This window comes from Alteromonas gracilis (assembly GCF_043642145.1).
Taxonomy (GTDB): domain Bacteria; phylum Pseudomonadota; class Gammaproteobacteria; order Enterobacterales; family Alteromonadaceae; genus Alteromonas; species Alteromonas gracilis_B.
On sequence record NZ_JBHZRZ010000001.1, the window covers coordinates 841,988 to 899,658 of the forward strand.

The 57,671-nt window shown below is 44.3% G+C and carries 52 protein-coding genes and 1 tRNA gene (1 of these 53 cut by a window edge); 11 read left to right on the plus strand and 42 right to left on the minus strand.

From position 1 onward, the window contains the following. Positions 1-26: 26 nt before the first annotated feature. From ACHUFN_RS03635 to aspS, 13 genes are all read right to left on the minus strand, one after another. Positions 27-102 (minus strand) — tRNA-Lys (locus ACHUFN_RS03635). Positions 103-394: 292 nt separating this feature from the next. Next, entirely contained in the window at positions 395-1,189 is a 795-nt protein-coding gene (gene ybgF, locus ACHUFN_RS03640; RefSeq protein ID WP_394220935.1) for a tol-pal system protein YbgF, read from the minus strand. Next, the gene (gene pal, locus ACHUFN_RS03645) at positions 1,189-1,755 is read right to left on the minus strand and encodes a peptidoglycan-associated lipoprotein Pal (RefSeq protein ID WP_394220936.1); all 567 of its coding nucleotides are present in this window, start codon (positions 1,753-1,755) and stop codon (positions 1,189-1,191) included. Before pal ends, ybgF begins: the two co-directional genes overlap by 1 nt. A gap of 40 nt (positions 1,756-1,795) precedes the next feature. Beyond that, on the minus strand, positions 1,796-3,151 hold the full coding sequence (gene tolB / locus ACHUFN_RS03650) for a Tol-Pal system beta propeller repeat protein TolB (RefSeq protein WP_394220937.1): 1,356 nt from the start codon (positions 3,149-3,151) through the stop codon (positions 1,796-1,798). A gap of 4 nt (positions 3,152-3,155) precedes the next feature. Next, positions 3,156-4,037: a cell envelope integrity protein TolA gene (tolA, locus tag ACHUFN_RS03655; protein WP_394220938.1), complete on the minus strand. Its 882-nt coding sequence runs from the start codon at positions 4,035-4,037 to the stop codon at positions 3,156-3,158. A gap of 7 nt (positions 4,038-4,044) precedes the next feature. Continuing rightward, the gene (gene tolR, locus ACHUFN_RS03660) at positions 4,045-4,464 is read right to left on the minus strand and encodes a protein TolR (RefSeq protein WP_394220939.1); all 420 of its coding nucleotides are present in this window, start codon (positions 4,462-4,464) and stop codon (positions 4,045-4,047) included. Between the two features lie 29 nt (positions 4,465-4,493). Then, positions 4,494-5,186 (minus strand): protein TolQ, encoded by a 693-nt coding sequence (gene tolQ, locus ACHUFN_RS03665; RefSeq protein WP_394220940.1) that lies wholly within the window; start codon positions 5,184-5,186, stop codon positions 4,494-4,496. Further along, on the minus strand, positions 5,176-5,574 hold the full coding sequence (gene ybgC / locus ACHUFN_RS03670) for a tol-pal system-associated acyl-CoA thioesterase (RefSeq protein ID WP_394220941.1): 399 nt from the start codon (positions 5,572-5,574) through the stop codon (positions 5,176-5,178). The genes tolQ and ybgC overlap by 11 nt, the downstream gene beginning before the upstream one ends. 585 nt (positions 5,575-6,159) lie before the next feature. Next, the gene (gene ruvB, locus ACHUFN_RS03675) at positions 6,160-7,164 is read right to left on the minus strand and encodes a Holliday junction branch migration DNA helicase RuvB (RefSeq protein WP_394220942.1); all 1,005 of its coding nucleotides are present in this window, start codon (positions 7,162-7,164) and stop codon (positions 6,160-6,162) included. 68 nt (positions 7,165-7,232) lie between these two features. Then, positions 7,233-7,853 carry a Holliday junction branch migration protein RuvA gene (gene ruvA, locus ACHUFN_RS03680; protein ID WP_394220943.1) on the minus strand — a complete coding sequence of 207 codons (621 nt, stop codon included), beginning with the start codon at positions 7,851-7,853 and terminating at the stop codon, positions 7,233-7,235. A gap of 36 nt (positions 7,854-7,889) precedes the next feature. Then, entirely contained in the window at positions 7,890-8,408 is a 519-nt protein-coding gene (ruvC, locus tag ACHUFN_RS03685; protein WP_394220944.1) for a crossover junction endodeoxyribonuclease RuvC, read from the minus strand. Next, a complete protein-coding gene (gene nudB / locus ACHUFN_RS03690) occupies positions 8,408-8,848 on the minus strand; it encodes a dihydroneopterin triphosphate diphosphatase (RefSeq protein ID WP_394220945.1) in 441 nt (146 codons plus the stop codon). Before nudB ends, ruvC begins: the two co-directional genes overlap by 1 nt. A gap of 3 nt (positions 8,849-8,851) precedes the next feature. Beyond that, entirely contained in the window at positions 8,852-10,612 is a 1,761-nt protein-coding gene (gene aspS, locus ACHUFN_RS03695; RefSeq protein ID WP_394220946.1) for an aspartate--tRNA ligase, read from the minus strand. A 198-nt stretch (positions 10,613-10,810) separates the two neighbouring features. Between aspS and ACHUFN_RS03700 the strand changes: the two genes are divergently transcribed. After that, positions 10,811-11,719: a DUF72 domain-containing protein gene (locus tag ACHUFN_RS03700; protein ID WP_394220947.1), complete on the plus strand. Its 909-nt coding sequence runs from the start codon at positions 10,811-10,813 to the stop codon at positions 11,717-11,719. Positions 11,720-11,820: 101 nt separating this feature from the next. Here ACHUFN_RS03700 and ACHUFN_RS03705 read toward each other — a convergent pair whose 3' ends face one another. The 8 genes from ACHUFN_RS03705 to ACHUFN_RS03740 all read right to left on the minus strand — a co-directional run bounded on the left by ACHUFN_RS03705 (position 11,821) and on the right by ACHUFN_RS03740 (position 20,689). Then, on the minus strand, positions 11,821-13,161 hold the full coding sequence (locus ACHUFN_RS03705; RefSeq protein ID WP_394220948.1) for a sigma 54-interacting transcriptional regulator: 1,341 nt from the start codon (positions 13,159-13,161) through the stop codon (positions 11,821-11,823). After that, on the minus strand, positions 13,158-13,742 hold the full coding sequence (locus ACHUFN_RS03710; protein WP_394220949.1) for a hypothetical protein: 585 nt from the start codon (positions 13,740-13,742) through the stop codon (positions 13,158-13,160). Before ACHUFN_RS03710 ends, ACHUFN_RS03705 begins: the two co-directional genes overlap by 4 nt. Positions 13,743-13,744: 2 nt before the next feature. Next, on the minus strand, positions 13,745-15,142 hold the full coding sequence (locus ACHUFN_RS03715) for a sensor histidine kinase (RefSeq protein WP_394220950.1): 1,398 nt from the start codon (positions 15,140-15,142) through the stop codon (positions 13,745-13,747). 64 nt (positions 15,143-15,206) lie between these two features. Further along, positions 15,207-15,488, minus strand: coding sequence for an EF-hand domain-containing protein (locus ACHUFN_RS03720; RefSeq protein WP_394220951.1), 282 nt, complete (start codon positions 15,486-15,488; stop codon positions 15,207-15,209). 301 nt (positions 15,489-15,789) lie between these two features. After that, entirely contained in the window at positions 15,790-17,862 is a 2,073-nt protein-coding gene (locus ACHUFN_RS03725) for an EAL domain-containing protein (RefSeq protein ID WP_394220952.1), read from the minus strand. A 172-nt stretch (positions 17,863-18,034) separates the two neighbouring features. Beyond that, positions 18,035-18,484 (minus strand): tellurite resistance TerB family protein, encoded by a 450-nt coding sequence (locus tag ACHUFN_RS03730; protein WP_394220953.1) that lies wholly within the window; start codon positions 18,482-18,484, stop codon positions 18,035-18,037. A 189-nt stretch (positions 18,485-18,673) separates the two neighbouring features. Beyond that, on the minus strand, positions 18,674-20,353 hold the full coding sequence (locus tag ACHUFN_RS03735) for an ATP-binding SpoIIE family protein phosphatase (protein ID WP_394220954.1): 1,680 nt from the start codon (positions 20,351-20,353) through the stop codon (positions 18,674-18,676). 30 nt (positions 20,354-20,383) lie between these two features. Beyond that, positions 20,384-20,689 carry an STAS domain-containing protein gene (locus tag ACHUFN_RS03740; RefSeq protein ID WP_394220955.1) on the minus strand — a complete coding sequence of 102 codons (306 nt, stop codon included), beginning with the start codon at positions 20,687-20,689 and terminating at the stop codon, positions 20,384-20,386. Positions 20,690-20,860: 171 nt separating this feature from the next. Between ACHUFN_RS03740 and yciH the strand changes: the two genes are divergently transcribed. From yciH to pheA, 3 genes are all read left to right on the plus strand, one after another. Continuing rightward, entirely contained in the window at positions 20,861-21,193 is a 333-nt protein-coding gene (gene yciH, locus ACHUFN_RS03745) for a stress response translation initiation inhibitor YciH (RefSeq protein WP_394220956.1), read from the plus strand. Between the two features lie 60 nt (positions 21,194-21,253). Then, on the plus strand, positions 21,254-22,054 hold the full coding sequence (locus ACHUFN_RS03750) for a response regulator (RefSeq protein WP_394220957.1): 801 nt from the start codon (positions 21,254-21,256) through the stop codon (positions 22,052-22,054). 428 nt (positions 22,055-22,482) lie between these two features. Continuing rightward, positions 22,483-23,664 (plus strand): prephenate dehydratase, encoded by a 1,182-nt coding sequence (gene pheA / locus ACHUFN_RS03755; protein WP_394220958.1) that lies wholly within the window; start codon positions 22,483-22,485, stop codon positions 23,662-23,664. Positions 23,665-23,718: 54 nt separating this feature from the next. Here the strand turns inward: pheA and ACHUFN_RS03760 are convergent, their stop codons facing one another. The 7 genes from ACHUFN_RS03760 to ACHUFN_RS03790 all read right to left on the minus strand — a co-directional run bounded on the left by ACHUFN_RS03760 (position 23,719) and on the right by ACHUFN_RS03790 (position 30,823). Beyond that, positions 23,719-25,479, minus strand: a complete 1,761-nt coding sequence (locus ACHUFN_RS03760) for a tetratricopeptide repeat-containing diguanylate cyclase (protein ID WP_394220959.1) — start codon at positions 25,477-25,479, stop codon at positions 23,719-23,721. Positions 25,480-25,499: 20 nt separating this feature from the next. Then, positions 25,500-25,712 (minus strand): hypothetical protein, encoded by a 213-nt coding sequence (locus ACHUFN_RS03765; protein ID WP_394220960.1) that lies wholly within the window; start codon positions 25,710-25,712, stop codon positions 25,500-25,502. Between the two features lie 166 nt (positions 25,713-25,878). Continuing rightward, the gene (locus ACHUFN_RS03770) at positions 25,879-26,382 is read right to left on the minus strand and encodes a GNAT family N-acetyltransferase (protein WP_394220961.1); all 504 of its coding nucleotides are present in this window, start codon (positions 26,380-26,382) and stop codon (positions 25,879-25,881) included. Further along, positions 26,382-27,152, minus strand: a complete 771-nt coding sequence (locus ACHUFN_RS03775; RefSeq protein WP_394220962.1) for an SAM-dependent methyltransferase — start codon at positions 27,150-27,152, stop codon at positions 26,382-26,384. Before ACHUFN_RS03775 ends, ACHUFN_RS03770 begins: the two co-directional genes overlap by 1 nt. Before the next feature lie 30 nt (positions 27,153-27,182). Next, on the minus strand, positions 27,183-28,475 hold the full coding sequence (locus ACHUFN_RS03780; protein ID WP_394220963.1) for a pepsin-like aspartic protease: 1,293 nt from the start codon (positions 28,473-28,475) through the stop codon (positions 27,183-27,185). Positions 28,476-28,520: 45 nt separating this feature from the next. Continuing rightward, a complete protein-coding gene (gene tyrA, locus ACHUFN_RS03785; protein ID WP_394220964.1) occupies positions 28,521-29,675 on the minus strand; it encodes a bifunctional chorismate mutase/prephenate dehydrogenase in 1,155 nt (384 codons plus the stop codon). Between the two features lie 59 nt (positions 29,676-29,734). After that, the gene (locus tag ACHUFN_RS03790) at positions 29,735-30,823 is read right to left on the minus strand and encodes a 3-deoxy-7-phosphoheptulonate synthase (RefSeq protein WP_394220965.1); all 1,089 of its coding nucleotides are present in this window, start codon (positions 30,821-30,823) and stop codon (positions 29,735-29,737) included. A gap of 426 nt (positions 30,824-31,249) precedes the next feature. On the opposite strand from ACHUFN_RS03790, the gene ACHUFN_RS03795 reads away from it, so the two are divergent. Beyond that, the gene (locus ACHUFN_RS03795) at positions 31,250-31,966 is read left to right on the plus strand and encodes an enoyl-CoA hydratase/isomerase family protein (RefSeq protein WP_394220966.1); all 717 of its coding nucleotides are present in this window, start codon (positions 31,250-31,252) and stop codon (positions 31,964-31,966) included. Between the two features lie 105 nt (positions 31,967-32,071). Here ACHUFN_RS03795 and ACHUFN_RS03800 read toward each other — a convergent pair whose 3' ends face one another. The 7 genes from ACHUFN_RS03800 to ACHUFN_RS03830 form a co-directional block, all read right to left on the minus strand. Beyond that, positions 32,072-32,722: a trimeric intracellular cation channel family protein gene (locus ACHUFN_RS03800; RefSeq protein WP_394220967.1), complete on the minus strand. Its 651-nt coding sequence runs from the start codon at positions 32,720-32,722 to the stop codon at positions 32,072-32,074. Positions 32,723-32,851: 129 nt separating this feature from the next. Beyond that, a complete protein-coding gene (rplS, locus tag ACHUFN_RS03805; protein WP_024015986.1) occupies positions 32,852-33,211 on the minus strand; it encodes a 50S ribosomal protein L19 in 360 nt (119 codons plus the stop codon). Between the two features lie 18 nt (positions 33,212-33,229). After that, entirely contained in the window at positions 33,230-33,991 is a 762-nt protein-coding gene (trmD, locus tag ACHUFN_RS03810; protein ID WP_394220968.1) for a tRNA (guanosine(37)-N1)-methyltransferase TrmD, read from the minus strand. Then, positions 33,992-34,513, minus strand: coding sequence for a ribosome maturation factor RimM (gene rimM, locus ACHUFN_RS03815; protein WP_394220969.1), 522 nt, complete (start codon positions 34,511-34,513; stop codon positions 33,992-33,994). A 23-nt stretch (positions 34,514-34,536) separates the two neighbouring features. After that, a complete protein-coding gene (gene rpsP, locus ACHUFN_RS03820; protein ID WP_131095552.1) occupies positions 34,537-34,788 on the minus strand; it encodes a 30S ribosomal protein S16 in 252 nt (83 codons plus the stop codon). 203 nt (positions 34,789-34,991) lie between these two features. Next, entirely contained in the window at positions 34,992-37,574 is a 2,583-nt protein-coding gene (locus ACHUFN_RS03825; RefSeq protein WP_394220970.1) for an ATP-binding protein, read from the minus strand. A gap of 15 nt (positions 37,575-37,589) precedes the next feature. Beyond that, positions 37,590-37,955 carry a response regulator gene (locus tag ACHUFN_RS03830; protein ID WP_394220971.1) on the minus strand — a complete coding sequence of 122 codons (366 nt, stop codon included), beginning with the start codon at positions 37,953-37,955 and terminating at the stop codon, positions 37,590-37,592. A 378-nt stretch (positions 37,956-38,333) separates the two neighbouring features. On the opposite strand from ACHUFN_RS03830, the gene ACHUFN_RS03835 reads away from it, so the two are divergent. The 4 genes from ACHUFN_RS03835 to ACHUFN_RS03850 all read left to right on the plus strand — a co-directional run bounded on the left by ACHUFN_RS03835 (position 38,334) and on the right by ACHUFN_RS03850 (position 45,305). Next, positions 38,334-38,828, plus strand: coding sequence for a hypothetical protein (locus ACHUFN_RS03835; protein WP_394220972.1), 495 nt, complete (start codon positions 38,334-38,336; stop codon positions 38,826-38,828). 423 nt (positions 38,829-39,251) lie between these two features. Further along, positions 39,252-41,036: an ABC transporter transmembrane domain-containing protein gene (locus tag ACHUFN_RS03840; RefSeq protein ID WP_394220973.1), complete on the plus strand. Its 1,785-nt coding sequence runs from the start codon at positions 39,252-39,254 to the stop codon at positions 41,034-41,036. A gap of 101 nt (positions 41,037-41,137) precedes the next feature. Next, a complete protein-coding gene (locus tag ACHUFN_RS03845) occupies positions 41,138-42,196 on the plus strand; it encodes an efflux RND transporter periplasmic adaptor subunit (protein ID WP_394220974.1) in 1,059 nt (352 codons plus the stop codon). After that, positions 42,189-45,305 (plus strand): efflux RND transporter permease subunit, encoded by a 3,117-nt coding sequence (locus tag ACHUFN_RS03850; RefSeq protein WP_394220975.1) that lies wholly within the window; start codon positions 42,189-42,191, stop codon positions 45,303-45,305. Before ACHUFN_RS03845 ends, ACHUFN_RS03850 begins: the two co-directional genes overlap by 8 nt. A gap of 139 nt (positions 45,306-45,444) precedes the next feature. Here ACHUFN_RS03850 and ACHUFN_RS03855 read toward each other — a convergent pair whose 3' ends face one another. From ACHUFN_RS03855 to ffh, 6 genes are all read right to left on the minus strand, one after another. Beyond that, complete coding sequence (locus ACHUFN_RS03855) at positions 45,445-46,680, minus strand: alpha/beta hydrolase (protein WP_394220976.1); 1,236 nt, start codon at positions 46,678-46,680, stop codon at positions 45,445-45,447. A gap of 33 nt (positions 46,681-46,713) precedes the next feature. Continuing rightward, positions 46,714-47,106: a TerB family tellurite resistance protein gene (locus tag ACHUFN_RS03860; protein ID WP_394220977.1), complete on the minus strand. Its 393-nt coding sequence runs from the start codon at positions 47,104-47,106 to the stop codon at positions 46,714-46,716. A gap of 461 nt (positions 47,107-47,567) precedes the next feature. After that, positions 47,568-48,785, minus strand: a complete 1,218-nt coding sequence (locus tag ACHUFN_RS03865) for a phosphoenolpyruvate carboxylase (RefSeq protein ID WP_394220978.1) — start codon at positions 48,783-48,785, stop codon at positions 47,568-47,570. After that, positions 48,782-49,417 (minus strand): condensin complex protein MksE, encoded by a 636-nt coding sequence (locus tag ACHUFN_RS03870; protein WP_014978725.1) that lies wholly within the window; start codon positions 49,415-49,417, stop codon positions 48,782-48,784. Before ACHUFN_RS03870 ends, ACHUFN_RS03865 begins: the two co-directional genes overlap by 4 nt. Continuing rightward, entirely contained in the window at positions 49,414-53,136 is a 3,723-nt protein-coding gene (locus ACHUFN_RS03875) for an ATP-binding protein (protein WP_394220979.1), read from the minus strand. Before ACHUFN_RS03875 ends, ACHUFN_RS03870 begins: the two co-directional genes overlap by 4 nt. A 425-nt stretch (positions 53,137-53,561) precedes the next feature. Further along, complete coding sequence (ffh, locus tag ACHUFN_RS03880; protein WP_394220980.1) at positions 53,562-54,992, minus strand: signal recognition particle protein; 1,431 nt, start codon at positions 54,990-54,992, stop codon at positions 53,562-53,564. Between the two features lie 309 nt (positions 54,993-55,301). Here ffh and ACHUFN_RS03885 point away from each other — a divergent pair, with 309 nt between their 5' ends. Further along, complete coding sequence (locus ACHUFN_RS03885) at positions 55,302-56,093, plus strand: cytochrome C assembly family protein (RefSeq protein WP_394220981.1); 792 nt, start codon at positions 55,302-55,304, stop codon at positions 56,091-56,093. Between the two features lie 163 nt (positions 56,094-56,256). Beyond that, positions 56,257-57,552: an HlyC/CorC family transporter gene (locus ACHUFN_RS03890; protein ID WP_394220982.1), complete on the plus strand. Its 1,296-nt coding sequence runs from the start codon at positions 56,257-56,259 to the stop codon at positions 57,550-57,552. A gap of 19 nt (positions 57,553-57,571) precedes the next feature. On the opposite strand, the gene ACHUFN_RS03895 is transcribed toward ACHUFN_RS03890, so the two are convergent. After that, positions 57,572-57,671, minus strand: the 3' portion of a protein-coding gene (locus ACHUFN_RS03895; RefSeq protein ID WP_394220983.1) for a hypothetical protein. Its footprint extends 95 nt past the window's final position; 100 of the gene's 195 nt are visible here — the last part of the coding sequence; the start codon falls outside the window, past its right edge — the gene reads right to left on this strand; the stop codon is at positions 57,572-57,574.

A 57,671-nucleotide genomic window follows, 5' to 3' on the forward strand; every position in this document is an offset into this window, starting at 1 on the left:
CCATCATTTGACACTAGGAGAGAAAGTGGTGGGTCGTGCTGGATTCGAACCAGCGACCAATTGATTAAAAGTCAACTGCTCTACCAACTGAGCTAACGACCCTTTCTTTCCCGTTGTTGCCTGTGTCTTGGCAACGGCGGCATATAATACTCAGATTTTTATTCGACGCAACCCATAACGTCCTTTTATTTTCATTTTTCTGTCAAATTACGACTAAACGGTCAAAATGAAAACAAATCGCTGGGTATTTATACCAATGCTAATTGAGTTTAGTCGAATTTCTACGAAACAGAGGAAGATTTGGTGCAGAAGAATTACGCAGCCTAAATAGAATTTTTAAGAAAAATATTTTGCGTAACTCATAAAAAAGCCTCTTTAAAAGAGGCTTTGTTAATTACAAGTTATTTAATCGAGATTCAGCAAGGCGTCTTGCCGAAGAATCTGGATATTCATTTACAACTTGTTGCAGCAATTGTCTTGCTGATGCACTGTCTCCCGTTCGCTCAGCAATAACACCAAGTTTTAACAAGGCGTCAGGACGCTTGGCTGAATCGGTAAAGCGATTAGCTACAATGTTGAATTGTTCACTTGCCTCGCTCCACTGCTGCTTATTAAACAACAGTTGCCCTAACCAGTAATGCGCATTCGGCGCATAACTGCTATTAGGAAAGCGTGAAATGAACGATTGGAATGCAGGAATGGCTTTATCGTACTCGCGAGACTTCAAAATAAGATTAACCGCACTTTCATACGCTTCATCTTCACCTGCTTGAGGTGCTTGTGTAGGTGTTGAAACCGACGGTGAGCTTACAGAGCCCGCATCAACACCTGCACTTGGCATTGCACTACCTTGTAGCGCACCACTTTGCTTAAGGGCTTCTACACGCTTATCTATTTCAAGATAAAGCTCGCGCTGACGCTCAAGTACTTTTTGAAGCTCGTTGGTATTCACTTCAACCGCACCGCGAAGCTGGTCGACTTCCATTTGCATGTTATCCAACTGAGCTTGCAGCCTATGCTGCATTTCCGTTCGGCTTTTAACAATGCGTTCTAGCACAACAATGCGTTGCTCTAATTCGCTGCCGCCATTAGCGTCTATTACAGGCGCTTGCGCGAATGCGGTAGAAACAGCAAGGGCGGCACATAACGTGACGCCCATTTTTAATGTCTTATTCGCTAGAATAGTCATTAGCGGTAAACAACCACTCCGCGACGGTTTTGAGCAAATGCATACTCAGTAGAACCCATCACTGCTGGTTTTTCTTCACCGTATGAAACTACCGTTACTTGGCTGCTGCTTACACCAGCATTAAGTAGGTAGGTTTCAACAGACTGTGCACGACGCTCACCTAGTGCAATGTTGTACTCTGGCGTACCACGACTGTCAGTATGACCTTCAATCGTTACTTTCATGCTTGGGTTTTTAACCAAGAATGACGCGTGTTTGTCTAGAATGCGTTGGAACTCTGGTTTAATGCTTGAACGGTCAAAGTCGAAATAAACGGTTTGTTCGTTTTTCAACGCTTCCATTTCTTGCTGAACCATTTCTTCTTGGCGCTTCATACGCTGAGCAGCTTCTGCTTTAACGCGTTGCGCTTCAGCTTCGCGAGCTTCTGCTTCAGCCGCCGCTTGCTCTTGCGCTAAACGGTTACGTTCTGCTGCCAATTCTTCTTCGCTAGGGCCTGAAGAACATGCCATCATTGTCACTACTGGCAATGCGATAATGAAGCTCTTCATCACTTTATTCATTTGCATCCTACTAATCCTTAAATTTTATTGTTTAGTCGTTAAATTGTTAGAACAAAAATGGTGACCAACTTGGCGATTTAACTTGCCCATTGGCTGCTGGTAACCTAGCTTTAAAACGCCCGTCAAGCGAAACCAAAGACAACACTTGGGTTCCCTCATGAAGGGTGCTGTATATAATCATGCTTCCGTTCGGCGCTACACTTGGTGATTCATCTAAGTACGTCCGTGTTAGTACTTGCGGTGAGCCACCGTCCATAGACTGCTTCGCAATATGATAATTCCCATTGGTTTGATTAACCATGATCATTTGCTGGCCGTCAGGAGAAATTGTTGCGCCAAGGTTCTGTTCACCTACGTAGGTAACTCGCCTTACTTTCCCAGAATTTAAATTTACGCTATATATCTGGGGTTTACCACCCCGTTCAGAGCTAAATATTAAACCACTGCCGTCTGGTAACCACGCTGGCTCCGTATCAATCGCTCTATTTCGAGTTACTCGGCGAAGATTTTTAGTCGCTAAGTCCATCACATAGAGTTCAGGGTTTCCATCTTTCGACAGAACCATTGCAAGTTGCTTGCCATCTGGTGAAAACACCGGGCTACTATTTATTCCAGGGAAATCTGTGATACGTGTACGTTCACTGGTATAAATGTTTTGGATAAATATCTGCGGTCTGCGATTCTCAAAGCTTACATATGCGAGCCTTTCGCCATCTGGCGACCACACGGGTGACATCAATGGTTCAGGCGATGATAAAAGACGCGTTTCGTTCTCGCCGTCGTAATCAGCAATCACTAATTGATACGGTTTTTCTATTGTATCGCGGTCGCGCACAATAACATACGCAATTTTTGTGAGAAATGCCCCGCGAACACCGGTTAATTTTTCATACACTATGTCGCTAATTCGATGCGCATACTGACGAAAATCTCGGCCATTAATAGCGGCTTGACGAGCTACTAGAATATGATCGTTGCTAGTAACTAAGCTGCCATTTTTAAGGACTTTAGATTGACCGTTGTCTATCTGACCTTTAAGAACATCAATTAATTCATAGGAAACAAGATAGCGATCACCACCTTGAGGCTCTATGCTACCTACAAGAACAGTGTCTACGCCTAACGTCGACCACGCAGTGTAAGACACCTTTTCAGCCGTTTCAGGGTACTGTGGCATTTTATCGACAGATACCGGGTTGAACTTTCCGCTGCGCATCAAGTCTGCCATTACCACTTTGGAAATATCACCTGGCATACTGCCCTGCCCTTTCCATTTAAATGGCACAACACCGATTGGACGAGCACTATCTACGCCTTCGGTTATCACAATTTCTAAGGATGCAAACACTTTGGCACTAAACGCCATCGTTATAAGCGCTATCCATAAACCTAGTTTTTTCATACCACTATAGTTCCACTTTTAAAGTAATGTCTTTTAACTTCTCGTAAACGTCAGGTGCCTCTGACACTGGTAGCTTGTCCGCTCTACGAACCGCACTTTCGGCAGCTCTACACAACGCGTCATTCCCACCTAGCACACGAATACTAGTCACAAACCCAGTCGTCGCTAATCGAATATTCAATCGACATGTCTTACCTTTGAAACTGTCGTCTGCATACAAATTGCGTTTAATGGTTTGCTGAATAAGCGCGGTATAGCGCTCTACCTCAGTAAGCACCTGTTTTCGTCTACGTTCTTGCTGAGCGGCTTGCTCTTGAGCAAGTTGCTCTTGCATGATCCTTTCCATCTCGGCGCGCTCAGCCGCTTCTTTTTTCTTACGCTCTGCTTCAGCCTTAGCCTTTGCTTCGCGTTCTTTACGCTCTTTTTCTTTTTGTGCCGCTAAACGCTCCAATTCTTTTTGACGCCTCGCTTCAGCAGCCTGGGCTTCGCGCTTCTCCTTTGCGCGCTTGGCAGCTAACTGTTGCTGGCGTTTTTTCTCAGCTGCTGCTTCCGCTTTTCTCTGCTTTTCCTGCTCTTCGGCTCGCGCTTGCGCTTCAGCCTGAGCTTGTGCTCGCTTTTGGTCCGCAATGGCTTGCGCATCAATAAAAGTGGCTTGTATAACGGGCGCATTTGAGGGAAGACTTGGCAAAGGGTCTGGAGAAAAACTGACGCTAATAAGCAACAGCAAAGCAAGAAACGCATGAAGCCCTAACGACTTATATAAGCCAAGTTGCTCAGGCGTTAGCTTACTTTCTTTTTTACCCTTAGCTATCACAGAGGGTTTGCCGCTTACATTTGAAGCAGCATCACGAGAGTCAGAGCTTTTCGACACTTCAGGTTTCGACATATCTTTTTTACTCAACCGGATCGGTCATTAACCCTACTGAAGGCACACCAGCTTGCTGTAATAGCACCATTAATTGAATGACTTCGTTATACGCAACTTCACCATCGCCTTTCACCACAACAGGCGTATTCGGCTCTTTGGTTAGTTGAGCTTTCACAATTGCACCAAGCTCATCTTCGCTTATTGGTGACTCTTGGTCGTTTCCAACGTTAAGGAAGTAGCGCCCCTTTACGTCAACTGAAGCAATAATAGGCGGTGTATCTTCTTGTTCAATAGGGTTCGCACTTGCTTTAGGCAAGTCTACTTTCACCCCTTGAGAAATAAGCGGCGCCGTTACCATAAAGATAATAAGCAGCACCAACATAACATCAATATAAGGTACTACGTTTATTTCTGATACCGGCCTGCGGCGTTTTCTTACATACATAACAAGTCCTCCGTTTGGAATGTAAACGCTTAGGCTTGTTGTTGTTGTGCTTGCGCAGCAACCGCTTGGCGTTGAAGAATTGCAGAGAACTCTTCCATAAAGTTACCATAGCTATTTTCTAGCTTTTCAACTTGGTGGCTAAAACGGTTGTAGGCAATAACGGCTGGTATGGCTGCAAATAAGCCGATAGCAGTTGCAATCAGCGCTTCTGCAATACCGGGCGCAACCATCGCTAAGGTTGCTTGCTGCACCTTACCCAACGCGATGAAGGCATTCATGATGCCCCATACCGTTCCAAATAAGCCGATGTAAGGGCTAATTGAACCCGCTGTGGCTAAAAAGGGTAATCGACTTTCTAGTTCTTCAACTTGACGAGACATAGACACACGCATTGCTCGGTAGGTACCGTCAACAATGCCATTGGTAGCCGTATTTGATTTACGTAGACGTACAAACTCTTTGAAGCCCGAACAAAATATACTGCCTATGCCGGTTAAATTGTTTCTGGCCGACAATTCTTGATAAAGGCGATTTAGATCAGCCCCTGACCAAAACTTATCCTCGAACTGACGCATTTCATTACGCGCGGCGGAAAGTGCTTTACTGCGTTGAAATATGAATGTCCACGATGCTATTGACACACTCAATAGCAAAAGCATAACTAATTGAACAATAAAACTTGCTTGCAAAAACAAGCCAATAAAAGTGAGATCAGATGACACGCGAAATTTCCCCTAACAAAGTACGTGGTAATCTTTTTGGCTTCATTACGGCCAAATCGACGCAGGCAACCTTGATATCTCCCGATACCAACGTAACGCCTTGTTCATTTTTAATAATTTGTTGAAACGTCATACTAGCGCCTTTCAATTCTACAACGCGAGTTTCAATACTCAACAGTTGATTGAACCGCGCGGGCGCATAGTTATGCATTTCAACGTGTTTGACGACAAAAGCGATAGATTGTTCCATTAGCGAGTCTTGCTCAAAACCCAACTCGCGAAGCCACTCTGTACGGGCTCGCTCCATGAACTTTAGGTAGTTCGCGTAGTACACAATACCGCCTGCGTCAGTATCTTCGTAATACACTCTTACCTGATGTAAATGCATAACTATTCCTTCACCTTAAAATTTAATAATCCAAAACAAGGTTAACTTAACGGATTTACGCGACAAGATGCATATTTAAAATACGCTATAAACCCTATACACGTTAAGTCTTAAACAAAATTATACCAATATTAAACACCCAGTTAACACATTAGTTTTTCTAATCTAAAATCACAATTTTACTCAATTGTGGTTTTTTCTGCTCTCCCTATAATGCACAGCATCAGTCGTACAGAGCGTGATGGTGCTAAGCACGGTCATGCAAGAGACATTCTCCTGTTAGACATGAGTTCCCTGGATTTATTTCCTTCAACACTTGTTGTTTTAGCCCGCTCTCTGAGCGGGCTTTTTTTTGCCTTTCATTCTATACACTTCATTTCACGATAAAACTCAGCGTTCTGTTTATGCAAAGTCATTAAACGTCAAATCACTTAACTTAACGCATTACGCTTGGGCAAACATCACCCTCTACTCATTTTTGAAAAACCTGAGTAGTAAATCGTTATCGCCCAGAAATACGAAAAAAGCCCAGCTTACCGCTAGGCCTTTAAGACTTTTTCTGTGGCGTTTATATAGCTCGATAAGTTATTCAGACGTTGTAAAACCAAAGTGAAGATAAGCGCGCTGAGACACAATGCGACCGCGTGGCGTGCGCTGTAAAAAACCCTGTTGAATAAGAAACGGTTCAATCACGTCCTCTATGGTTTCTTTCTCTTCACCAATGGCTGCCGCTAAATTGTCTAGGCCTACTGGCCCACCATCAAACTTTTCGATGATAGCGTTAAGCAATTTGCGGTCCATGTAATCGAACCCTTCTTTGTCTACGTCTAGCATATCAAGTGCTTTTGCCGCCATTTCTGCGCCTACCGTGCCGTCGGCTTTTATTTCTGCGTAGTCGCGCACACGACGTAATAAGCGATTCGCTATACGAGGCGTGCCCCGCGAGCGACGTGCCACTTCTTGCGCACCTTCCTCGTTCATTTCTAAATTAAGATAGCTTGCACTTCTTGACACAATGCTGGTGAGGTCTTTCACGTTGTAGAACTCAAGGCGCTGCACAATACCGAAACGGTCGCGCAATGGCGACGTTAACGACCCTGCTCGTGTGGTTGCACCCACCAAAGTAAAAGGGGGAAGATCTAATTTAATTGAACGAGCTGCAGGCCCCTCGCCTATCATAATATCAAGCTGATAGTCTTCCATGGCAGGGTAAAGAATTTCTTCAACCACCGGGCTTAATCGATGTATTTCGTCGATGAACAATACATCGTTGCGCTCAAGGTTGGTAAGCAGTGCAGCCAAGTCGCCGGCTTTCTCAAGCACAGGGCCTGACGTGGTTTTAATGTTCACGCCCATTTCATTTGCCACAATATTCGCAAGCGTGGTTTTACCAAGTCCTGGCGGACCGAAAATAAGTAGATGATCTAACGCATCGTCGCGATTACGCGCAGCTTGAATAAAAATTTCCATTTGCTCACATACGTGAGGCTGCCCCGTATAGTCTTCCAGCATTTTAGGGCGAATGGCGCGGTCAATAACCTCGTCTTCGGTGCTAGCTTCAGGCGTAATCAGTCTGTCGGCTTCAATCATGATAGTTCTACTTTAAACGGTAACGTGAAGACAGTCCGACCAAGGGTGGCTGTCCTCGTTAAGCGCCATTATATGGCTGCTTTTAATGATTCGCGAATAAGGGCTTCGCTTTCCATACCCTCATTATATACGCTGTCGACAAGCTTACTTGCCTGCGCTGGTTTATAACCTAGCGCTATAAGCGCGCTTTGCGCTTCTTCACGGGCGTCGTTCACTTCAACAATGGTATTGGTGGATAACAAGTCGCCGCTTGGGGGCGGAACAGCAATGCTTTGTGCTTTGCCAAACTTAGCCAATCGGTCTTTCAGTTCAACCACTAAACGCTCTGCGGTTTTCTTACCTATACCCGGTAGGCTGACAAGTGCAGATACATCTTCATTTTGAACGCTAGCTAAAAATTGGCCTGCCGACATGCCTGATAATATGGCTAGGCCTAATTTCGGTCCTACACCATTGGCTTTAATAAGCTCGCGAAACAGGCCTCTTTCCATTTTATCAGCAAAACCAAACAGCAACTGGGCATCTTCACGAACCACAAAGTGTGTGTAAACCACCACTTCTTCACCCACAGCAGGAAGCTGGTAGAAACTGGTCATAGGCATGTGAATTTCGTAGCCAACACCGACTACATCTACAAGAATTTCTGGTGGCTGTTTTTCAGCCAACGTACCGCGAATTCGTCCAATCATGAATTATCTCTGTAAAAGCGTGAGCTTCGAGCAGTATTAGCGCAAACGACCACGAACGGTTTTTCGGGCTTGCCCTGCCATGTTTATCAGGCTCTGTTCGGTGTGTGCATGGCACAAGGCAACGGCTAATGCATCGGCAGCATCGGCCTGGGGTGTGCCATTTAAATTCAGCAGGTGTTTAACCATGTGCTGAACTTGCGTTTTATCTGCGCCACCTTTTCCTACTACCGACTGCTTAATTTGCCTTGCGCTGTATTCAGCAACAGGAAGTTGCGCTTGCGTGGCTGCCACAATAGCGGCACCTCTAGCCTGACCAAGCTTCAGCGCTGAATCAGGGTTTTTCGCCATAAATACTTGCTCAATAGCAAACTGATCAGGTTTATATTGACGAATAATATCGCCAACCCCGGTAAAGATATTAGCAAGGCGAGAAGGCAAATCTGCCGTTCCAACGCGGATACATCCACTTGCTACATACACCAGTTTACCTTGCTTGCGTGCAATTAAACCGTAGCCTGTGACCCTAGAACCTGGATCTATACCCAGTATAACCATTAAGGCACACTCGGTACAAACAAAGATACCGCTTCTTTATTGGATGGAGACCACAAACGCGTGAGTGCTTCGTCTTTCGACACCCACTCGTACTGCAAATGTTCTGTTAAAACAATGGGTAAATCGCTGTTTATTTGAAGGGAAAATACGTGTTCTGTGTTGTGCACAGTGCCAGGAGGATAACGATGTAGCCAGCGGCTACGAATTTCATATTGGTTTTGCTTATCGTGGTTGTTAACTACAAACCCGTGTGCTTTAGCATCGATGCCAATTTCTTCGCACACTTCACGATATGCTGTTTCTAAAGGTAACTCGCCCTCTTCCAACGCGCCTGTTACCGACTGCCAAAAGGTGGGGTCGTCTTGTCGCTGTAAAAGCAGCACTCGGTAGTGTTGGTCATACAACACTACCAGTGCAGATTCAGGCTTCTTATACGCCATAAATTACGATTGCTTTTTCACCGTTGCAATAGCTAGCTCTTCAAGCTGCTGTGGATTTGCAGGGCTAGGTGCAGACGTTAACGGACAAGCCGCTGTGGTCGTTTTCGGGAATGCCATCACGTCACGAATAGACGTTGCGCCAGTCATAAGCATTACTAGGCGATCTAGACCAAACGCAAGGCCCGCATGCGGCGGCGCACCAAAGCGCAGTGCGTCAAGCAAGAAGCCAAACTTGTTCTTCGCTTCTTCATCGTCGATGCCTAGAATGTTGAATACCGTAGACTGCATGTCTTCATTGTGAATACGTACAGAACCACCGCCTAATTCAACACCATTCAATACCATATCGTAAGCGTCAGATAAGGCTTCAGCTGGGTTAGCTTTAAGTTCTTCTGGCGTTAGACCACGTGGCGCAGTGAACGGATGGTGAATAGCGTGAAGCTGACCGTCAAATTCTTCAAACATTGGGAAATCAACAACCCAAAGTGGTTTCCACTCGCCTTCAAGAAGCTCAAAGTCTTCACCAAGCTTAAGACGAAGTGCGCCCATCGCTTCGGTGACCACAGTGTAGCTGTCTGCACCGAACAATAGAATATCGCCACTTTGTGCGCCAGTGCGCTCTAGCATGGCGTTAGTGATGTCTTCAGATAGGAATTTAAGGATTGGTGACTGTAGACCTTCAAGCCCTGCTTGCGCGTCGTTAACTTTAATCCACGCTAACCCTTTCGCGCCGTAAATACCCACGAATTTGGTGTATTCATCAATTTGCTTACGCGAAAGTGACGCGCCGCCTGGTACGCGAATAGCCGCAACGCGACCTTTCGGGTCGTTTGCCGGGCCGCTGAATACTTTAAAGTCAACGTTAGCAAGTAAGTCAGCAACGTCTGTCAGCTCTAACGGGTTACGCAAGTCTGGCTTGTCGCTACCAAAACGGGTCATGGCTTCTTTATATGTCATGCGCGGGAAGTCGCCAAGGTCAACGTTTAGCATTTTGTTGAACAAGTCGCGGATCATGCGCTCGGTAATAGACATTACGCCGTCGGCGTCTAAGAACGTGGTCTCGATATCGATTTGGGTAAATTCTGGCTGGCGATCAGCACGTAAGTCTTCATCGCGGAAGCACTTAACGATTTGATAGTAACGGTCCATGCCCGACATCATCAGAAGCTGCTTGAAAAGCTGTGGCGACTGCGGAAGTGCAAAGAACTCGCCTTTGTGCGTGCGGCTTGGCACTAGGTAGTCACGTGCTCCTTCTGGCGTTGCCTTAGTAAGAATAGGTGTTTCAATATCAAGAAAACCTTCTTCTTCTAGGAAGCGGCGTACTGCACCTGTTACTTTTGCACGAAACTGAAGGCGCTGGCTCATGACAGGACGACGAAGGTCTAAGTAACGATAGCGAAGGCGCTGCTCTTCTGAGTTTTCTTGGTTCCAGTCTAGCGGAAGCACGTCAGACTTGTTGATCACTTCAAGGCCAGTACCTAGGATCTCAATTTCACCTGTACGCATGTCTTTATTAACTTGACCTTCAGGGCGCGCACGTACTTTACCCGTTAACTTTACGCAGAATTCACCTCGCAGCGTGTTAGCCACAGATAGCACGTCTGGTAAGTCAGGGTCGAACACCACTTGTACGATACCTTCGCGGTCACGTAAGTCGATGAAAATTACACCGCCTAAATCGCGACGTTTATTAACCCACCCGCAAAGGGTAACTTCTTGTCCAATGTATGATGAATCGATATTCCCACAGTAATCTGTGCGCATGGTCCTTGACCCCTGATATATTTTCTTGCTTCTCTTGCAGTGAATGGCGTTCAAAACCGCTAAACTTTTGGCTTAAGAGTTTGCCGAAAATCGCGTAAAATTGCCGGCCAATTAGCTGGCCCACCCACTACTTGCATAATGTAATGATTTAAAGGCCGCATAGTATAAACAAATGCTTGATAAAGCCCAATGACAAATATGCACAATTCCGCCATATCGCAAGGAAATCTCTACATTGGTTTGCCAATGTGGCAACACAGCCATTGGCCAGGCACGTGGTTTGCCAATTATCCCAAGTCTGATAATGGACTGTCGCTGTATGCCAAGGAGTGTAATACAGTTGAGGGGAATACCACGTTTTACTCTCTTCCCCACGAAGATGCTGTAGCGCGATGGTGCGATTCCGTACCTGAACATTTTCGATTTAGCTTTAAGTTTCACCAAAACATTACTCATGTGCATCAATTACAGCATTGTGATGAAGAGGTTGCACAGCAACTTTCGCTGTTAAGCCCGCTGAAAGAAAAGCTTGGGGTTATGATGCTGCAACTTCCCGCCTCTTTCGGGCCTGAAAAACTTCCTGTCCTCGATAGCTTTTTAACCGCGCTTCCGAAGCATTTAAATGTAGCGGTTGAAGTACGCCACTTGGCGTTTTTCGCCAAAGGAAGCGAAGAGAAGGCATTAAATCAGCTGTTAATTCGCCACAAAGCCAACCGTATCATTATGGATACGAGGGCACTGTTCACAGGCCCTTGCAACAATGTGCTTTTATCTGAAGTTAGAGACAAGAAACCAAGAGTGCCTGTGAATGTGATAGCCTCTGGCAACGCGCCCGTAGTGCGCTTTGTAGGAAATGATGAAGATAACGATAACCTTCGCTGTCTAACGCCTTGGGTTAAAAAAGTGCAGCAATGGCAAAATGAAGGAAAAGATGTGTATTTCTTTTGTCATCGCCCAGATAACAAAGACGCGCCTTGGTTGGCGCAACAGTTTATTGATTTGTATAACGATGTAAGACTAACAGAATCATCGCATACACCGCCCTCCTTGACCGCGCTGCCTGACCTAGCGATTAAAACACAGCCTGAACAAGACAGCCTGTTTTGATCAAAAACGCACATCATTTGATGTGCGTTTTATTAATTTTTCAGTAATTTAACGCTATACGAAAACTGCCATTATGGTGTGGCCGACAAGCTGAATTCAACTTATCTGAAATCAGCTGCATCCAATTCATGTTTCTTCATCAATTTGTGCATGTCGGTGCGATTTCTACCGGCAAGCTCAGCGGCTCTTGTCACATTACCATCGGTCATTTTTAGCAACTTGTGTAAATACTGCTGCTCGAAGGCATCTCGCGCTTCAGTAAGCGTAGGCCAGCTTTGTCTTGTTGCAGAAAGCGCCTGCTCAACCAAGTGGAGCGGGATAACCGGAGTTTGGGTTAACGCGACACATTGCTCAACCACGTTTACTAACTGGCGTACGTTCCCCGGCCAAGATGAGGTCACTAGCTGTTGCATAGCATCATCAGAGAACTGACTTACATTAACACCATGGCGCTGCGCACTTTGCTGTAACAGTGAACGAGCCAGAAGCGGAATATCTTCGCTTCGCGATTTCAGCGAAGGAAGTTTTAGGTTTACCACGTTAAGGCGGTAATACAAATCTTCGCGGAACGTGCCCTCTTCCATTTCCTTGTGCAAATCTTTGTGCGTCGCAGAAATAATACGTACATCAATATCTACGTGTTTGCTGCTACCCACTGGGCGAATTTGACGCTCTTGTAACGCACGCAATAGCTTCACTTGAAGCGTCATTGGCATATCGCCAATTTCATCTAAAAACAGCGTGCCGCCGTCGGCTTCTCTAAATAACCCCGGGTGTGCTGCTACCGCGCCAGTGAATGCGCCTTTTGCGTGCCCGAATAATTCTGATTCAAGCAAGTTTTCAGGCAGTGCCCCGCAGTTGATAGCAACAAAAGGCTTATCGCTGCGATTACTGGCTTTGTGGATTGCATTGGCAAGTAGCTCTTTTCCCGTACCGCTTGCTCCGCTTATCAGCACAGACACTTCGCGTTGCGCTATTCGAAATGCTTGGTCCAATACGTTAAGCATTTCAGGAGAGCGCGTAATAATGTCTTTCGCCCAGTCTCCCGGCTGCGCGGCTTGAGACTGACTTAACGCTTTTTGAAGCAGCGTGCGTAGCTCATCGTGGTCGACAGGTTTTGGTAGAAATCCGAATACGCCTCTTTGCGTGGCCGCAACTGCATCGGCAATTGTGCCATGAGCTGTCATAAGAATGACCGGAATATCCTTTCTAATTCCCATAATTTCTTCGAAAAGACTCAAGCCATCTAGGCCCGGCATACGCAAGTCGCTAAGCACAACATCGTAGTTGTCGTTTTGCAGTTTTCGTAGCGCTGACTGACCGTCTTCCACAGCGGTCACGTGATATCCTTCACCTTCTAGGCGAATAGTTAATAAGCGCAATAAGCTTTTATCATCATCAACCAACAATAAGTTAGGGTTATTATTCGCCTTCTCGCTCACTGTTGCGTACTCCTGTTTTTATCCATCAGTGTTGCTTCAATTTGCAACAATTCTTCTAGTTTTTTGCGTAAATTCACCGCTTCTTTTTCAAGCGATTTAATTCTTTCTCCACGAGATGTATTTTCTTGCTCAAGCACCACCAAGGCAGACTCTAACTGCATTAGCTGATTGTTTTGTTCCCCTGCAATTACCTTTACCACTTCTTGTGCAAGTGGAGTAAACGCACCAGCGATCTCATTAAGCGCTAGCTGAGCGCGAAGTCTATCCTGATATGGTGAGTCGGAGGGTAAAGTAAGCAGGTAAGCGTGCAACGTATCGAAGGCTGAATCTTCAAGGTCTTTTATCGTTTGCTTACGTTCAATCCAGGGTTGATTAGCCGCAGCTATCCATGCATTCAACCAATAAGCTGCATCACAATTGTGCTCGAAGCCTTGAGGAGGCTCTTCAAACAAACATAGGTCGCGCTCTATTTTAGCTACAGGTGCTGCTGTTTCAGCCCCACCAGAACTGTCGTTATTTCTGGATAAACTCTGACATCCTGTCAGTACCAGCAAGGCGACAATTAAACCACTTATTCTCATTTTTACTTTTCCTGTTGCCCAATGGTCACTCTAAAGCAAACATCGGCATAGTCTACATCTACAACACGTACATCACCATGCATTAGTCGAGCGCAATCGGCAACAATTGATAGCCCTAAACCCGTTCCAATAACGTTATCATTTCTTGGCTCGGTTCCTCGGATGAAAGGTTCAAATAACGTATGCACAGATTCTGGCGCAATACGTTTGCCACGATTGGCAACATCCAGTACAAGATTATCGTTTTCGTTATAAAGACTAATGTTTATCGGCCTTCCAATTGCACCATGGGCCACCGCATTAGACACCAAATTATCCAATATTCTTCTGAAAAGTTCTTCATCCACTCGCACTTCAGGAGTTGTGATTTTCACGTCGACTTCTCTGTCTTGAATAGCAAGTGCGTAATCTTCAAGGCAGGCAGAAACTAACTTCGACACGTCACATTTGACCATTTTGGGTTGTGCCTGTTGTAACAACAAATTGTAATCGAGCAACTTTTCAACCAATGTGTTTAATCGTTGAGTACTGGCACTTAACAGCGTTAACACTTCACGTTGACCATTGTTAAGCTCACCTACCACGTTCTCAGAAAGCAAACTGCAGCCCTCTTTGATGCTAGCCAGTGGCGTCTTCAGCTCGTGCGCAGCGTGTCTAAGCAATGCGGTTCTAATGTGCTCTAGTTGCTGTAAGCGGTCGTAAAGCCAATGTAAGTCCTTCTCAACATCAATTAACTCTCGTGGCGCTTGGCGAGACAAAGGAGGAAGTTGCCCATCGCTATGAGCCATGATCCTAATGATCTTTTTAAGGTTGTTTACAGGGTTAACAATTAACTGGCTACCAAACAGAATAAGAAGCAGCGAGACACTTACCAGCATTGCCGTAGACCATGCCTGCTTTGCTTGCATTGCAGTCAAATCTTCTTGCTGAACTTTAGCCCGTTCGTTTATCGCCGCTTCTACATCATCTCTAAGCTGATCAACGCTACTGCCAACCGACGCCAAATAGGCATTTAGTAGCAGTTGGTCTTCTATTGCCCGATATTCTGCTAATTGATTTAATTGCTCTGATAGGCGCGTACAAGTAGAGGGAACTGAAAGTGCTTGGCATAGATTATCTGCGGCTACGGCAAATTGTTCTAACGCATTATCGGAAAGAGCGGCGACTTGATCATTTCTAAGAACGGCGAATTGACGAATACTTCGCTCAACGTCAACAACCGCATTATCGAGGCGCTGCATATCGCTAACAACGTCTACCACAAATCGTGTTTCTAACGTTGTCATTTGCCCTACTTTGGCTAAGTCACTTTGACTTTGCCACAACAGAGCAATAAGAGGGATAAGGGCAAGTACAAAACTACCTAACGTTAACTGCCTTAGTGAACCAAGCTGAACCAAGCGCTCACCAAACGAAACCTTGTTTATCAGAACCTTACCCTCATCGCTTTTTATATTTTTCTATCTACTCACTTGCTGTGAGCGTTTCATTGCCAGGCGTCAGCTTGCTTTTCGCCAGTTCGGCTTCTGACAGTTTGCCATCTTCGTTGTCGTCAATCAGCCCAAAGTTACGCAGTAAACCTGTGTGCCTCACTGCCTCTTTAAGTGAAATAAGACCGTCTTTATCTGTGTCCAATTGCTGCAACAAAGAGCGCGCGGGCGATGCATACGCATCTACTATTGAAATGGCCTGCACTGCCGCAACAGCACAAAGTGCTAAGAAAACTTTTTCGAGACGTTTCATCATGAATCCTCCGCTAAATGCTTATAAAATCCTTCTCAATTTGCTTTGCTAAGCAACATAGTACATTTGGCAATGTCGCCGCTAAGCTCATGGATACTACCACTAGTCTTCAATTAACCACTATCATAATTGCATTCAATCTTCATATGCGATTTTTAGACCAACACTAAAAAACCCATTAATATCAAAAAGAAATGAAAATCTCATGGGTTGTACATCACAGGTAGTTACACACTGTGTTGCAAAAAAGAAACACTACGTTGAAAAGCTATAGTCTAATGTTTGGCGGGCGAAAAAGTAGCTTCTACGAAGCGAAGCTACTCGCATTGTAATGGTAAGGTGAAGTAACCAATTCAGATAGGGGAATGGGCTTGCTAAACATAAACCCTTGAACGTTGTCACAACCATGCTCAATGAGATAATTCCATTGCTCTAGGTTTTCTATTCCTTCTGCACATACAGACAGCGACAACCGCTTGGCCAAATCGATAATTGCGCCGGTAACTAAGCGACTTCGTTCTGAAGATTGAATTTCCATAACGAACTGTCGGTCGACCTTCAAAGTGTCTATATTTATCTGGGTGAGGTAACTTAACGAAGAATAGCCTGTGCCGAAGTCATCAAGGGCAATCGCACACCCCATATTCCCTATGCGTCTGAAAAACTTGTTGGAGAGCGCAAAATTTTCCAAGTACGCACTTTCCGTCACTTCGAACTCAATGTTTTTAGGGTTTATATCGTAAAGTTTAAACGTGTTGTAGATGTAATCAAACAACTGTGAACTTCGCAGGTCGTGGCCCGACAAATTGATAGACGCTCTAAAAGGTGAAGATGCCCACTGCTTTAATTCTGGCATATCAATACACACGCGTTTTATTACCCATTGAGTAATAGCGGTAATTTTACCACCTTGCTCTGCGATAGGGATAAACTCGTTAGGCATTACAAGGCCAAACTCAGGATGCTGCCAACGGATTAACGCTTCAACACCAATCACGTCTCCGTTATTGTTCACCTTCACTTGATAGTAGACAACAAACTCATCGTTGTTTAACCCCTGCTCAATACCATTGGCCAAGTGAAGTTTTCGTTTATGAGATTCAACCATGTCAGGGGTAAATAGCGTGTAACTTCCTCTGCCACGTGCCTTCGAGCGATACATTGCGAGATCGGCATTACTCATAAGCTCACTAAGGTCATAGCCTGCGTCAGACGCAGTTGCAATACCTACACTTAATCCCACAGTAAGGGATAAACCGCGAAGCTCAAACGGTTCATCAAAAGCCGTAATTAATCGCGTTGCCAAGCTCTGCGCTTGTTCCGTCGACACATCTCTATCTGGAAGCACTAAAAACTCATCGCCTCCTAATCTTGCGAAGAGATCACCGTCACGAAGTAAGCATTGCACGCGATCAGCTACCTCGATAAGGATGAGGTCACCGGTTTCATGCCCAAGAGAGTCATTGATTCCTTTAAAGCCGTCTAAATCGAAAAAGAGCAACAATAAGTCTTCGTCGTTTCTCTTCGCCCTGGCCAACTCAAGTCTCAGGTTATCAAGCACGAACTGCCTATTCGGCAAACCGGTTAAACTATCGAAGTTTGCAAGTCGAGACATGGTCTCTTGCTGATCCAATAAAGTTTGCTTTTGCTCAAAGTTAATTAAAAGTTCCACTTCGATAGTATCCAGCAAGCTATTAATATTGTTTGCCAGCTGACCAATTTCATTCGATGAGTTTAAAGGGCTACGCAGTGCGTAATCTTTTGACTCGAACACTTCTTGAGTAAATTGTTCAAGTGAGCTTAACGGAGAGACCAAGCGAAATAGAATAAAAACACAAAGGACTGTAGACAAAACCCACACCACTAGAATGATGGGTAGTTGCTTGAGCAACTGTTTTTTAGCACTCAGAGATTCAACGTTTTCAATATCGATGTAAATTACAACGTGCCCTAGAGGATACAGACTACTACCGACGACTTGATGGGCGGTAATGACGTCATCATACTGTGTAATGCCAAACGGAATTTCTTCAGGATTTTGGGGCACAGACTCGTCGGTTAACGTTTTCAGCTTATCAGGCGTAATCGTTGAAATGACCTGATAATCGTTGTCGTAAAGCGTTGCTGAGAGTAGGTTGTTGTGCACTTTTATGGGTTGGAAAAGCGATACAAACAACGCGTTATCGCCGGGGTTTCTTTCCATAACTGCAGATAACTGCAATGACAGAGAGTTACTCAAAGTGGCGGTGCTCTCTTCCACCACGTCAATCGCTGAAGCATTGTGCGCTAATTTATTAACTGTAACGACCGAAAGCGCCAGCATTGTCATTGTCAATGCGATGACAAGCCCAATAGGAATTTTCAACGTTCTAAACACTCAACTACCCTTACTTCAGTACTGCATGCTGTTGTAAGCAAGTGATACCATTGGCTTGTAACCAGCGCCGTCACCGCTTATCTATTATTCTTGTTTGCTGCAATAGTAAGGTACGGGTCGAGAAATTTAAATCCATTTTTTAACCAAAAGAACGTTTAATGCCAATTAATGATTATTCGCTTTTAGCCCCCTCCAATACTTCTAGCTTAGTTTTTATGTATTGGCTGTGCGGTAAATACAGTAAATCTGCAATTTGACGAATAGTACTCTCTTCCAGAGGTGCTAGCGATTCGTCGGCGTAAGCTATTGCCCACAGGCTTTTTACAATATCTTTTCGTTCTTCGGCACTGCAGTGCTTGTTGAGCACTTGCGTAAATTGCACAAGGTCTACAGCGTCATCGGCTGTCTCGTGGCCTCTTTTGAGTAAAAGCGACATCGCGTCATCATCTACACTGACATGTTTTCTAAGCTGCTTCTCATATTCAGCTCTTTCATCTTCGGTTACTTCATTATCTGCGTTTACAATTTCACTTAGTAAGGCTGCTGTTGCAAGTTCTAAAGTGTATGCAGGCTCGGTGCGCTTCTGTGTGTCTTCGAAAAGCTTTAGGAAGGATTTAAGCATGGGACCTCTATTTAATCGTAATGCCACTGTGCATCTACAGCATGTGAAAATGAATAATGCTTTAACTTCTACATGATAAAAGCGAATTCCGATTAATCAGCAAAAAAGCTCGACAGAGCCCCAAAGAATCCACCGCAGAATTAATAGACCAATAAAAAACTAAAAGAAGTGCTTAACCTATCCTAGCGGCTAGCTTTCTTGCGTGTTAAGTAAACAGGAAACTTTGCTCCCCCCATTTTCGAACCAAACGCGTTCGCACAAAGCGTGAAGGAGTGGCAGTCCTCTGCCATAACATTCTTCGTGAGCTGTCTGCCCCTTCCTGACCTGTTTCATTTTACTCCATTCGAAGCCTTTGCCACTGTCTTCAACCGCTATCAATACCTTCCCTTCTGTTGGCAGCGATTCAATTCGAACTTTTATTCTTCCGTGGCTCAGTGCCTTTAATGAAGCTTCTCGTTTTTCATAGTATTCGTGAAACCCTTTACCCTGCGCTTTTAGCTTCGAGTCTAACTGTAAAATACCGTGCTCCAATGCATTGTTGAACAGCTCAGAAAGCACGGTATACATAATGGAGCGAATACTTTGGATGCCTTCACATTGCCCGGCTATCTGCAGTACTCGTTGAAGAATATCAGTTTGCTTGAGATGCTCTGCTTCTAGCGCAACTTCATGCACAGAGGGCAACCCTGCTTCCAGCTTTTTAGCTGTGGGAACATTGATGGGCTTAGAAGTGAACACTACCAATGACACATCATCGTGAAACGTAGAAGATGCTGACCGCTCTTGAATGCGCAGAAACAGAGAATAAGCGTCTATTCTCCCGTAGTTGTGCATTTGGTTTTTAACAATATCGATAAGCCCTTCTTCTAACAGCATTTCCCCGTCGTGGTTTTCGCTCTCAATGAGGCCATCGCTGCATATAACCATTTGCTCATTGATGCCTAGCTGAATAGTGTCGCAATCGGTATTCAGTTCGTGCTCGTCTAAAATACCAAGTGCCATGTGACGGGCGGGTATTAATCGCGTTGCCATGTCTGTTCTGCCAGGAACGATGACCGCGGGCATTCCCCCTTGCCAGAAGCTAATGCGATTTCCGCCCGCATTAATCTCTCCCACAATAGCAGCCATAAACATGTCACTGGGTAAAAACTTGAGTAAAATTCTATTGAGTTCAGAAATGATTTCTGCAATAGATACACCTTGCTGGCTAAGCTCTTGAAATGCTCTAGTAACGGGCAATGCGCCAATGGCAGATGCAAGTCCGTGACCTGTAAAATCGCCCACTACAAAATAGATTCCTCCACTAGGACTAGACTCACACAAGAAAAGGTCGCCATTAAACGTTTCGGCAGGCTTTAAAAAGCAATCAAAGTGAGACATGACCTCTGGCCGGTTTACAATAGCGTTACTAAATATGTGCTCTACAATGGCATGCTCTCTTGCCACTCTCTGGTTGAAAATACGCAGTGTCTTATTTTGTTGCTCTACATGTAGGCTAAGCGTACGTATTTGTAGGTGCGCCCGAATTTTTGCGACGAGAATATGGCGATCAAAGGGCTTGGTGGCAAAATCATTACCCCCAACCTCAAGACATCGAACTAAGCTTTCTTTGTCTTCAAGTGCTGTAATGAAAAGTATGGGTAGATAGGGCCCACTGGCTAACTGACGTATTTTTGGTGCAACATCGAAGCCTGAAAGACCTGGCATCACAACATCCAGTAAAACCAGATCGGGCTTTTCTTCAGTAAACTGCTTTATAGCTTCAACGCCGTCTACCGCTTCTATACACTCATCATAACCTGCATTATGGAGCATATTAGTGAGCAATGTGCGGTTGATTGCTTCGTCATCAACTATGAGAATTTTCACAAATATCTCTTCGATAGCGCCTAAAGTTAGTTATTTAATGTCGAATTTTTTATCAAACCGAGATATCTTCAGAATCTTTGCTACCTGTGGACGAGCATTTTCAATGCTGTACGACAACTCTAAGTCTGCCAGTGCTTTTTGCATGTTCAATAACATACCCAACGCTGAGCTATCCATATACTCAGTACGAGACAAATCTATGGTGATGTGGTCAACGTTCGAATTCAGTTCGCCATAAGCATTTCTGAAATCTTCAACTTTACTAAAATCGAATTTCGTACCTACGTCGATGACCAATGCTTTCCCCTGATTTTGGTAGCTAGACGTTATTTCCATATTCGCTCCTTAAAAATGTACGTAGAAATGCTTCATCACATGCTTTTAACTTTGCTATTCTTATACTAGTTGAACTTTTACACATCGCCATCAAAGTCATTTTAAACTTTGGTATGGTCACGCTGTTTTTATCGCATTAATGATAGAAAGACGCAAATTATTGAGGTATTTATGCAAGACTGGCAAGACGCACTTTTGGTTTACAGCACCGAAAGCGGCAAAATAAAGCCTGAACCCAAAGAGCAACAGCGCTCAACGTCTTCTGACGGTATTGTCCGCATTCATCGAGAAACGAAAGGTAGAAAAGGAAAGGGTGTTTCGCTCATTAAGGGGTTAGACCTTGCAGCCGACGAACTCAAAAAGCTTGGTTCTGAACTGAAGAAAAAATGCGGCTGTGGCGGTGCGGTGAAAGACGGTGTTATAGAAGTGCAAACTGACGATAGAGAAAAGTTACGCACCCTACTTACCGACAAAGGTTTTAAAGTTAAGCTTGCAGGGGGCTAGTTATTCGTTATGCTAGCGAGCCCTCACTTTTTCATAAACATATAACAAAAAGAGTCTGAAATGGAAAAGCTGTCAATTTCTGATTTACATATTATTTTAGTTGAACCTTCTGATACTCAAAGGAAGATCATCACCACATTATTGTTAAAAGAACACGTTAAGGAAATTGACCCTGTCAGTACCCTTTCCGAAGCTCGTTCTGCGGTAAAAGCACACGGCGCTGACCTTATCGTTAGCGCTATGTATTACGAAGATGGAACGGCGTTAGAGCTGCTTAAATTTATTAAAGAAGATGATGAATTTAAAACCATTCCCTTCATGCTAGTTTCAAGCGAGAATCGCCTGAGCAAATTAGAAGAATTTAAACAGGCTGGCGTTGCCGCTATTCTGCCTAAACCCTTTGAGCCGCTGCACTTGTCTCGTGCCCTAAATGCAAGCCTCGATTTAATTAATCATGATGAACTTGAATTAGAGCTGTTTGACGTTAACGACGTTCGTGTACTTCTTGTCGATGACAGTAAATTAGCGCGTAACCACATTAGACGTGTTTTGGAAGGCATGGGGCTTCAGCGTATTAAAGAAGCTGAAAATGGCGCAATGGCGTTAACCTTTATAAAAGACGAGCCTTTCGATTTAGTCGTTACCGATTACAACATGCCTGAAATGGATGGAAGAGAGCTTTCTGAGTTTATTCGCTTTAACCCAGAAACCACGCACATTCCTATCATCATGGTTACATCTGAGGCAGCCGATAGCGCACACATGGCTAATATTCAGCAAACAGGTGTAAACGCGCTGTGCGATAAACCGTTTGAGCCAAACGAAGTAAGACAAATGCTGTCTGCTCTTTTAGGCAATTAAACGTAAACGCAACGCTTTAAGTTCTAAAATAGAGGCAGTCTATTAGCCGATGCGATTTTAAAAGCAGTGAACACCCTCTGGATGCTTTGCTACTTTTCGCTAAAGACTGCCTGTTACGACACATAAAACTCACCTTTCTCGCTTCTTCTCGACATAACACTGCGCTTCTTATTTTTCGTTAATATCATTTTTATTTCTTTTTCAAGCCCTGCTAGACAAAAAACAGCCATGCAAATTGTAAAAATGGGTTGACACACATGAGTGTACAACATACATTCAAACTCATGAAACAGAATACACAGCGCGTAGCTTCTTTCTTTTTTGCGTTTATATCCTTTTATTAGGGAGGCGCGGCTACATGCATGAAAACCTCCCACCAGGGAGGTTTTTTTTTAGCAGAATTTTTACACGATACGCACGGGAATGATATGTCAGACAACGCATTAGATACGGTAAGAGAGCGCATTACCGCTTTAGACAGTGAACTACTTACTTTACTCTCAGAACGCAGAACGCTAACAAACGAAGTTGCAGAGACGAAAATAAAACATCACATTCCTGTGAGAGATCAGAAACGCGAAGAGCAGCTTTTGGTACGCTTAATAAAAGAGGGACAAAGTATCGGTCTAGACCCTCATTATGTGACACAAGTTTTTCATGTGATTATTGAAGATTCTGTTCTTAATCAGCAGGCAATGTTAGCAGAGCGTGCTAACCCAGGTAGCGCATTGCCGCTCAATCGTGTAGCGTTTTTAGGTGATAAGGGCTCTTACTCATACCTTGCCACTCAGAAGTATTTTTCTCGTCGCCCCGGAGAACTTCTTGAGATTGGCTGTCAGAGCTTTGCCGAGATTATCCACAAGGTAGAAAATACGGAAGCCGACTATGCTGTCTTGCCAATTGAGAACACTACGTCGGGCAGCATTAACGAAGTATACGACCAGCTTCAACATACTCAGCTAAGCATTATTGGCGAGCTTACCCACCCTATTCGGCACACGCTGTTAGTGGGCACCAACACCAGCATCGACAAAATAAAAACGCTATATGCTCACCCTCAGGTTTTCACGCAATGTAGCCATTTCCTCGCAGAGCTTGGTAACATTGAAGTGAAGACTATGGACAGTACATCGTCTGCCATGCTAACAGTGAGTGAGCTTAAGCGCGACGATGTCGCGGCAATTGGAAGCGAAGCCGGCGGTAACTTATATGGATTAATGGCAATTAAAAGCAATTTAGCTAATCAGAAAGAAAACCATAGCCGTTTTATTGTTGTTGCGCGTAACTCTGTTGTTGTACCGCTGCAAGTGCCAGCTAAAACGACACTAGTTATGTCTACCATTCAAAAGCCTGGTGCGTTGGTTGAAGCGTTATTAGTACTTCGAGAAAACAGTATAAACATGACCAAATTGGAGTCTCGACCAATTCCTGGCAACCCGTGGGAAGAAATGTTCTATATAGATGTTGAAGGTAATGTGTCAGATGGCCCCGTTCAAAATGCCCTTGATGCGTTGCGCAGTATAACGCGCTATATAAAGGTACTTGGGTGCTACCCAAGTGAAGAAATAAGCCCTACCAAGGTAGCAGCAGCAAGCGCACTGGCCGACTAGGCCTTGCGCACTGCAAACACCAAGTTTAGCGATTAGTTGTGTTGAACAACCTAATTAGGCAGGCTGAAAAGTCTGCCCCACGTTCCCCAATTTATCGTTGTCTGGAACTTGAAACATTGAGACTCTGTTTCGGCCATGCTTTTTGCTGCTGTAAAGCGCTTCATCGGCGTTTGCATAAAGCAATTCAAACTGAAAATTCGATGACGAGGTACTAGAAATACCAAAACTCGCGGTAATGTTAAAAGTGTGACCACTTTCACTTGTGTCAATTTGACTGATGCTTTCTCGCATATTTTCCGCTATTTCTTTTGCTTTTTCCTCATGGCATCCAGGAAGCAAAAGCCCAAACTCTTCGCCACCTAAACGGCCGAAAACATCTTCTTTTCTGCAATGTTTTTTTACCGCGTTTACGACGGCTTTTAACACCCAATCTCCTTTAGGGTGCCCATAGCTATCGTTTACCTTTTTAAAATGGTCTAGGTCGAATATGACAAAAGATAATACGTCGTTGTTATCTGATGCCCGTTTCATCGCTTTTGATGCCAGCTCAGTAAAATAATGCCTATTGGCTACTTTAGTGAGCGAGTCTGTTTGCGCTTTTTCTCTTAATGCCGCATGCAGCTTTCGATTTATTACTGCCCACATAAGAACCAGTATTGTGATAGACGCGAGCAGAGTGATTAACAGCCTGTGGTTTTGTTTTTCTTCACGGGAAAGCGCTGCTTGCGCTTTTAACAAATTATTCTCTTTATCTAACAGCTGAATTTCGATGTTCTTTTCAAGGTTATCGAATTTCGCCTGTTGAATCGCCATTTGCTTTACGTTGTATTCATCAAGATAAGCTTTATCAGCTTCAGCAAATTGAATGTATGCGTCTAGCGCTTTCGCACTGTCGCCTTGCTCTTTCGCAGACTGGTACAAAATATAATATGCTGTTTTTCTTGGCTTTGAATATCCCATGCCTTTTGCAAGCTCTGCGCCTTTCAACGCACTCTCTTGCGCATTATGATAAAGATTATTGGCAAAGTAAGACTCTGCAAGCGCCGTGTAATATTCTGATGTTAATCTGGGGTAGTTGGTACTCTCAACATCTGCCTGAATAGCAAGCAAATAGTCGAGTGCAGCCGATACGCCATCAGCAGACTGTAACATCAGTTGAGCAAGCCAAAGTTTCGCAAGGTTAAGGGCTATGGGCTCTTTGCTTTTTTCGCAAACTTCAATGGTTTTCACCAGTGTATCTCGCTCTAAACGCCCCAAATTGTGCAACGACTCACTTCGCAAATTATGGGCTAAGCACGCGTTACGTAAAGAGAGATCTTGATTAATGACGCGGTCGCTATACTGCAAGCTCTGCTCAAATTCTTCCAATTGATTATAAAAAAGCGCAATAGTTAGTATAGCGAGATGCTTGTCTTTTCCTTGTGCAAATGAAAGTAAGGGAACAATATCGGGAATTTGCTGCAGTGCTTTGGGGAAGTCTCTTACTAACGCATAGTTATTTAGAATTGAGTTCTTAGCGCGCAGTTTTAGTGATTTGTCAGTTGCGCTTTGAAAAACACTTTCATACGTAGGTACCGCTTCAATCAACTTTCCTGAGTAAGACATGCTATATGCAGTAAGATAGTTGAAATATTGAAGTTGAGCAGGCGAGAAAGTCGCTGCCTTATTAGAAAGCGTCGATAAAGACGCACGAAAAGCTGCCACGTCTTGACTTCGCAAAGTATCTGCTTCAATCAGTTGCTGGTCTACTTCATTTGCGGCTACCGAAAAAATAAAAAAGGGGCTAACTAATGCCCCTATTATCAATCTGTACACTGTTGTTCAAGCTACATATTTTAGTGAAGAGAGACCTGGCTCTTTTCATCAGTTTCTGGCGTTTCAGAAGGGGCATCCTGACTTTCGTCTTCAGGCATTAACAAACACCACATTTTCTCTTTTTCTTGAGAAAGTTCGTCGGCGTGATCAGCTTTGAATTGGGCAATCACATCAGTGTTGCGTTGCTTAGATGCGTCTTGTGCAATAGCTAGTAGTTCTTTTAGCGCTTTCATTAGTGTGTTCTACTTATCGTTATTAGTGGCCAATAGATTAGCAATAATTTGATAGATTGTTAATCAAATATACGACCTTTTAAACATGTTATACCAGTTCACATTTACGTCAATAGCTTTGTAACCAAAAAAACCTGATCTATTAAGTTAAATGTAATCCAGCGTTTTATTGTTTGAAAGTATAAGTAACTAAATCAGGGTTGTTAGATACTATGCGCTTGTCATTTGACTGTTTGAAGTTCAATTGTGTCACTAAGCGCTTTGTCGCAAGATGGCGCTTTTTAAATTGAGCTATAATTTCGTGAAGGTTGAGATTTGCCAAGCCAAATTCGACAAGCCCACCCATGGCTTCGCGGGCCGCGCCTTTTCCGTTCATTGAGGGCGCTAAAATAATGCCAATCTCGGCAGTATTTTCAACAACGCTTTTGCATAGCATCTGAATTCCACAAAACGTTTGGGTTTGGTTGCACGTGATTGACCAGACCTTCTGTGCTGGCCAAGGCTTCTCATTTGCCCTTATAAACGTATTTGCCACTCCTTCACTCTGTAACTGAGAAAGCGGTTCGCCAATTAATCGCATTACTTTTTTGTTTTGGTACAGCTTGGCCGTTTCTTCTTTCCCTTGCTGGTTTAGTAATACGTTGGTAAAACGAGGCGTTATGAACTGCACTATTTATTGCCTTCTGCATATTCGGCATCATCGATAACGAGCTTTTCAACCGGAGGGATAACAAGCGTGGTGTGCTGATTTATTTCATAATTATGCAGTTCGCCAATAGCAATCGCCGAAGCCCTAAACTCGTCGATAGGCAAAGTAGCCGCTTCATATAAAATTGCCCTGTCCTCTGCTTGGTAGATAGATAGCAGTTTATCTGTAAGCTTTTTTCGTTGTTCAGGGCTTGAAGTAAACACAGCACTCGAGAAATCTCCTGCTACGCCAACCTGCCACAAAACTAAATACGCTGCTGTATCCACCGCTCGCTTGTACAAAAGAAATTGATTTGCTTCATAATGGTGGCAGCCTAATGCACCTGGGTCTATTCTCAAGTCGGCGTACAGGCACGACTCTGCTGAAATTCCAGGCAACATATAAGCTTCAAACCCTTTATTTTTTGCTATCTCTATCGCTTCGTGTGGCGCTTTTGCAAAAACGCCCGGGTGCCCATAAAAAGCACCAACCACTTTATCGCCTTTTTCCACGCGCTCTAACATTGCGTTAATCATTTGAGTATAGGTTTCGTGGCGATTTTTACCTTCACCATAGAGCGATTGTAGGTTTACCGTGTTCTTATTCAAAGACGTGATCCACGCTTCCATATAGTGTTCAGCTACACATACAAAAACGACGTCGGCTTGCTCAATGTGACTTTGACAAATAGGCGATAAATGCGCACCAACCATCATTCCGGTTCCTACGCATACTAAGCTGCCTTGTTGCATGTATACTTCCTTTCTCATTTTTATTAGGTTTTAGCTATTTTTCTCAAACACATGTTTAAGCGCATCTACAGTGTTACTTACCGTAACTTTGCGTGCAAATGACACAACACCATTAGCACCCTGCCCTCTATCAAAAATGGTATAGAATTGAGAAATAAGTGGTAGGCCTAGGATACTCTGATTTGGCCAGTGCTTCAGCGGAAATATTTTAAATGACGCTTGATTAAATGTAGGAGCATGCACTTGCCAGTAGGCTTCGGGGGGAAGCGAAAGCGAAACATCTTCACCGTTATCACCTTCTAAAACAAACGTTAATTCAGGCCATGTCGCCAAGTCTAGCTTATCCAAGGCTGTTCCTTGCTCTTCTAAAGAAAAAGCTGCAAACGGCGCAAGCAATGTTTTTGCATTCTCGACACTGCGGTAAATTTGCTCTATTACTTCGTTGTACAAAGATTCAGGCAGGCCAATAACCGTCGCACCTGAATCTACAATGGCATTTGAACACCACCGCGCTTTGTCCGATGGTGCCAGTGTGGGTGCCGTGATAGCGGCCGCACCTTCACACCTTATAGCTTTAAGCGTCACATTATAATACTTATCGTGCAGCACCTTCACCGACATAATAGGGGGCGCGTATAAATCCCGATGAAAAATAGGCTCACCTATTACAAATAAGCCATGATTTTTTCTATGCGCAAGCGCAGCGCGAAGGCAATTACCATCTACGTTATAGACACTTGAACGATGCAGCCAAAAAGCAAATTTATCGGCGTTAATTTGACGTTGTTCTAACTCTGAAAAATAACTAGGTAGTGTAGTCGCGACATAATCAGATGTCTTTAAATTAGCAATTGCTGTATCGCTAGGCTCGGTCAGCTCTTTATCAAAGAACGCCTGCTCGCTCATTTCGTCTGTAATTTTGTCAGTGCAACGATAGGCGTGATTTAACGGTTGATAGGCTAGCCCCATTATCCCGTCAGCCTTTTTAAAACAAGGTTCTTGTAACTTTTGTGGTTCTTTCGCTATTGCAACATAGGTTTGTGGAAGCGAAATGCTATGACCTAAAATGCCAAGACGAACCGTAGTTTTAATAACTGGACCATACCAACTCCCCTCAGCATATTTGATTGCTTGAGAGTAATAGGTGAACACTACGTCACTGTCTCGTTCAACGTGATAATGGGCGTTCCCTAACACTAGGGTTGAACTGCCCGTGTCTAAAATTAAGTGCACTGATTGCTGATGTGCCCCTACATGTGCTTTCACACTATATCCGCCATCAGCAAAGGTGTTGGTAATGGGCAAGCGTAAAGACTGGGTCATGGTGCCTACCCTATAAGGAACTTTATCATTATGTTTACTACAGTATTATTTATCTCTAAGAAGCTGACCATCATCAGCCTTTAACAGCATTTGCTTGCTATCTACCAAGCATTTCTTCGCATAATCTCCAAACCATGCGCCCACTCTCATAAACTGCTCAACAAACCCTTTTTTGTCGCCATTTTCTAAAAGAGACAATGCCAAGCCGAAGCGCTCATAAAAGCGGCGTAGCAATGCGAAATTGTCGGGGTTGTTAAAAATGATGTCAGCGTAGAGCTGTGGCGACTGAGCGAACAATCGCCCTACCATAGCTAGTTCTAGCCGATAGATGGGAGAGCTGAACATGGTTAACGACTCTAAGTGAGGATCTTCACCTTTTAAGTGTTGCCCATAAACAAAGGTGTTGAAGTGGCGCATAACCTGAATATAGGCCATAGCCTGATCGTGCTCTTGTGCCGTAGAGTCGTGTACGGTGGCGCCCCATATCCTCATCTGTTCAATAAGCCAGCTGTACTTGTCGCTGTCTCGCCCATTACATACCACTACGACCTGTTTAATCATACCCGGAGCATCAGGGCCAAACATGGGGTGCAAGCCAACAACGGGGCCAACATGAACATTCAGCATCGCCTCAAGCGGTTTCGCTTTTATACTTGTTATATCTGCAAGCACGCAGTCATCGGGTAGCATGGTAAGCTTACTGATGACAGCTTCTGTTAAATTGATAGGCACAGCAACAATTACCAGCGATGCTGAACTTAACAGCGACGCAGCTCTGCCATTATCCCAGTCATCTTTTTCAACCACTGAAACATTGTAATTGCTTCGTTCAAACAGGCTTACAAAAACGCGGCCAAGCGCGCCAGCCCCACCGATAACAACCACGTTGTCAGCGTCGGGCTTTACGCAGCGATATTTATTATTCTGCGTGTGATAAGACTCTCGCATTACGCGACGCAATAAATCTTCGGTTAAATCGGGCGAAACGCCAAGAGCATCTGCTTGAGCGCGTCGAGATGCAATCAGCGCTTTTTCCCTTTCAGGCACATACACGGGCATGCCAGCTTCGGCTTTAATCTGGCCTACCTGAGTAGTGATTTGATTGCGTTTTGCGAGTAACTCGACAAGCTGAGAGTCCAGCTCGTCGATACCTTCACGCAGCGTATCTAGCTTCTTTAACTGCTGCGATAAATCGGCCATTATGTCTTGTCCTTGAATCAAATGGCACGGGTGTATTAACAGTAAAGCAATACGCTTGCTTATGCCACCGTGCGCTTATTTTGGCGTAAGGGTAGCACAGTTATTAATTTATCTCTGGTTTGAGCAATTAAGTTTTCTGTAGTTTCCCAGTCTATACAACCATCTGTAATTGAAACACCGTACTCTAGCTCTTCAGGTTTTTTACCTTCGGCTTTTTGATTTCCGGGTTTCAAATGGCTTTCTAACATTACGCCAATGATTGATTGATTACCTTCTAAAATTTGATTGACCACATTCTGCGCGACCAAAGGCTGGCGACGGTAATCTTTTGACGAGTTAGCATGGCTACAATCAACAACCAACCCCGCTGTGAGACCTGCGTCCTGAAGTTCGATTTCACATTCAGACACACACACCGAATCGTAATTAGGTTGCTTGCCGCCACGAAGAATTATGTGACCATCAGGGTTTCCACTGGTCCCGATAATACTTACTTGGCCTTGCTTATTAATTCCCATAAAACGGTGGCCCGATGCCGCAGATTTAAGGGCATTAATTGCAATATCTAGGCTTCCGTCTGTACCATTTTTAAAGCCTACTGGCATAGACAAACCACTGGCCATCTCGCGGTGCGTTTGAGATTCAGATGTACGCGCACCGATGGCAGCCCAACTGAACAGCTCTGCAAGGTACTGAGGGCTAATTGGGTCTAGCGCTTCTGTAGCTACAGGCAATTCTAATTCTGCTAACCAAATAAGTAGTTCTCTTGCTTTGCGAAGACCCGTTTCAATATCAAACGTGCCATCAATATGTGGGTCGTTAATTAGCCCTTTCCAACCAGTTGTAGTGCGCGGTTTTTCAAAATAAACACGCATCACAATAAACAGCGTATCTTTGCAAGACTCATGCAGCTCTTTAAGCTTAAGCGCATATTCTTTCGCGGCTTCAATATCGTGAATGGAGCACGGTCCACATACTACAAGTAATCTGTGATCACGACGATGAATGATATCTGAAACAGTTTTTCTAGACTCTGAAATAGCTGCTAACGCTTTGTCTGAAACAGGCAATTCAGTACCTAGCGACTCTGGGGTAATAAGTACATCTTCGGTACTTACGTGAACATTATTAACGGTGTCCTTGATCATGGGAGTTCTCTTACTCTCTTAACTACAAATAAAAAACGGAAATTAAAACGCCAAAAGAGTACGCAATATGCATGTAAACCTTATTATACAGCCAGCTTTTTCTATATTTCTTTAACGTCATTGACTTTTTAGCAACTAAAGCGTAATAGCGCAAGTAATTACGAATAATACTTTATTCTAGGGTAGATTCGAAGTGAATGGACATGACCACTTGGCAACATCAACCTTTACAAGAACATTTTTTAACCAACTGTGAGGTTTAGTACATTCATAGACGTTGTACTTTCCAAATTTTTAAGTATTCGCCATTGCCCAAGTGGCTGTTACAGACTTGTATTGATAATTGCTCAACATAAATAAGCTAAATTTTTCATTAACCGTCAAGATTTTGTATCATTCTAACAACCGAATAATAATGAGAAATCAATGCAAAATTTAGCCATTACCTACACAGGCGACGTTGCCATTTTAACCATGCAAAATGGAGAAAACCGTCACAACCCTCTTTTTGCAAAAGAAATGCTTTCTGCATTAGACACCATCAAAAATAACGAAAACTGCAAAGCGCTGGTGATCACCTCAAGTGACGAGAAATGTTTTAGCTTGGGTATCGATACCGACTGGCTAATGCCAGCCATGAAAGCAGCTCGCTCTGAAGAAATTAAGCAGTTTATGCATGACATGGATGACGTGTTTAAAGCACTGTTGCTCTACCCTCTTCCTGTTATTGCTGCTGTAAACGGTCACGCGTTTGGCAATGGAGCAATTTTAGCCTGCGCCTGTGATTTTAGATTCATGCGCTCAGATAAAGGCTTCTTTTGTTTCCCAGAAGTGGATCTGTCAATTCCATTTCTTCCAGGTATGATTGAGTTTGTGAAAAAAGCGATGCCGTACCATAGGTTCAACGAAATGAAGCTTTCTGGAAGACGAGTTTCGGGCAAAGAATTAGAGCAAGATAACGTTGTAGAAAAGGCTTACGACACCCAAGAAACCCTGATGGAAGGCGCGCTGAACTACGCAAAAACCTTTGATAAAAAGCGAGGTATTTTCGGTGAACACAAAAAACGCCTTCACAAACATATTATCCACACTATCGATGAAGAAAATAAGCCATTAATTGAGGCGCTCTCGCTTATGGCATAAGTACATTACTGAACACCATAGCGAAGCGTACTACAATTTAGTGAAGCGCACTACAATGCGTTTCACTATGAGTTGCACTTAGCCTTTAACTCGGCGTAGAACAAACTAGGTTTCATTTTTGTGCATTTTATCGGCCTTTGGCGTTCGCTTTCTAAATAAATCGATTTTCACTCCCCAATGCAATGATGCAACTCGCAATAATACGGTTACGGAAATGGAGCCTAAAATACACCAAATATAAGGAATGTCGAAAGCAAACAACGCTGCATAAGTTAGCCCCCCAGCAAAACACGCACTAGCATAAACATCACCACGCATTACATAGGGCACTTCTCTACACACGACGTCCCTCATTAAACCGCCAAAAATTCCGGTCGTCATACCCATGGTTAGCGCCACTATCATGCTAGCCCCGCTAATCAGCGCTTTTTCTATACCCATAACGTTGAAGATAGCTAACCCAACGGTGTCTATAAATATGAAGTAAAAATTTGAAGGTGATGGCAAGTAGCGAACGAATAGAACAGTAGCAAATATTGCTAAATAAGTAGCAAGTAGATATTCAGACGTTTCCACCCAGAAGATAGGTTTACCTAAAAGTAAGTCTCGTAGAGTGCCGCCACCTAAGGCAGTCATTACGCCAACAACGACAATACCGAAACCATTGATATTTTTGTCATGACCCAACAACGCACCGGATACTGCAAAAAAGGCTACGCCGATAATTCCTAGCACGATAAAGTAATCTGAACTCATTCTTCATTCTATTAAGAAACCTTAATGTTTGTATTGAGAACAGTAGTAAAAAGATCGAATTACAGGCACAAAAAAGCCCGCTTGAAGCGGGCTTTTTCGAAGTTAACAATAACGCAAGGATTAGTAATCTTAGTTAAGCTTCTCTTTGATACGTGCAGATTTACCTGAACGCTCACGTAGATAGTAAAGCTTAGCACGACGAACCGCACCGCGACGTTTAACTTCAATTGAAGAAACTGCCGGGCTGTGTGTTTGGAACACACGCTCAACGCCTTCGCCGCTAGAAATTTTACGCACGGTAAAAGACGAGTGCAGACCACGGTTACGTTTAGCGATAACAACACCTTCATAAGCCTGAAGACGCTCTTTGTCACCTTCGGTAACGCGAACTTTAACAACTACTGTGTCACCTGGACCAAACGCAGGAACATCAGTCTTTAGCTGTGCTTCTTCGATTTTTTTGATGATATCTTGACTGACTTTGCTCATCATATCCTCTCGTCCTAGTTAACTGTCATCTTGCTGCAGTTGCGCTTGGAATAATTCAAGCAAACGCTGCTGCTCCTCAGTCAGAGCTAGGTGATTTAACAATTCAGGGCGACGCTGCCAGGTTCTACCTAATGACTGCATCAATCGCCACTGCCTAATTTTTTCATGGTCCCCACTTAACAACACGTCAGGTACCTTTTGACCATCGAGTATTTCGGGCCGCGTATAGTGCGGACAATCCAAAAGACCGTCAGTGAAAGAATCTTCAACTGCTGAAGCTTTATGCCCCAACACGCCAGGAACTAATCGAGCAACCGCGTCCATAAGGACCATTGCTGGCAGTTCACCGCCGCTTAACACGTAATCACCAATAGACACTTCTTCATCTACATGGCTTTCGATTACTCGCTCGTCGATGCCTTCATATCGACCGCAAATTAAAATTGTGCGGTCAATGCTAGCAAGGCGCTGTACGCCTGCTTGGTCAAGGGGTTTCCCTTGTGGTGATAAGTAGATCACCTTACTTTTTTCACCGCCAACTTTCTTGGCAGCTTGTATTGCGTCGGTAAGCGGTTTTACCATCATCAGCATACCGGGGCCGCCTCCGTAGGGGCGATCGTCTACTGTACGATGGCGATCATGTGTAAAGTCACGGGGGTTGAAGGTATCAACCGATAACGTTCCAGACTTAACTGCTCTGCCTATTACACCCTGCTGGGTAAACGGGGCAAACATGTCTGGAAACAGGCTAACAACGCCAAACCACTTTTCCGGTGTCACTTAAAACCCCGGGTCCCAGTCAACTTTAATGACCTTCGCTTCCTTATCTACTTCTTGTACGACTTCGTCGAATACAAAAGGTAAAAGTCTTTCTTTTTGACCGAAAGCATCGCCTACATTCGCTTTAACGTGAATCACGTCGTTAGCCCCTGTATTAAATACTTCTTTCACCACACCTAAGTCGTAACCTTGCGTTGTTACTACTTTCATGCCGGTGAGCTCACGCCAATAAACCCCTTCGTCACCTAAATCAGGCAGCTGTGAAGCATTTATGTTGATATCCAAGTTTTTGATGCGCTCGGCATCGTCTCGACTATCAACGCCCACAATTTTTGCAACGAGGCCTTTACCGTGCGGTCGCCACTGGTCAATTTCGTATTCTTTTTCTTCGCCAAGAAACCATGGCGCGTACTCAAAAATACCTTCTGGCGTTTCTGTATAGCTGTTGATTTTGACCCAACCTTTAACACCGTACGGTGCGCCAATTTTGCCAACAATCACTTTGTCAGACGCTAGACTCATCTATACCACCAGTTAATAACAGCTTACGCTGCAGATTTTTTCGCTTCTTTTACCAAGCTAGAAACGCGATCTGATAAGCTCGCGCCTACGCCAACCCAGTATTCAACACGCTCTAGGTCGATGCGAAGACGTTCCGCTTGACCTTGTGCAGTTGGGTTGAAGAAACCGATGTTTTCAATGAAACGACCGTTTCTTGCACGACGGCTATCAGCCACCACTAGTTGATAAAATGGACGCTTTTTCGCGCCACCACGCTGTAAACGAATAGTAACCATAAATGCCTCAAACTCGTTGTAGCGTTACCGTTAACTTAAGCCTTCTTTCAACGTCTAAAAATTAGACGCCAATTAGAAGGCCGCCGAATTATACGGATACACCAGTCAATTGCAAGTTTTATGTGAGTTATTATCATGTTGAGCGCGTGCTAAACGTTGTAACTGTTCGCCACGCTCACCCATGAGTATTAAAAGAAGCGGAATCAGGCAGCGATATCGCTTTCTGCTCCCATTGAGACGGTAATTTTAGTGCCAACACCTACTTTCGACGATATTTCAAACTGCCCGCCCATATTTCTCATTAGGGCCTCGGCGATTGACAAACCGAGCCCTGAACCATCTAGGTTTGAGAAGCGCTGATAAGGTTGTGTACATTTGTTGATTTGCTCTGTTGTCATGCCATTACCAGTATCTTCAACCACAATAGACATACGCCCATAATCAGACAACTCGGTGCTAATTTTCACAGAGCCACCTTCAATATTGTATTTAATGGCATTTTCAATCAAGTTTATAAGCACTTGCCGTATACCTCGAGGCTCTATGTTAACGCAGATATCACTGCCCAATTCCGTATCTATTGAAACCTGTTTCTTGTCAGCTAATGGCTGTACCAGCGTGGCGATCTCCTTAATGAGTTTGTTTATCGATAGTCTTCGAAAATTACGCTCGTCTACCGTATCAACTAACGACGAGCTTTTAAGTGAATATTCGACAACATCTCGCATTAAAGAAGCCGACTGATGAAGCGAGTCCATTAATGCCTTGTTCTTAAAGTCATCGTTAACTTCAAACCGCTTACGCATAATATCAGACAGCCCCAACAACCCATGTAGCGGCGTTTTAAGTTCATGGAATAACTTTGCCATCATTTCGTTTCGAAGATTGTTCTCGGTTATTGCTTTCTCTCTTGCCGCTATTAACGAGTTTTTTATACGCGTCGCTTCAGTAATATCTATAAATTCGTAAATGACTAAGCGCATAAGGCTCTCTTTAGGGCACGCTATATCGAAGTATTCAAAAAGTAAGCCTTGCCGCACTGTTACGTCTCTAATGCCGTTGATGGCTGTGTTAATGGTTATTGGGTTATCTGCGCCCACAGATTTGTCCCAATCCAGGCCTATTGAGTTAGAGAATTCGTCAAACGAGGCGCCCAAAAAATCAGAGTGACTAATATTGAATGATTCAGCGGTAACGTTATTAATTGCCACGACAGCGTTGGACGACGTAGCTCCCTGCTCAATGCCAATAGCAATACCCGAAGTGATGCTGTCGATAACATCGGTTGCCACTGAGCGTAAATTCTCTCTCTTTTTGAGTGCTCTGCGCATACCGCTGCGTAACAAAATTGCCAACTCGGGGTTATCAACTTCTAAAAACGCTTTTACACCTTCAAATGCCTTTTCTATTGCTTCTTTGTGTTGAACACTCCATGGAGCAGAGCGTCCTTCAACGTTTTCTACCCATTTGTTGAAGCTTTGCCTTGGAGTGTAGCGCAACACTCCGTCTTCTTCCTGTGCATAATGCCTTGGATCTCCGCCCCACGTTACCGTCTGATTCAGCCCTTTCCGATATATAACGATGGCGCAAAAAGGCGCGTTACTTAGAATATAAATAGCCATTCCCGCAACATTATTCGACAATTTGAACGCGAAAGGTGACTGTTCATAAAAGTAACATCCAACTTCGAACCCGTTGGCGAGGTGATCTCTCATTTTAAGCAGTTCGTTTTGCTTAGGTATGTTTCCCAAACTGGATATCTCATTTCCTATGAACAAAGAGATGCCTTGACCACCAGACAGTTTATGCAACGCGACGTCAGACAATATAAGAGTTTGAAAAGGTTCGACTTCTTCCTCTACCTTTTGCATTAAGCGATTCACTGCATTTTGACTACGCATTGTCATTATTTTTTGTTGTTCATGAATGGCTCGCTCAAACGCCTTATTCAAGCCGCTAGCCATTTGCTGAAAATAAACGAACTCGTTTATATCTACTGTCCTTTTTTCGGCGAAATGCAGCGAAAGCAGCCCCCATAGTTTATCTTCGACAATGATGGCGCAAGACAACGTGCTGGCACTGCCCATATTCTTTAGGTACTCTATGTGAAAAGGCGAAATGCTCCTTGATAAACAAAAAGAAAGATCAATGTCTTTCGCGTCAATATTTTCAGGCTCAACAACAAGTGCCGTAGCAGGTTCAACATTAAACAGATGTCGCGTTTTCAACGCAAAATAAAGGTTCCTTGCTATTTTTGGTATATCGGTTGGAGGGTACCTAAGACCAAGAAAGCTTTCTGTGCCTTCCGCTATTCGTTCACTTATCACCTCGCCTGACCAGTCTTCATGAAACTGGTAAATCATTATGCGCTCAGCATCAATATTATCGGCGACAAATTGACATACGTGGTCTGCACATTTCCATACGTTTGCTACATCTAGGTTATCTAACTCATTTAAGTATTGTTTATCGACAATAGGATTGGCGTTCTTGTTTTCACTAAATTCTAAAAATGTATAACCGTTGTTATTATGCTTTAACCACAACCCCCCTGAAGAATCTTTAATAATTTCGTGAGGCCCATCAGCAAACTTTTCTCCTGTTAAAGGCAAAACAGCCTGCGCCCTCGCCTTAAGCTTTTCATCAACCCCTTCAGAGAAACCAACCATCTGATTCTCTTTGAATACAAGAACATGCATCCCATACTGAAATGCCCCTGTTTGCCTTAAATTTTCTTGTTCACACTGCTCAAACTCTTTGGCATAGCGCACATTACTCGTGACCATTTTTTCCTTCCTTGACTAAATTAATTGGCGTAGTTTCTTTTCAAAACACGAAAAATCTATTGGCTTTACAAAAACATCGACAAAACCAGCATCCATAAGCACGTCAATTTCGGCAGGGCGAGATTTGGCAGTGAAGGCAACAATGGGACAAGAAAAGAGCTTCTGCATCTTTGGCAGAATGGTCAGCGAATTACCATCAGGTAACATGATATCTAGCATAAGCAGATCTGCAGTGGTGCCTGGTTGAGACTGAGTAAAAGTATTTAATTCGGCGATGGTGTTGAAGCGCGTAACCTTTGTGACACCAAGCAACTCCAACATGCCCTCTGCCACTTGAAAGTTTATATCGTTATCTTCTAAGTAAAATACGTGCTTTTCCATTTCAGCCCCTTGAGTGTGCATTTTTTATACAAACATAGTGCATGAATTTCAAAAAATAAAGGCCAGGATTTACGCATATTTTTAGGCACTTACATTAAGCAATTACTATATTAGCAATTCTCACCTGTACCATTTTGTGCATGGTAAGCACGTACAGCACTGCTTTTAAATAAAGAGGCGCGAGAGAAAGCCGATTGTCACTTTAATTGCCTGCTTTTTTACTTGAATAATTGGTGAACTGTAGGAAGTGACGCTATGCTTATTATCAATTACGGAAATTAAACACTGATACTGTAGGTGGTTGAAGCTTGTGTAAGTTTACTAACGTTAAGCACACCCCGCATGCAAGGTTAAGTGTATTAGAAATGGAATATTTAAATGAAACTATCAGCACTCATAATAGCCACAGCCCTCATACCACTTTTCGCATGCACGTCAGTGGTTGACGTTGTTGAACAACAAACCGAGATCCAGCCAGATGAAGCCCGGATAGACTTCTACTCTTATCGCGGTGTGGATTTTAATAACAAACGCGAGTACGTAACCCTGATGTGTTTTAATAATCGACCAGACGGGCGATTGATTTTAAGAGATGTGGATGAAGGAGAGCACATACTGTTTGTTCGTGCGAAGGTTGTGAATGCTAACCTTCAAATGGGAAAAGTGAGGGAAGCTATTGTCCGCTTAGATGTTAACCTTGAGGGTGGTAAACGCTATTCTTTATCTCAAGCTAGAGAAAATCACGACATGAAAGTGTGGCTGAGAGAGACAGACACAGGAATACCAGTATCGGAAATTGTAAGCACTCGCGTTGAATATCCTAAGTTTGTGGGAAATCTACGCTTTAAGCAGTGTCAAGAAGGCACTATTTAAAAACTAACGTGCTCTTATAATGACATCTTTAAATGACTTAGGTAATTAAGCTAAATATGGCTTCGCTTAAGTCATCTTTATGCGCTTTAAGCATGCGTTGAAGCTTTCCTTTTTTGTATGAGTAAGATTCAAGCCAAAGAAACTAGCGCTCTAAATACTACGTACCAGATTCTACATACCAGAGCTTTTGCCCGTTTTAGGCCACTATTGGGCTTCCTATTGTACTTTCTATTGCACTCTCCTTTGTACTGGCAATCTTGCCATGTAGATGAGCAAGCTTATCTACATCCCAACGTAAATTGTACTGCTGTAATCGCATTAGCGACGTCCAATGAGCATGCTTTGCCGTATAATCTCATCAACAATACAAATACATGTAGCGAATAAGATGCTACAAAATGTAATGCGCAAAACGAGGTAATTTTGACGACACCGCTAGCTACTGTTTCAACCAAACAAGTCTTACAATGGATAGGCTCACATTTATTTCTTTATAAACCTCGTGTTGTCGGCGCTGTCATCGCACTTTTCACAGCCGCAATTGCATGGCTGCTTTTAGGCCAAGGTATTAAATACGCCATAGACAGCGGCTTTATTGAAAACGCAGCAGGTACACTAGACAAGGCAACGGTGCTTGTTTTGGCCATTACTATCGTTGCGTGTTTAGCCACGTATGCGCGTTTTTATCTTATGACATGGTTGGGTGAGCGTGTTAGCGCCGATATTAGAAATCAGGTGTATGCACATTTACTGTCTCTCCCCCCGTCATTTTTTGCTGAACTTAGAACGGGTGAAGTTATTTCGCGATTCACAAGCGACACGACAATTATTCAAACGGTAGTTGGAATGAGCTTGTCGATGACACTGCGCTCAATTGTAACGTTTGTCGGTGCTTTAGCGCTTATGACTTTTTCTAGCCCATTGTTAACATTTTGCGTAATTGTTGCTGTGCCGGCAGTTTTAGTTCCAATAAAGATATTGGCTCCTCAGGTTCGTCGCTATGCTAAAGAAAGCCAAGATAAAATAGCTGACCTTGGTGCGCGCATAGATGAAAGCTTGCACGAAATTATGACTGTACAGGCCTACACTGCTGAAAATGCCGAACGACTGCACTTCTCAAAAAAAGTTGAGCAAGCCATGGATGTCGCTAAAAAGCGTATTCATTATCGCTCGCTGCTTATTGGCTGCATAATGTGCATTAGTATGACAGCCATTATTTTCATCGCTTGGGTGGGCGCAAGACAAGTGCTTGATGGCACAATGACAGTGGGCGAACTTTCGGCATTCTTATTTTATGCAGTAATGGCAGGAGGCAGTGTCGCAACTATCAGCGAAGTGATCGGAGAAGTTCAACGGGGCGTGGGCGCAAGTGAGCGTTTATATGAACTTTTCACCACTGAGCCTTCCATTCAAAATATAAGCTCAAAAGAAAACCTCCCCTCAACCTCAGTTCACGCACCAAACACTGTTTCAAAGCAAGCGCCTAGAGTTCAGATAGAGAACGTAAGTTTTGCCTATCCAAACAGCAAGCCCTTGTTTAACCGTTTAAATATTGATATTCACGCTGGCGAGCGCCTTGCCCTTGTTGGGGCGAGCGGCGCGGGTAAAACCACGCTATTTCAATTATTAATGCGCTTTTATGACCCCAGCGAAGGGCAGATTTTGTTTAACGGCAAGCCTATACACAAAATGCCAATTGAAAGCTTACGCCAACATATTGCCGTAGTAACTCAAGAGCCCGTTGTATTTGCAGATTCAGTATTAGAGAACATTCGCTACGGCAACCCAAGTGCCAGCGATGAGCAAGTTGTAAACGCAGCAAAGCAAGCGTTCGCTCATGAGTTTATCGATCACCTCGATGAGCGCTATTACACCCAACTAGGAGAAAGAGGTGTGAAACTTTCAGGCGGTCAAAAACAACGCATTGCTATTGCACGTGCTATTTTGGCCGACCGCCCTATTTTGCTTCTTGATGAAGCCACCAGCGCGCTCGATGCCATGAGTGAACGAATGGTTCAACAAGCTATCGACAGATTGATGGTAGGCAAAACCAGTATTGTTATTGCACACCGACTTGCCACCGTTCAGCATGCCGACCGTATTTTAGTTATGGACAAAGGGCAAGTAGTAGGAAGCGGCGATCATGCATCGTTAATGAAAAGCGATACCTTGTACAGGGAATACGCCGAACTGCAATTGCTTAGCTGAACCGCCTATGGTGCTATACGGTACAAAGTAGAGGTTAGCCAATCGTTTTAATTACAGGCGCGTTGGTAAGACAAGAAGTATAAAAATACTACGGGTTTAAAATGAAAAAATTAGTCTATGGTGCATTAAAGACATGGACACGTCTTTGTGCTGTTTTTTTGGTGGTAATACCAACTGCTAACGCGCAGTTTATGGGTGACCGACAGGCAAAGCTTGTTGTAACAAAACCGATAGCGTTTATGAACGAAACACGCAATGTAGAAGCTGTCGGAAGCGCAGAAGCGGTTCGCTCTATCGTTCTATATCCAGCGGTCTCTGACGAAGTCACCGAAATTAATTTTGTCCCCGGGCAATCGGTAGAAAAAGGCAAAGTGCTAATTCGTCTTGATAATAGACGCCAACAAACAGCACTAAAGCGCGCCAAACTAACGCTCGACGATGCACAGCGCACCGTAGAACGACTGGCATCAAGCTATAAACAGGGCGCAGTACCTGTGAGTGAACTTGACTTAGCACGTACACAGCGTGATCTGGCTGAAGTCGCCTTAGAAGAAGCACAGGCTGATTTAGAAGACAGGCATATCATTGCCCCTTTTGATGGTGTGGTCGGCATTACTGACGTGGAAGTCGGTGACCGCATTAACGAACAAACAGTCATTACGACACTGGATAATAGAAGCAAGTTATTTATTAACTTCAAAGCGCCAGAAGCAGCGTTACCCGTTTTATTAAATGCACCGAACGTCACGCTTGAACCATGGAGCGACAGAGAAAAGCAAGTAAAAGCTGAAATAGCACAAGTCGATTCCCGTATAAATGAAGCCGACAGAACCCTTCGCGCCAGAGCGCTTCTTGATAATTCATCTGACCAATTTCGTCCTGGCATGAGCTTTCGCGTTAATTTAAGCCTTGAAGGAGACCGTTACGCGGCCGTACCAGAAGCAGCATTATTGTGGGGCGCAACGGGTGCTTACATATGGCTTGCGGTCGATGGAAAAGCTAACCGTGTTGATGTAAGCGTACACCAACGCTTAAGGGGTACTATCTTGGTTTCTGGTGATATCGAAGAAGGCGACACCTTGATTTCAGAGGGTGTTCAGCGCTTACGCAGCGGCCAAGAAATAACCACCGAATTGGCCGGAGGGCCTCAAGGTGAGTGATCCAAACCTATCATCTTCGGTAAGTGACCTACCTTCTTTATCAATACGACGTCCTGTCCTTATCGTTGTATTAAACTTACTTATCGCAATTGCAGGCCTTGCGGCCTTAAGCGGACTAGAGGTTCGCGAACTCCCCGATGTCGATACGCCTCGCATTACGGTAACTGCTGAATTTCCTGGCGCTTCACCTGAAACTGTGGATGCTGAAGTAACCGGGCGTTTAGAAGGTGCTGTTGCCCGTGTTAGCGGTGTTAAAGATATTTACGCACAAAGCGAAGAGAACTCCGCTCGCGTGCGTGTAGAATTTCGTCCTGGCATTAACTTAGAAGATGCCGCAAACGAAGTACGAGAATCGGTGAGTCGAATTCAAAGGCAACTTCCTGAAGATGTTGAACAGGTTTCAATAATTCGTGCAGACAGCGATGCACAAGCCGTTGTAAGCCTTGCTGTTTCAAGCGAAACTTTGGATATGGAAACACTGACAGAGCGCGTTGACACCGACATTGCACCGCTATTTTTAAGTATTCCAGGCGTTGCCGACGTAGCACTTAATGGTGAAAGAGAGCGTGTTCTTAGAGTGTCTGTAGACTCGCTTCGCCTGACCAGTTTTGGTCTGTCGATGAGTGACATCGCAAGCGCCCTTTCGCTTGCCCCATTTGATGTGCCTGCCGGCAGTATTCAATCAGCCGAACAGGCACTTATTGTGCGTGCTGATGCAACATCCGTTTCAGCCGAGGATGTAGGTAACATAGTTGTTAGCGGCGATATACGCATCAACGATGTAGCAAGTGTTTATTTCGGTCCTGCTGACACAACTAGCATGGTTCGCTTAGATGGAACACCTGTTATCGGCTTAGGGATAATTCGACAAGCAAGTTCCAACACTATCGAAATCTCGGACGAGGTGCTTGCGATGGTCAAAGACCTCGATAAACGCTTTACCGATATGAACATTGTGGTGACTTCAGATGACGCTGAATTCATTCGTGACTCAGTTAAAGAAGTAGTGGTATCGCTTAGCCTTACGGTTGCACTTGTTATCGTTACTTTATTAGTCTTTATTGGCTCTTGGCGCGCAACCATTGTGCCTGCGCTTTCAATTCCCGTCTCTCTCGCTGGCGCTTTAGCAATTATCTGGGGAATGGGTTTCTCAATTAACATCCTTACCCTGCTCGCGCTGGTGCTAGCTACCGGAATGATTGTTGATGACGCGATAGTAGTGTCAGAAAACATTCAGCGTCGCCGCAGCATGGGCTTAGGCGCTCGCGCCGCTGCCGTTGTTGGTACCAGAGAGGTTTTCTTTGCGGTTGTAGCAACAACGGCGGTTTTAGCCTCTGTTTTCATTCCCATCGCATTCCTCCCATCTACAGCAGGCCGCTTATTTAGAGAGTTTGGTGGCGTGCTTGCTGGCGCTGTAGTGATCTCTTCTTTTGTTGCGCTGTCTTTAGTGCCAGCGCTTACGGCACGCTTAAAAGTGAAAGAAAACAAACAAGGAGGCCTGTTCAGTCAAACCTTTGGGCGTTTTGGAAATGCGTGTTTACGGCTTTATCAGGCGTCGCTTTTAAAGGCGCTCAAATACGGATGGGTAGTAGGAATACTAAGCCTTGCAGCAGGCGGTGGTGCCTATATTTTGGCGCAAAATATAGATAATGAATTACTGCCAAGTGAAGATAGAGGCACCATACGGATTTTCGCTCGCGGCCCAGATGGCGCAGGCCTAAACTTTATGGACAGGCAAGCTGAGAAAATGGAAGAACTATTACTGCCCTATGTAGATAACGGCACCATTGACTCTATTTATACCGTGGTTGGCTCTTGGGACCCTAATATTGTTTTTATCACCGCGCCACTAAAACACTGGGATGATAGAGACCAGTCTCTGCAGGATGTAGCGAATGAAATACGTCCAAAATTACAGCAAATTCCTGGTGCACCAGGCAGTGCATTTGGCGGCAACAGCCTGAACCTAAGAGGTCAAAGCGGTGGCCTTGAAATAGCGATTACAGGCGACACTTACGAGAACATTTTCGAAGCATCTCAAGCATTCTCTCGTGAAATAGAAGACGCTCTGCCAGAGTTAGGCAGACCAAGAATCAGCTACGATCCTACTCAACCTCAAATGCGTGTAAACATCGACAGGCGACGCGCTGAAGAGCTTGGCGTGCCGCTGACCGACATTGCTAGCACCCTACGTGCCGCGGTTAACGGAGACGACATTGCAGATTTAAATGTGGGCGATCAGTCTATTCCTATCATGCTACAAACCGATAATCGCAGTACGTTAGACCCATCAGAGCTCACCAGCCTATACGTTAAAAGTAATGACGGAAATTTAGTACCACTTTCGAGCGTGGCGTTTATTAGCGAAGAAGGCGTTGCAGCCGAGCTAGAGCGTCAAGCTCAGCGCAGGGCAATAAAGCTTGAAATGGAGCTACCCGAAGATGTCGCATTAAGTGACGTAGTTGATAACATTCGCGCGCTGGCAGCGGAATCACTTCCCAATGGTATTGGATTGGTGTTCTTAGGTGAAGCTCAAGCATACGAGGAAACCTCTAAACAGGTAGCACTTACTTATGTGCTGGCTTTCATCATCGTTCTGCTTGTTTTAGCGGCTCAGTTTGAAAGCATCAATAGTGCCGTTGTTGTGATGCTCACGGTTCCATTTGGCATTGCAGCTGCTGTTTATGCCCTGTTTTTAACGGGAACAAGCATCAACATCTACTCGCAAATTGGCTTGGTCATGCTTATAGGTCTACTAGCGAAAAACGCGATTTTGCTTATTGAATTTGCCGACCAGCTTCGCGACAAAGGTTACGATATTTACGAAGCCATTGTCGAAGCGGGTAAAGTTCGCTTGCGCCCAATTATGATGACACTAGTTTCCACGATATTAGGTGGCTTGCCACTTATATTGTCTACTGGTGCTGGCGCAGAAGCACGAAACGCTATCGGTTGGGTTGTGTTCGGCGGCTTGGGTATTGCGGTGGTCTTTACCCTTTACCTTACGCCAGTACTTTATCTTGCGTTAGCACGCTTCACTAAGCCACGTGCAGATGAAAGTGCAAAACTAGAAAAAGAAATGGAAGATGCACAAGCGCAGCATTCATGATGACCGCAGCTAGATTCAGTTTTCTGAAGCTTGAAGCCTAAACCGCCATATAGCGTGTACTTGAATACCGTAATTCTTACAAGCTTTGTGGTTTAGGTTTTGCGGTTTAAACTTTGCGGTTTAGGGTCTAACATTGTCGTTATTTGTTTTTACAAAACGTTTTATTTTTTTTCGTTCCGGTAAAAACAAGTAACTGGTCTATCATTTCCTCAAAATAAGGGTTGTAAGTAAGCCTTGCATAAACCCTTTCTTTTTCCCCATCCAACGCGTTGTAGCCCCATGGGCCGTACCACACTTCATCGCCCGCTTTGCAGCGCGCCTCAGCGTCGCTACCCTGCCCGTTGTCGCATATACGAAATTGACTTTTAATGCCGTACAGTTCGTTTTGAGAAGAAAACAATGAACTCATGTGAGACGCTGCGCTGATGCGCTGCTCAGGTACATCCATAGTTTGCATTACAAGTGTATTTGTAGGCACATCTGGCACTTCTTCGCCCTGCCAAATTAAGCACTTTTTGGGATGAATAAAATTATCTCTAAATTGCTCAGCTACAGTTGATGTATCAACCACACTGTCTTTTTCAGCTACCACCATAAAAACAGGTAAGTTCAGCTTACTTTTTTGTTCACTCGACTGGGAAAACAAATCTTGCAGCACATTTACGCTTTCTTGATAAGCCGCGAACCCAGGCATAGCAGTTGAATTGTAGCGTGAGGGGTTATCTTCTTCTTCAACATTTGGCCAAGGAAAAAGTGAATCGATATAAGGAGCCAAGCGAGAAACAAAAAAGCGCGATTTAAATGCAGGAGAAAAATGAACAAGCCCTTTAATATCCAGTTTTTCGGCCATTGAAAAACTAGCGATTGTTGTTAGATTTGAGCCCGTTGAGAAACCACCAATGTACATATTTTCCACTTCTTGGGAGAACAAACGAATGTGATGATTGGTCTCTGCCTGCCATTGCTGATAGCTTACATTTAGCATATCTCCGGGTTTAGAGCCGTGCCCTGGCAATAGAATGGTTCTCACATGAATACCCTCTGTGCACATTGCGTTTGCAACGTCACGAAAGAAATAGGGCGAGTCGCCTAACCCATGAACTAACAATACGCCAGTACCGCTGTTTTCTGTACCGCATTCAAACGGCATATTCATGGTAATTTCTTGCGCTTTATCTTCAGAGATAAAGGTTCTGTGCTTTATAAGGTATTGTTCTACCTCATTTAAATAGGAATTAAAAGGTTGTATTCCGATTGGGAAACTTTGCACGCTGGCACTAAATTGAGAACTGTGTGAGGAATGACAGCCACTCGACATGAACAAAACTAATGAAGCGGCACACGCATGCACCGCTTTATATAGATGGTGAGGCATTATTAATCTAAATGTCCAATGCAATTAAGTGCGTTATTGCAGCGTATCTTTACCTGACACCAATGCCTTGGCGAGTAACTTGTGCGTTAATAACGATAACAACTCTGTCTCTTCTTCGCTGCGTTCGCCGTCTATGCCAGTTATTGCCATAGCCACTTCAAGTGTTTTTTCCGCATCGAACGACAAATCATTCTTTAAACTGCGTAGAAAGGTAATGGTATCGCCGGTATCGATGGCCTTTCGGGCTTGATAAATAGTGTCGTTAAGGAATGCTTCTGGACAAATTGGACTTTGCCAATCTAAAGATTCAACCATGGCATTTAAGTAGTCTTGTTCTGTAAGTGTCACCATTCCGTCAACTTGATAAAGCAACACTGAAAGCTTGATAAGCGCCTGATTAAAGTTTTGTTGTTCTGATAATTGCATAACACTCTTCCTCTTCGTACTGTACGCAGCAGTACCACAACATGCTCCGCTTCCTGCAGTAGCAATAATTTTTTTGCGTCTACACGGCTGCACATTAACCCACAAACATAAAAAGCACATCGCTATTTATTGCAGCTCTTTGCAGCCTTGAATTTCTTAAGCAGGCTCGCAAGACTTACAATATAGACCGTTGAATTGACGGTAATGTTACGCAGCGATGATACTTTAAGTTCACAATGTTAAATAAGTGTAAACAACCTCTGTATTATAGGTGTTTTTTGACAGGTTCCAAGTGTCACACATCGCAAAAGTTACTGGAAATATGAAGAAGCTTGAAAATTTACAACTCGAAAGCGAGTGTGTCTGCTCAAGAAGGTTAATTTGGAAAAGGTCTGGCCCACCCTTTGTACGCGTGGGCCAGACCCAATTTCAAAAGCGTATTAATTACGTTTGAATTTGGCTTAACGCAATCCCAAGGTAATGTCGTTAATGTAGAAATTCCCTGTATAGACTTTATCGTTATTACCGTGAGATTCTAATGCAAAAAACTGCTTATCTTGATCGTCTAACGCTTGATAGCCACCAATAACCTGATAAATCCACACTTCAGGATCAAATTCTAAAGCATGCTCTTCAAAGTAATCCAATGCTGCTTTTGGCTGACCAGAATCGATAACCTCACAGAAATACGCCTCTACTGCTTTTTGCAATGGATCTTTCTCTAGCGACACGGTTGATTGTTCGGTTACATCAATATCAACAGGCTTGGTGTCTTCGTGTTTAGACTGACGTTTATGAACGTGAGTCAAAGACGCCACAATGTGTTGATAGTCCGCTTCATGCTCAACGTTATTAACATCGGGGGCGGCGTTGGCAATAATAGAGTCTGACTGATTAAACAGTACAGGAACATTAGTTAGGTTAGCGTAGTTGCCAGGCGAAAAATCAGGCTGCTGTTCCATGTGCAGCAAAAAGCCTTTGAGTAAGCGTGTGCGACCTTGAAACTCTCTGAAGCGACCAAGCAAATCCAACAGGCGCGCTTGTACTACAGATAACTCTTGCGCGGCTTTAGAGAAGCGTTGCTGTAGCGACACTACTAACAGGTGACGCAATTCTCGGTGGGACCCTGCCAGTTCACTTAATTCATCGAAACGAAAGCACTCTAGTTGTGCCAACAAGTCTGTCACCTGACCTTGGGCTAACTCATTTTCACGAATTTTTGCTTCAACTGACGACACATAGCCGAATTCATTATTAATACGGCCAAACATAACACGTACGCTATTACTTAACGATTCAGAAAGCTGATAGACGTGTTCGGTTAAATCGCCCATGTGGGCCGCCGCTTCGTTGTATTTGTTGTAGTGGAGTGCTTCTTTGTAATGTTCAGTTAAGGTTTTAAGGCTCGCCAGCGAAGCGCCAATATTGGCGTTAATAGTGCGGTTTCGCTCGTCCTGTAAACTGCCTTCTAGAAGCGTTCTTACCGCGCTTTTTAAACGCAGTTCGCTTTGCGCTTCAGGGCGCCACAATACACCTAGCTGAACAAGCTGCTCTAAAACTTTAGGGCTGTGATCGCGCTCTTTCACTGAGCCATTAATGTACGCCTGCATGATAAGGTCGCTGTGACGACCAAGCGCATTAAGTAGCTTTACGCCTGCCTGAATTAACACCTGGCTCATATCAAGCTACCTTGCGAAATAGCGGCCTCCGCCTGCTCTGATAAACTTAGCGCTTCGGTTTCATCAATAAAGCGCAGCATCTCGTACAAGTGCTCAATTTTCCCCGTACCCAAATAAATTTGTTTATCTGGATTTGGTTTTATCAAATAGCCCATTTCGGTTAAGCGTTTGAATACCTGTTTTAACTGCCCATCTAAGTTCACACTGGTAGAGCCGAACATGCGATAGCGCGATATTTTCTCTAGCTGTTCTGCGTAAGCTGGCGTGTCTTCAATGGTAGTTTGCAGCTCGTTCAAACGAATAGCGCTTCCCATGGTAATTGGCATGTCAGATTCATTGGCTTGCTGAACCAGCAACAACCACTCTACCAGCGGCACCAAGTTCGACGCCGTATCTTGAAACTGTTGCGTAAGCACTTTTCGCTCATTCTCACCAATGGTAAGGAAGCTAGCAAAAAACACATCACCTTCAGCAGTGGTCGATAATGTACGATTCAATAGCGCCAAATGAGGTTCTAACTGAGCAGCGTTGTCTCTTGATTTCAGAAAACGCCACGCCTCTTCATCGGTCACCTGACAAATAAACGCGCCTTGAAGAAGTGCACTAAGTACACGGCCTTGTTCTGTCATCATGCTGATGTCTCCTCACCTGCTACTTCACCGTTCTTTTCTGCTTCTTTTTTCAGTTTAATGCGCGCCCCTATAGAGCTTGCTTTTGGCTGAACCACCTGCAGTTGGCGGGTTACCTTGTCTATCAAGTAGCGGTTTTCAAACAGCGTCAGTACTTCCGATTCTGGATTAGGGAACGCGCCGACTACACTGATGTTATTGTTTTGACACGCTTCAAAGATTTTCTTCACGTTATTTTGGTGAAGTGTACCTAGTTCATCGATAGGCCAATGCACGGTGGCATCGGCATCACCACGAAGAAGGCGGGTGAAAGCGAGTAAGAATTTACACAAGATAAGATAGGCCATACCGTGGCTTGATGATTCATTAAGCTGGCGGTCGGTACGAATAACAAGGTCACTGTTACCTTCACGTAGGTGAAGTTCGATATCAAGTAGCTTGCTAATGCCGCCCGTAAGCGCAGCACGGCCAAGAATATCAAGAACCCGGCGCATACTTTGCCCGTATTCTTCTTCTGGTAGCTCGTTAGCTCCCTCTTCCATCCAGTGCTCGTATAGCTTTCTAAATTGCTCTAGCTCGGGCCAGAATTCAAGTTCACTTATACGTGAGCGAATTTTAACCGCAGAGTCTGATACACCATCAAGCGATAGGTCGCCGTCTACTTCTTGGGTAATTCGGCGGCTTTGCGACACAATGCGTTTGTCGATATCAGCAAGTACGAAGAAGTACTGCGATAGGTCTGCACCAAAAATACGGCCTTGCTCACGTAAACCCTGCAGTTTCTGCGGAACAATCACGTTTAGAAGCTGTGCTAAATGCGACACCATACGGCGGTGATCAAAACTTTTCACGCCGTGGGCGTTCAGCGTTGCGCACTCTTCGCGAGCGCGCTCCCACGTATCAGATAGCCCCGTTCCCGCTTGCGCGGCAATTAGCTGGTCGAACCTTTCTACATAGGCGCGAATATCGCTTAGTAAGTTTTCGCGCTCTTGAAGCTGGCTTTGCACTTCTGATATACGCTGACCAATACTTACGTCATCGTGCTTAATTTCAGCCGTTTCGTCACCTGCTTGAAGGGTAAGCTTGGCAAGAGATTTACTTAAGGTTTTAACCTGCTCCAGGTGCTCACTGGCAGTTTTGAGCGTAGTTTCAAGCTGCCCGTGCTGCTCTTGAAGCTGTTCGCGGTTAGCTTTATAGGTTGCCTGTTTACTGGCTAAATTACGCTCAGATTCACCCAAAAGCTTACGAGACTTCGACAAGCCTTCTTGCCACACTACTTTTTGTTTGGTGAACACGTTTGTGTACCAACGTTCGTAATCGGCCACTTTGTGACGGTGGGTTTCAGTGCGTGTAATATCTTCTTTAAGCTTATTAATTTGCTTCTTAAGCTGACCTATTTCATCAACATCCACACCGCGATTGCTTAATTCGCTCTCCAGCCAATCCTGCATATCTTTACGGTCTTGTGCAGCGTTGTCTTTGGCCTTACGTATATCGCTATCGGCTTTAGAAATTCGTGCTTCACTATCGGCAATAAGTTGCTGCCAATGGAATTTGTGCTCGGTTTGTGCTTCACGCTGCTGATCTTTTATTTCGTCGCGGCTAAGTTCAAACTGCGCTTTGGCTTGCTTTTGCGACTGCTGGTTGGCTTCAAGCTTAGTCTTAGCTTTTTGCTTACGTGCAGAAAGGGCCTGCTGGTATTCGCTAAGTACTGTGTCACGATCTTGCTGTGCGCGTTTACGGCTGGCTTCTGCACTTTTGACTGCATTGTCTTTTTGCGTAACCACTAGCTCGGCGTTGCGCACGTCTTCGTTCGCTTTCGCCAATCGCTGTTCACATTCGTTTTGCACGGCAAGGGCAGCGGCTTGACGAATTTCAGCTTCTTGCAGTTGCTGCTTAAGCGCTTGCTCGGTAAAGGCATAGTCTGGGGTTTCAAGTTCAGTAAGCGCTAACTTAACGCCCATAAAAGCGTCGCTGGCGCTTTGCGCATCCTTTACCATAACGGGCGCTAAATCAGTACGCTCCAATAGTTCAGGGCGAATAACTTTACCTAAGGACAATTCCCAGTCATCAACATTGGCGCGCAAAAACTCAAGTAGCGAGCCTTCACCGGGGTAAAGTAGCGCGTTTATTTTGTTAACCGCTTTTTCATCTTGTTGAAAGGCGTTACGGGCTTTATCTAAAGCATGTGAGCACTCTTTACGAAACTCTACCGACTTACCATGCGCCTGTTGAGCCTGTCGTAGTTCACCACGTGCCGCATCTTCATTAATAGATGCTTCTTTAATGGCCGCATCCAGAATATCTAACTGAGATTGCTCAAACTCGTTGTAGCCTGCGTTACTGAGTGAAGCTTTAAGTTCAGCTTCAGCAACTTTTAGCTCGTTTAAACTATTTTGGTAGTCGTTCTGAAGCGCACTCAGCTGACTGTTGTAGTCGTCTTGAATACGACTTAATGCTTCACGCTCGCTCTGCTGTTGCTGGGCTTTATTTTCTGCTGCTTCTTGGCGAGCCGCTGACATTTCTTCCAATGTAATAGACAGTTTTTCACCTAGCTCAGCTAAACGTTTATTGTAAGCCGATTCAATGTCTTGGTGCTTTTCAGTCAGCAGCACATAGCGACTGTCAGCCATGGCTTTTTCATTTTGCCACTGTGCTAAATTTGCTACGTCTTCTTTAAGCTGCTCAATATTTTCGTCTTGCCACTTGTCGAACTCGCGCTCAACCGTATCAAGCTCGCTGGTGAACTTCTCTACATCGGCTCGGGCAGATGAAATTACTTGGTTCAAGTGGTCGCGGGTATCTCCCCACTCGCTGTCAGTCTGCTTGCGCTGAAAACTGTTTTCATCCAGTTCGTTCTTGGTGGTCTCAACGCGCGCGGCCAAATAAGTTTTATCAAGTTCAAAGCTATGCTTAAGGTTAGCAAGCACTTGCTCTGTACTTGTTAGCGCCATGTCCGCTTGCTCAAGCTTAGAAAACTCGGGGCGAATCTTGTCGAACTGTTTAATTAAGTGACATTCCTTAATCCAGTCATCGACGCGATGACGGCTAAGGCCTGAAGTAGGCGGAGTAACGCCATCCTCTTCTAGTATGGCGGCAATCATAGCCTTGATGGTTTCCATCTTGCCTTCTTTCGAGTGAACCGCTTTAGCCAGTTTCTCGATGTGGCGCATGTGTTTTGACGGTTCGCATAGGCTAAAAATTTTGGCATAACCTAGAAGCTCACGCGCATTATTGCTTTGGTTAAGTACACCATGGTCGTTTTGAATAATTGCGCGGAAATCTTTGGTATTAAGTAAACTTGTTACCAGTACGTTATTGCGCTTCATTGCACGTGCTAGCTCGGCACTACTTACACTGGCATGTTTGCCATTCTTTTGCTCTATTAGGTAGTCGCTAATTTCAAAAGGCTTACCAATTAGACGGTAGTTTACGCCGGTTCCGTTTGAGCTTAAAACCGCTTGGCACAAGTCACCCTCGGCACGGGTGTATTCATAAATAATAAAACTGGATAGACGAGGTAAATACCAACGTTCAAAACTATCCCGAGTAGCGGGAACTACACGACTAGGATATTCACCGTAAAACACGGGAATAAGTCGTTGTAGCGTGGTTTTACCCGATGCATTGGTACCACAGATGTTGGTGTGCCCATCAAGCTTTAGCTCGACAACGCCCGGTAAATGCGTGTCGATTAGAATAATACGTTTTAAGCCTGCCATAGTGTTCCTGTATCAATAACCCTGCTGAGTGAAAACTCACACAGCACCAAACTGTACTCGCCCGCTTATGTAGATTGTGCGATTTGAGCAATTAACGCACACTTTCACGAAAGCGAGTGTACGCGCACGATGTAGCCCGCCAGTGTATTATGAATTGGTTTATTTGGACAGATGCGCAGTGTCTTGTTGGTTATAAAGCGCACTATTAAAACAGAATAATTTTGCTACCTATTGTTACTCGTGGACTTTTTCTCAACGGCGATTAAAGGGTTTCCTAAGAATTAAAATTAAACCTGAAATTTATTCTGGCTATAAAGGTCATTTATAAAAACTGTCAGCACCAAATCAAAAAAAGCCCTTCACTGCTGAAGGGCTTTTATCTTTATTAGTTTAGCTACTCGCGAAAGGCTAAGGTTACTGAACAGTTAGCGAGGTGGAAAACCGCCGCCACCGCCGAAGCCACCTGGTCCGCCAAATCCACCTGGACCGCCAGGGCCTCCAAAACCACCACCCGGAGGCATCATGCCTTTCATCTGGCGCATCATCTTCTTCATGCCGCCGCCAGACATTTTCTTCATCATTTTCTGCATTTGCGTAAACTGCTTAAGTAAGCGGTTCACGTCTTGAATTTGCGTACCTGAGCCTGCTGCAATACGACGCTTGCGCGAACCTTTGATCATATCTGGACGTGCGCGCTCAGCTGGCGTCATAGAATTAATGATGGCTTCCATTTGATTAAACTGCTTGTCGTTTGCCTGATCTTTAATTTTGTCAGACATACCGCCCATGCCAGGCAGCTTATCAAGCATACCCATCATGCCGCCCATGTTCTTCATTTGCTCAAGCTGATCTTTAAAATCTTGAAGGTCGAAGCCTTTACCTTTCTGTACCTTCTTGGCCAATTTCTCGGCCTTAGACTTATCAACCTTACGCTCAACCTCTTCAATAAGGCTAAGTACGTCGCCCATACCCAAGATACGAGAAGCTATACGCTCTGGGTGGAAAGGCTCTAGCGCATCGACCTTTTCGCCCATACCAATAAACTTGATGGGTTTACCTGTAATGTGACGAACCGACAGTGCAGCACCGCCTCGTGCGTCACCGTCCGCTTTGGTAAGAATCACACCGGTTAGCGGAAGCGCGTCGTTAAAGGCCTTAGCAGTATTTGCAGCGTCCTGACCTGTCATGGCATCAACCACAAACAGGGTTTCGATAGGCTTGACCGCAGCATGTAGCTCTTTGATTTCGTCCATCATGTCGTTGTCGACATGCAAACGACCCGCCGTATCTACAAGCAGCACGTCGAAGAAGTTTTTCTTCGCTTCGCTTATTGCATCGTTAACGATATCAATGGGCTGCTGTAAAATGGTCGATGGATGAAAAGCAACATTCACTTCACCAGCAAGAGTTTCAAGCTGCTTGATAGCGGCTGGACGATATACGTCGGCACTCACTACCATGACTTTCTTTTTCTCACGCTCGGTTAAGTACTTGGCAAGTTTACCTACCGAGGTAGTTTTACCCGCACCTTGTAAGCCCGCCATAAGCACGACAGCTGGAGGCTGAGTAGCGAGGTTGAGTTTCTCGTTCGCCTCCCCCATCACCGACTCTAGTTCAGACTGAACAATCTTGATGAATACTTGGCCAGGTTTAAGGCTCTTAGTTACTTCAGTGCCAACAGCACGCTCTTTAACTTGCGCAACAAACGCTTTTACTACGGGCAGCGCTACATCGGCTTCAAGTAGAGCCATTCGCACTTCGCGTAGCGTTTCTTTTATATTGTCTTCAGTAAGACGCCCTTTGCCACTGACATTTCGTAATGTCTGGCCTAAGCGTTCTGATAAATTCTCAAACATAGTATGAAACTTCTTTTTATTTCAGACGTAATGCCCACATTGTAACGTAAAAGCGAACCGTAACGTACCCACAATTACGGTTAAATTTTGAAACTTTTGCGCTAAGGCCTACTGTTTTTTCATGATTAGATTTAGGCACTGACATAGCACAATGATTATCAGTCTATAAAGTAACAGGCGCTAAATACCCACACTAAAAGTGGGTGTGAAACAAACAAAATCAAGGAGATGGTTGAATTTACTTGCAAGTTGCAGTATCAATACCGACTCAGTTGGTGAACACATCACCCACGTATTACAGGACGCACCATGAACACCCTTTTCGCCATCTCTGCTGCCTTACTTTACGCTCTTGCCGCCGCAGTGCTTATTGGCAAATTTGTACATCAAGACGGCCCCAACAAAAAACTTGGGCTGTCATTAGCGAGTGTCGGGGCAATCGCGCATATCGCTTTTCTTATCAATGTTATTATTGTTGCTCCCGGTCAGGACATGAGCGTAACCAATGTGCTGTCTTTAGTATCGTGGATAATTACTGTCTCTATGCTAGTTTTTGCCCGTGCGATACCAAATCTTATATTGCTTCCCGTTGTCTTTGGGTTCGCGAGCCTTACCGTTTTAGCTTCTCAGTTTATTCCTGTTTCTTACATCATGCAGATTGAACTTCAGCCAGGCCTTGTTATTCATATAAGTTTGTCTCTGTTCGCTTATTGCACATTAGTTATCGCTTTTTTATACGCCCTTCAAATGTCGTACATTACGTTTAGGCTAAAACAAAAAGGTGCTGCCTTGCTTCATTCATCTCTCCCACCGTTAATGCTTGTTGAAAATATTCTTTTCAAGCTTTTACTGGCAGGAACCTCTCTTTTAACGGTTTCTCTTATAAGCGGATTTGTGTTCTTAGAAGACATGTTCAACAAAACCTATGCGCACAAAACGGTTCTTTCAGCAGCGGCTCTTGTTGTTTTCCTTATTCTTTTAATAGGCCAGAAGTTAAGAGGATGGCGAGGCCGTCAAGTTATTGTGATGACGGTGCTGGGCGTTACTCTGCTTTCACTTGCCTATTTTGGCAGTAAATTGGTACGAGAATTTCTATTGTAAGCCTTGTTAAGTGCTCTGTTTTGTGACGTTGTTACATGCCTCAACACTCACCAATATAACTTGTTGTTTTCTAGTCAATTAGATGGATATCAGTAATTTTTCCTTGAAACCCAGACCTCAAATCAATACATTTGAAGACTAGTTATAGACAGGAACCCATTAATTGGACGACATATCAACGAGTACGCTGTTTATCGCGCTCGGCGTACTCATACTACTATCTGCGTATTTCTCTAGTTCAGAAACCGGCATGATGTCGATAAACCGTTATCGACTGAAGCATTTACAGGGAGAAGGCAACCGCTCAGCTATCCGCGTTGCTAAGCTTCTAGAAAGACCCGATCGCCTTATAGGTCTTATTCTTATCGGTAACAACCTTGTAAACATTGCAGCGTCATCGCTTGCAACCATTCTTTGTATTCGGCTGTTTGGTGACTATTGGGGGCTTTTTGCCGCTACATTTGGCTTAACGTTAGTGCTACTTATTTTTGCTGAAGTTACCCCTAAAACGCTGGCAGCACTTTACCCAGAGAAAGTCGCATTCCCGAGTTCTTTTATACTACTTCCATTACTGACGCTTCTTTACCCCTTTGTTGCTGCGATTAATGGCATTACCAATGGAATTTTGGCGCTACTAAGAATAAGCCCAGCAAACGGCAGTGATGATGCATTAAGTCGAGAGGAATTAAGAACCGTAGTGTTTGAAGCGGGCGCAATGATTCCAAAACGACACCAAGATATGCTTGTTAGCATTTTGGATTTGGAAAGCGTAACTGCTGAAGACATTATGGTGCCTCGCAGCGAAATTTTTGCTATTGATATCAATGAAGATTGGAAAAAGATTCAAAAAGCATTAACGCATGCCCAGCATACGCGAGTTTTGTTATACCGAGACCGTATCGATGATGCCGTTGGCTTTGTGCATGTCCGCGATGCGTTGCGTCTTCTGTCAAAAGATCAGTTCACAAAATCAAGCCTTCTTCGCGCAGTACGTGAAATCTACTACACGCCAGAATCTACGCCGCTTCATACACTTATGTATAAGTTCCAAGCAGAAAAAGAGCGAATTGCGCTCGTGGTTGATGAGTACGGCGATATTATGGGTCTTGTTACGCTTGAAGATATTCTGGAAGAAATCATTGGTGACTTTACTACGAGTATGGTGCCTGACCACAGCAAAGAAGCCCACGTTCAGCAAGACGGATCCGTGCTGGTTGATGGTAGTGCTAACGTTCGAGAATTAAATAGAGAAATGGACTGGAATTTACCAACTGAAGGCCCTAAAACCCTGAATGGTCTGTTGCTTGAATATCTGGAAGATATACCTGAAAACAAAGTCAGCGTGCGATTAGCTGGTTACCCTTTAGAAATTGTAGACATTTCAGAAAGCATGATAAAAACCGTCAGAATAATGCCGGAATATTATGTGCCCCCTAAAGAGTCGAATAGCGACCACTAGAAACCTTAGGTCGTAACGACTACCCTTTTGCTTCGTCAGTTAGACGCTGCGCTCGAATTGCCAGCGCTCTAGCTTTCGCAGCAGCGACCTTATCTGATAGTTCAGATAACTTGGCAATA

Excerpts from the sequence above, each read along its gene's own strand:
- ACHUFN_RS03875 (WP_394220979.1), bottom strand. The coding sequence starts at position 53,136 with ATGGCAGGCTTAAAACGTATTATTCTAATCGACACGCATTTACCGGGC.
- ACHUFN_RS03740 (WP_394220955.1), bottom strand. The coding sequence starts at position 20,689 with ATGGAAATAACGTCTAGCTACCAAAATCAGGGGAAAGCATTGGTCATC.
- ACHUFN_RS03870 (WP_014978725.1), bottom strand. The coding sequence starts at position 49,417 with ATGATGACAGAACAAGGCCGTGTACTTAGTGCACTTCTTCAAGGCGCG.
- tolR (WP_394220939.1), bottom strand. The coding sequence starts at position 4,464 with ATGTATGTAAGAAAACGCCGCAGGCCGGTATCAGAAATAAACGTAGTA.
- ACHUFN_RS03835 (WP_394220972.1), top strand. The coding sequence starts at position 38,334 with ATGAAACTATCAGCACTCATAATAGCCACAGCCCTCATACCACTTTTC.
- rplS (WP_024015986.1), bottom strand. The coding sequence starts at position 33,211 with ATGAGCAAAGTCAGTCAAGATATCATCAAAAAAATCGAAGAAGCACAG.
- ACHUFN_RS03790 (WP_394220965.1), bottom strand. The coding sequence starts at position 30,823 with ATGATCAAGGACACCGTTAATAATGTTCACGTAAGTACCGAAGATGTA.
- ACHUFN_RS03720 (WP_394220951.1), bottom strand. The coding sequence starts at position 15,488 with ATGATGAAACGTCTCGAAAAAGTTTTCTTAGCACTTTGTGCTGTTGCG.
- ACHUFN_RS03825 (WP_394220970.1), bottom strand. The coding sequence starts at position 37,574 with ATGGTCACGAGTAATGTGCGCTATGCCAAAGAGTTTGAGCAGTGTGAA.
- ACHUFN_RS03845 (WP_394220974.1), top strand. The coding sequence starts at position 41,138 with ATGAAAAAATTAGTCTATGGTGCATTAAAGACATGGACACGTCTTTGT.
- ruvC (WP_394220944.1), bottom strand. The coding sequence starts at position 8,408 with ATGGTTATACTGGGTATAGATCCAGGTTCTAGGGTCACAGGCTACGGT.
- ybgF (WP_394220935.1), bottom strand. The coding sequence starts at position 1,189 with ATGACTATTCTAGCGAATAAGACATTAAAAATGGGCGTCACGTTATGT.
- ACHUFN_RS03795 (WP_394220966.1), top strand. The coding sequence starts at position 31,250 with ATGCAAAATTTAGCCATTACCTACACAGGCGACGTTGCCATTTTAACC.
- pal (WP_394220936.1), bottom strand. The coding sequence starts at position 1,755 with ATGCAAATGAATAAAGTGATGAAGAGCTTCATTATCGCATTGCCAGTA.
- aspS (WP_394220946.1), bottom strand. The coding sequence starts at position 10,612 with ATGCGCACAGATTACTGTGGGAATATCGATTCATCATACATTGGACAA.
- tolB (WP_394220937.1), bottom strand. The coding sequence starts at position 3,151 with ATGAAAAAACTAGGTTTATGGATAGCGCTTATAACGATGGCGTTTAGT.
- ruvA (WP_394220943.1), bottom strand. The coding sequence starts at position 7,853 with ATGATTGGACGAATTCGCGGTACGTTGGCTGAAAAACAGCCACCAGAA.
- ACHUFN_RS03750 (WP_394220957.1), top strand. The coding sequence starts at position 21,254 with ATGGAAAAGCTGTCAATTTCTGATTTACATATTATTTTAGTTGAACCT.
- nudB (WP_394220945.1), bottom strand. The coding sequence starts at position 8,848 with ATGGCGTATAAGAAGCCTGAATCTGCACTGGTAGTGTTGTATGACCAA.
- tolA (WP_394220938.1), bottom strand. The coding sequence starts at position 4,037 with ATGTCGAAACCTGAAGTGTCGAAAAGCTCTGACTCTCGTGATGCTGCT.
- ACHUFN_RS03860 (WP_394220977.1), bottom strand. The coding sequence starts at position 47,106 with ATGCAATTATCAGAACAACAAAACTTTAATCAGGCGCTTATCAAGCTT.
- ACHUFN_RS03765 (WP_394220960.1), bottom strand. The coding sequence starts at position 25,712 with ATGAAAGCGCTAAAAGAACTACTAGCTATTGCACAAGACGCATCTAAG.
- ACHUFN_RS03800 (WP_394220967.1), bottom strand. The coding sequence starts at position 32,722 with ATGAGTTCAGATTACTTTATCGTGCTAGGAATTATCGGCGTAGCCTTT.
- ffh (WP_394220980.1), bottom strand. The coding sequence starts at position 54,992 with ATGTTTGAGAATTTATCAGAACGCTTAGGCCAGACATTACGAAATGTC.
- pheA (WP_394220958.1), top strand. The coding sequence starts at position 22,483 with ATGTCAGACAACGCATTAGATACGGTAAGAGAGCGCATTACCGCTTTA.
- rpsP (WP_131095552.1), bottom strand. The coding sequence starts at position 34,788 with ATGGTTACTATTCGTTTACAGCGTGGTGGCGCGAAAAAGCGTCCATTT.
- ACHUFN_RS03730 (WP_394220953.1), bottom strand. The coding sequence starts at position 18,484 with ATGCTTAAATCCTTCCTAAAGCTTTTCGAAGACACACAGAAGCGCACC.
- ACHUFN_RS03700 (WP_394220947.1), top strand. The coding sequence starts at position 10,811 with ATGCACAATTCCGCCATATCGCAAGGAAATCTCTACATTGGTTTGCCA.
- yciH (WP_394220956.1), top strand. The coding sequence starts at position 20,861 with ATGCAAGACTGGCAAGACGCACTTTTGGTTTACAGCACCGAAAGCGGC.
- ACHUFN_RS03865 (WP_394220978.1), bottom strand. The coding sequence starts at position 48,785 with ATGAGCCAGGTGTTAATTCAGGCAGGCGTAAAGCTACTTAATGCGCTT.
- ACHUFN_RS03885 (WP_394220981.1), top strand. The coding sequence starts at position 55,302 with ATGAACACCCTTTTCGCCATCTCTGCTGCCTTACTTTACGCTCTTGCC.
- ACHUFN_RS03710 (WP_394220949.1), bottom strand. The coding sequence starts at position 13,742 with ATGAGAATAAGTGGTTTAATTGTCGCCTTGCTGGTACTGACAGGATGT.
- ACHUFN_RS03830 (WP_394220971.1), bottom strand. The coding sequence starts at position 37,955 with ATGGAAAAGCACGTATTTTACTTAGAAGATAACGATATAAACTTTCAA.
- ACHUFN_RS03855 (WP_394220976.1), bottom strand. The coding sequence starts at position 46,680 with ATGCCTCACCATCTATATAAAGCGGTGCATGCGTGTGCCGCTTCATTA.
- ruvB (WP_394220942.1), bottom strand. The coding sequence starts at position 7,164 with ATGATTGAAGCCGACAGACTGATTACGCCTGAAGCTAGCACCGAAGAC.
- ybgC (WP_394220941.1), bottom strand. The coding sequence starts at position 5,574 with ATGCATTTACATCAGGTAAGAGTGTATTACGAAGATACTGACGCAGGC.
- rimM (WP_394220969.1), bottom strand. The coding sequence starts at position 34,513 with ATGAGTCTAGCGTCTGACAAAGTGATTGTTGGCAAAATTGGCGCACCG.
- ACHUFN_RS03775 (WP_394220962.1), bottom strand. The coding sequence starts at position 27,152 with ATGCAACAAGGCAGCTTAGTATGCGTAGGAACCGGAATGATGGTTGGT.
- ACHUFN_RS03780 (WP_394220963.1), bottom strand. The coding sequence starts at position 28,475 with ATGACCCAGTCTTTACGCTTGCCCATTACCAACACCTTTGCTGATGGC.
- tyrA (WP_394220964.1), bottom strand. The coding sequence starts at position 29,675 with ATGGCCGATTTATCGCAGCAGTTAAAGAAGCTAGATACGCTGCGTGAA.